This window comes from Pseudomonas sp. NFACC13-1, from assembly GCF_900104425.1.
GTDB classification, from domain to species: Bacteria; Pseudomonadota; Gammaproteobacteria; order Pseudomonadales; family Pseudomonadaceae; genus Aquipseudomonas; species Aquipseudomonas fluorescens_AA.
This window is the reverse complement of the sequence record NZ_FMXV01000006.1, coordinates 167,465-224,174: the sequence shown is the minus strand read 5'-3', so window position 1 is coordinate 224,174 and position 56,710 is coordinate 167,465. Positions and strand designations below refer to the sequence as shown.

Sequence of the window (56,710 nt, the reverse complement as noted above, 5' to 3'; positions counted from 1 at the left end):
TCCACCAGGAAACCTTCGCCGGCCAGGGCGCGCAGGTTCAGCGTGCCGTACTGGCGACGGGCGACCCACAGGATCGTCTGGATGTCCCGCAGCCCGCCGGGCGAGCCCTTGACGTTGGGTTCCAGGTTGTATTCGGTGTCGTTGTACTTGTGGTGGCGGGCCTTCTGCTCGGCGCGCTTGGCCAGGAAAAAATCCTTGCTGGGCCACATGTGCTCGGTGCTGGTGACATCGAGCATGCGCTGGCGCAAGCGCTCGGGGCCGGCAATGGTGCGGCTTTCCATCAGGTTGGTGATCACCGTCAGGTCGGCGCGGGCCTCGTCGGCGCATTCCTGTACCGAGCGCACGCTCTGGCCGACTTCCAGGCCGATGTCCCACAGCAGCGTCAGGAAACGCTCGATGGAATCGCGGAAAACCTCATGGTCGGCGCTGTCCAGCAGGATCAGCAGGTCGATGTCGGAGTAGGGGTGCAGCTCCCCGCGCCCATAGCCGCCCACGGCCACCAGGGCGATGTCGGCGTCTTCGCTCCAATCGAACTGCTCCCAGGCCTTTTGCAGGATGTTATCGACGAACCAGGCGCGGTCCTCGATCAGCCGGCGAATGTCCCGGCCATTGCGAAAGCGCTGGTCGAGCACTTCATGGGCCTGGCGGATCGCCTTCTTGAACGCCGAGATGGGGCTTGCCTTCAGGGCCAGTTCAGCCTGGAACTGGCCGCGGTCGAAGAGTTCGGGATCCACCTGCGGCATTGAATGGCTTTCCTTTCTATCTATATCTAACGGATCTATAGGCTGGGTTCGGATCAGGCGGAAACGCGCGCGATGGTGTCATCGCTACGCAGGGTGAAGATTTCATAGCCGGTCTCAGTGACCAGCAGGGTGTGTTCCCACTGGGCCGACAGCTTGCGGTCCTTGGTGATGGCGGTCCAGCCGTCGCCCAGCACCTTGGTGTCGGCGCGGCCCTGGTTGATCATCGGCTCGATGGTGAAGGTCATGCCCGCCTGCAGTTCCATGCCGGTGCCGGCACGGCCGTAGTGCAGGATCTGCGGTTCTTCGTGGAACACCTTGCCGATGCCGTGGCCGCAGAACTCGCGCACCACCGAGAAACCGTTCTTCTGCGCGTGCTTCTGGATCACTTCGCCGATGTCCCCCAGGCGGCAGCCCGGCTTCACCAGTTCGATGGCCATGTACATGCATTCCTGGGTGACCTTGGACAGGCGCTGGGCCCACTCCGGCACGTTGCCGACATGGAACATGCGGCTGGTGTCGCCGTGATAGCCGTCCTTGATGACGGTGACGTCGATGTTCAGGGTGTCGCCATCCTTCAACGGTTTTTCGTTGGGGATGCCGTGGCAGACCACGTGGTTGATCGAGGTACAGATCGACTTCGGGAAGCCTTTATAGTTGAGCGGGGCCGGAATGGCCTTCTGCTCGTTGACGATGTAGTCGTGGCAGATGCGGTCCAGCTCTTCGGTGGTCACGCCCGGCTTGACGTAGTCGGCGATCATCTCCAGCACTTCGGCGGCGAGTTTGCCGGCGACACGCATTTTGGCGATGTCCTCGGGTGTCTTGAGGGTAACGGTCATACAGGCTCTCTCTGCGCCCGACGGCGCTGTTCAAAACGAAATGGGCGGCGGATGATGACCAGCGCGGCCCTGAAAACGCGATTCTAACAGACGATCAGTACAAAGAACTCCCCAGCCCGAACTCAGCGGCGAGGGGAGCCCCGCTGGTGCGCGCCCGTAGGAGCTGTCGAGCGAAGCGAGGCTGCGATCTTTCTCCAGACGCTTGAGTCTCAAGCGAAAGGTCAAAAGATCGCAGGCTTCGCCAGCTCCTACAACGTCCAGCGGGATGCTGCGACGTTTCGCTAAATCCCCCCGCCACAGAGGATTTCAGAATCCGTGTTCCGTTTTCGCCCTTGCTGTGGTATAAAATGCGCCGCTTTCCGGGGATGACCCCGTAAGCTTAAATCCACACACGTGTCGACACGATGACCTGGGTGCCTTCGGTTATATAGCCGCTGGTTGGTCATTGGGATACGTGGAGGCCAAACCCGACTTATCAAGGAACTATCATGTCCCAAGTCAACATGCGCGATATGCTGAAGGCCGGTGTGCACTTCGGTCACCAGACCCGTTACTGGAACCCGAAAATGGGCAAGTACATTTTCGGCGCGCGTAACAAGATCCACATCATCAACCTTGAAAAAACCCTGCCGATGTTCAACGAAGCACTGACCTTCGTAGAGCGCCTGGCCCAGGGCAAAAACAAGATTCTGTTCGTCGGCACCAAGCGTTCCGCTGGCAAGATCGTTGCTGAAGAAGCGGCACGTTGCGGTTCGCCGTACGTCGATCACCGCTGGTTGGGCGGCATGCTGACCAACTTCAAGACCATTCGCGCTTCCATCAAGCGTCTGCGTGACCTTGAAGTCCAGTCCGAAGACGGTACTTTCGCCAAGCTGACCAAGAAAGAAGCGCTGATGCGCACTCGCGATCTTGAGAAGCTGGACCGCTCCCTGGGCGGTATCAAGGACATGGGCGGTCTGCCTGACGCACTGTTCGTGATCGACGTTGACCACGAGCGCATCGCGATCACCGAAGCCAACAAGCTGGGTATCCCGGTCATCGGCGTTGTCGATACCAACAGCAGCCCGGAAGGCGTTGACTACATCATCCCAGGCAACGATGACGCCATCCGCGCCATCCAGCTGTACATGGGTTCGATGGCTGACGCAGTGATCCGTGGTCGCAACAACGTGAATGGCGGCACCGAAGTCTTCGCTGAAGAAGCTCCGGCAGCAGCCGCTGAGTAATTGACGCCCCTGGCGTTGACTCAGTAAGCAAAAAGGGGGCTTGGCCCCCTTTTTGCCACCTCGAAAACCATTTGCCGCCAGCGCAGTGACCTGTTTGTAACCTGCCGCGGCCTATAAGCAGTGGTTTTCCAGGAAGAATTGATCGCCCGTTCGATCGGGTGGAATGGTTGAAAACCTATCCAAGAGGATTTTGAAATGGCAGAGATTACTGCAGCGTTGGTCAAAGAACTGCGCGAGCGTACCGGCGAAGGCATGATGGATTGCAAGAAAGCCTTGACCAAGGCTGGCGGCGACATCGAGAAAGCCATTGATGACATGCGTGCTTCGGGCGCCATCAAGGCTGCCAAGAAAGCCGGCAACGTTGCGGCTGAAGGCGCCATCGCCATCAAGGACGACGGCAAGGCCGCCGTTCTGCTGGAAGTCAACTCCCAGACCGACTTCCTGGCTCTGCAGGATGACTTCAAGGCATTCGTCGCTGCCAGCGTCGAGAAAGCCTTCGCTGACAAACTGACCGACGCAGCTCCGCTGATCGAAGCCCAGGAAGAAGCACGCCTGGTCCTGGTCGGCAAGACTGGCGAGAACGTCAACATCCGTCGCCTGGTTCGCGTTGAAGGTGATGTGGTCGGTACCTACCTGCACGGCAACAAGATCGGTGTTGCGGTTGTCCTGAAGGGCGGCGACACCGAGCTGGCGAAAGACATCGCCATGCACGTGGCAGCTACCAACCCTGAGTTCCTGCTGCCTTCGGACGTTTCGGCTGAAGCGATCGAGCGCGAGAAGGGCGTTTTCCTGCAGCTGAACGAAGAGAAGCTCAAAGGCAAGCCTGCTGAAATCGCAGAAAAAATGGTCAGCGGCCGTATCTCCAAGTTCCTGGCCGAAGCCAGCCTGGTTGAGCAGGCCTTCGTCAAGAACCCGGAAGTCAAGGTCGGCGACCTGGCGAAGAAAGCCGGTGCTGAAATCGTTTCGTTCACCTACTTCAAAGTAGGCGAAGGCATCGAGAAGCCGGTTGATGACTTCGCTGCTGAAGTTGCTGCCCAGGTAGCTGCTGCCAGCAAGCAATAAGACGGTTTTCATAACTGTCGCCCTGAAGAGGCTGCCCGCTTAACGCGCGCAGCCTCTTTTCGGATGGGGATGCCGATTTTTATTGGTTTCCTGTCGGAACTGGCTTACAAAGCCGTGTTCCGATGGCGCTGTGTCAGCGTCGAGCTAGAGTGAACGCAGGCTGCAAACAGCCTGCAAAGAATTTTTTGAACACATACGCCGCAGGAGAGATTCGCAATGGCTCAGCAGGGCAGTGGTTATCAGGCTCGCTATAAACGCATTCTACTCAAGCTTAGCGGCGAGGCCCTGATGGGCTCGGAAGAGTTCGGGATCGATCCGAAAGTGCTGGATCGCATGGCCCTGGAAGTTGGCCAGTTGGTCGGGATCGGCGTTCAGGTCGGCCTGGTCATCGGCGGCGGCAACCTGTTCCGCGGCGCGGCGCTGAGCGCGGCCGGCATGGATCGGGTCACGGGCGACCACATGGGCATGCTGGCCACTGTGATGAACGCCCTGGCTATGCGTGATGCGCTGGAGCGTGCCAATATCTCGGCCATCGTGATGTCGGCCATTTCCATGGTTGGCGTGACCGATCACTACGACCGCCGCAAAGCCATGCGCCACCTCAACGCCAAGGAAGTGGTGATTTTTGCCGCCGGTACCGGTAATCCGTTCTTCACCACGGATTCGGCCGCTTGCCTGCGAGCGATCGAGATCGATGCCGATGTCGTGCTCAAGGCAACCAAGGTCGATGGCGTCTATACCGCTGACCCGTTCAAAGACCCGCATGCCGAGAAGTTCGATCATCTGACCTACGATGAAGTGCTGGATCGCAAGCTGGGTGTCATGGACCTGACGGCTATCTGCCTGTGCCGCGACCACAAGATGCCACTGCGCGTCTTTAACATGAACAAGCCCGGTGCCCTGTTGAATATCGTCCATGGCGGCGCCGAAGGAACACTGATCGAGGAAGTTCAACAATGATCAATGAAATCAAAAAAGACGCTCAAGAGCGCATGCAGAAATCCCTGGACTCTCTGAACCACGCATTCGGCCAGATTCGTACCGGCAAGGCTCACCCCAGCATCCTCGGCAGCGTCATGGTGCCTTACTACGGCACTGACACACCGCTGAGCAGCGTTGCCAACGTCACCGTGAAAGACTCGCGCACCCTGCAGGTCGTGGCTTTCGAGCGCAACATGCTCGCTGCTGTAGACAAGGCGATCCAGAGCGCCGGTCTGAACCTCAACCCAACTAACTTGGGGGAGCTGCTGCTGATCCCGATGCCGGCCCTCACCGAGGAAACGCGCAAAGGCTTCACCAAACAAGCCCGTAGCGCAGCGGAAGATGCGCGTGTTGCTGTGCGCAATATTCGTCGTGACGCGTTGGGTGAGCTGAAGAAGTTGGTCAAGGATAAGGAAATCAGTGAAGACGAAGAGCGTCGTGCCATCGCTGATATCGATAAGCTGACCAAAGAATCCGAGGCCCAGATCACCAAGGCCACGGACGAGAAAGAAAAAGACCTGATGGCCGTATAAGGGTCTCGTTTTCATGGAAAAGACCAAGCAGGCCGTGCCGTTCGCGGTTCCGCGCCACGTGGCGATCATCATGGACGGCAACAACCGCTGGGCCAAGAAACGCTTTATGCCTGGCGTCGCCGGGCACAAGGCGGGGGTCGATGCGGTTCGTGCGGTCATCGAGGTGTGCGCCGAGGCGGGGGTCGAGGTGCTGACCCTGTTCGCCTTCTCCAGCGAAAACTGGCAGCGGCCGGCCGATGAAGTCAGCGCCTTGATGGATTTGTTCCTCAAGGCTCTGCGTCGTGAGGCCAAGCGCCTCAACGACAACAAGATCAGCTTGCGCATCATCGGTGATCGCTCGCGCTTCCATCCTGAATTGCAGGCTGCGATGCGCGAAGCCGAGGCCGCGACGGCGGGCACCAATCGGTTCGTCCTGCAGATCGCCGCCAACTACGGCGGCCAGTGGGACATTGCCCAGGCTGCCCAGCGGCTGGCGCGGGAAGTCCAGGCCGGGCACTTGCGCCCGGAAGACATTACCCCTGAACTGTTGCAGACCTGCCTGGCGACCGGCGACCTGCCATTGCCGGACCTGTGCATCCGTACCGGTGGCGAGCATCGCATCAGCAACTTCCTGCTCTGGCAGTTGGCTTATGCCGAGCTGTACTTCTCCGACCTGTTCTGGCCGGACTTCAAACACGAAGCCATGCGCACCGCACTGGCCGATTTCGCTTCCCGTCAGCGTCGCTTCGGTAAAACGAGCGAGCAGATCGAAGCTGGAGCCCGGGTTTAATGCTTAAACAACGAATCATCACTGCCTTGATCCTGTTGCCTGTCGCCCTGGGTGGCTTCTTCCTGCTCGAAGGTGGCAGCTTTGCGCTGTTCATCGGGCTGGTCGTGACCCTGGGTGCGTGGGAGTGGGCGCGGCTGGCGGGCTTTCCTGCGCAGTCGGCGCGCGTGACCTATGCGACGGCCGTGGCGGCCATGCTGTTCATCATGTACGTGGTGCCCGGCCTCGCGCCGTGGGTTTTGGGTGCCGCGGTGCTGTGGTGGGCGACGGCGACCTTCCTGGTCCTGACCTATCCACGGACGACGCATCATTGGGCCAATACGGCGACCAAGCTGGTGATCGGCCTGTTGATCCTGCTGCCGGCCTGGCAGGGGCTGATCTGGATCAAGCAAGGCCCGTTGGGCAACTGGCAGATCATGGCCGTGATGGTGCTGGTCTGGGGTGCCGACGTTGGCGCCTATTTCTCCGGTCGGGCCTTCGGCAAGCGCAAGCTCGCGCCGAAAGTCAGCCCTGGCAAGAGCTGGGAAGGGGTCTATGGTGGCCTGGCCTTGAGCCTGGTGATCACCACTGTGGTCGGTTTCGTGCGGGACTGGACGGTCGCGCAACTGTTCATGGGCCTTATTGGCGCCGCCCTGATCGTATTCGTGTCGGTGGTCGGCGACCTGACCGAAAGCATGTTCAAGCGTCAGTCCGGGATCAAGGACAGCAGTAACCTGTTGCCCGGTCACGGTGGTGTGCTGGATCGCATCGACAGCCTGACTGCCGCGATCCCGATCTTTGCCGTGCTGTTGTGGATGGCGGCATCGTGAGTCGCCCCCAGCAGATCACTGTCCTTGGCGCGACCGGTTCGATTGGCCTCAGTACGCTGGACGTCATTGGCCGGCATCCGGCGCGCTACCAGGTGTTCGCCCTCAGTGGCTTCACGCGTTTGAGCGAATTGCTGGCGTTGTGCATTCGTCACACGCCGCGGTTTGCCGTGGTGCCTGAGGTCGGCGTGGCGCGGGCGTTGCAGGACGATCTGCGCACAGCTGGCCTGCAAACCCGCGTGCTGGTGGGGGAAGAGGGGCTCTGCCAAGTGGCTGCCGACCCTGAAGTCGACGCCGTAATGGCGGCGATCGTCGGTGCGGCGGGCCTGCGTCCGACCCTGGCGGCGGTGGAGGCTGGCAAGAAGATCCTGCTGGCCAATAAAGAGGCGCTGGTGATGTCCGGCGCGCTGTTCATGCAAGCTGTACGCAAGAGCGGCTCGGTGCTGCTGCCGATCGACAGTGAGCACAATGCGATTTTTCAATGCATGCCGCGGGATTTTTCCCGTGGTCTCGGCGCGGTAGGTGTCCGGCGGATTTTGCTGACGGCCTCCGGTGGTCCGTTCCGGCAGACGCCGCTGGAAGAATTGGTGCATGTTTCACCCGAACAGGCCTGTGCCCATCCGAACTGGTCCATGGGGCGCAAGATTTCCGTGGATTCGGCGAGCATGATGAACAAGGGCCTGGAGCTGATCGAGGCCTGTTGGCTGTTTGATGCCAAGCCGTCGCAGGTCGAGGTGGTGATTCATCCCCAGAGCGTGATTCACTCCCTGGTGGACTACGTCGACGGGTCCGTGCTGGCCCAGTTGGGTAACCCGGACATGCGCACCCCGATCGCCAATGCCCTGGCCTGGCCGGAGCGTATCGACTCGGGTGTTGCGCCGCTGGACCTGTTCGCTATCGCTCGCCTGGATTTCCAGGCGCCCGATGAGCAGCGCTTCCCCTGCCTGCGCCTGGCGCGCCAGGCGGCCGAGGCGGGCAACAGTGCGCCGGCCATGTTGAACGCTGCCAATGAAGTGGCCGTTGCCGCGTTTCTCGATGGACGTGTCCGTTACCTCGAGATCGCGAGTATCATCGAGGAAGTCTTGAATCTCGAGGCCGTGGTTTCGGTCGATGACCTCGATACAGTATTTACGGCGGATGCCAGGGCTCGTGAGTTGGCGGGCCAATGGCTGCAGCGCCACGGGCGTTGAAGCTGCGATACGTTAGCCAGGGTTGCCCTGGACAGGATTGCGGAGAAAACAGATGAGCGCGCTCTATATGATTGTCGGCACCCTGGTTGCCTTGGGGGTGTTGGTCACTTTTCACGAATTCGGTCATTTCTGGGTTGCGCGTCGCTGTGGCGTCAAGGTCCTGCGTTTTTCCGTGGGCTTCGGCATGCCATTGCTGCGCTGGCACGACAAGAAAGGCACCGAGTTCGTCGTGGCGGCCATCCCGTTGGGTGGCTACGTCAAGATGCTCGACGAGCGCGAAGGCGAAGTCCCGGCCGATCAGCTCGACCAATCCTTCAATCGCAAGACCGTCCGTCAGCGTATTGCCATCGTCGCGGCGGGGCCGATTGCCAACTTCCTGCTGGCCATGGTGTTTTTCTGGGGCCTGGCCATGCTCGGCAGCGAACAGGTGCGCCCGGTCATCGGTGGGGTAGAGGCCGGTAGCGTTGCCGCCCGTGCCGGGCTGGGTGCCGGGCAGGAAATCGTCGCCATCGATGGCGAGCCGACATCGGGCTGGGCGGCGGTCAATCTGCAGTTGGTGCGTCGCCTGGGTGAGAGCGGTTCGTTGCAATTGATGGTGCGCGAGCAGGGCTCCACAGTGGATTCGCCTCGCGAGCTCATCCTGGACAACTGGCTCAAGGGTGCGGACGAGCCGGATCCGATCCGTTCCCTGGGGATCCGGCCATGGCGTCCGGCCTTGCCGCCGATCCTCGCGGAACTCGATCCGAAAGGCCCGGCCCAGGCGGCTGGCCTGAAGACCGGCGATCGGTTGCTGGCCCTCGACGGCCAGCCGGTCAGCGATTGGCAGCAGGTGGTCGATTCGGTTCGTGTACGTCCTGATACCAAAATTGTGCTGCGCATCGAGCGCGACGGTGCTCCAATCGACGTCCCGGTAACCCTGGCCGCCCGTGGCGAAAGCAAGGCGCCGACCGGTTACCTGGGAGCGGGCGTCAAGGCGGTCGACTGGCCACCGGAAATGATCCGCGAGGTCAGTTTCGGCCCGGTGGCGGCGATTGGCGAGGGTGCGCGTCGTACCTGGACCATGAGCATCCTGACGCTGGACTCGCTCAAGAAAATGTTGTTCGGCGAGCTCTCGGTAAAAAACTTGAGTGGACCGATAACCATTGCTAAAGTGGCGGGCGCTTCTGCCCAGTCGGGCGTCGCTGATTTCCTGAATTTCCTTGCTTATCTGAGCATTAGCCTGGGGGTTCTGAATTTGCTGCCCATTCCGGTACTGGATGGGGGGCATCTGCTGTTTTATCTGATCGAGTGGGCGCGTGGTCGTCCCTTGTCGGATCGGGTGCAAGGTTGGGGGATACAGATCGGCATCAGCTTGGTGGTCGGGGTCATGTTGCTTGCCCTCGTCAACGATCTGGGTCGTCTGTAACGCTTCGCTGAATTGCGAATCTGCCGCATTTTGCGGCAGTTTGTTTATTGCCAGTTGGAATAAGAAAGGACTTCATGAAACGTCTGCTGCTAACTGCGGTTCTCACCGTATTGATGATCGCCGAAGTTCACGCCGAGTCCTTCACTATCTCTGATATTCGCGTCAATGGCCTCCAGCGGGTCTCCGCGGGTAGCGTCTTTGGTGCCTTGCCGTTGAATGTCGGCGAGCAGGCGGATGATCGGCGCCTGGTGGAATCCACGCGTGCGCTGTTCAAGACCGGCTTCTTTCAAGATATCCAGCTGGGCCGTGACGGCAATGTCCTGGTCATCACGGTAGTCGAGCGCCCATCGGTCGCCAGTATCGAGATCGAAGGCAACAAGGCGATCTCCACCGAAGACCTGATGAAGGGCCTCAAGCAGTCCGGCCTGGCCGAAGGCGAGATCTTCCAGCGCGCCACCCTCGAAGGCGTGCGTAACGAGCTGCAGCGCCAGTACGTTGCCCAGGGCCGCTACTCGGCCACCGTCGACACCGAAGTGGTGCCGCAGCCACGCAACCGCGTCGGCCTGAAGGTCAACATCAACGAAGGCACCGTGGCGGCCATCCAGCACATCAACGTGGTGGGCAACACGGTTTTCCCGGATGAAGACCTGATCGACCTGTTCGAACTCAAGACCACCAACTGGCTGTCGTTCTTCAAGAACGACGACAAGTACGCCCGTGAAAAACTCTCCGGTGACCTGGAGCGCCTGCGTTCCTACTACCTGGACCGTGGCTACATCAACATGGACATCGCTTCGACCCAGGTGTCCATCACCCCGGACAAGAAGCACGTCTACATCACCGTCAACGTCAACGAAGGCGAGAAGTACACCGTTCGTGACGTCAAGCTCAGCGGTGACCTGAAGGTTCCCGAGGACCAGGTCAAGTCGCTGCTGCTGGTACAGAAGGGCCAGGTGTTCTCGCGCAAGCTGATGACCACCACCTCCGAGCTGATCACCCGCCGCCTGGGTAACGAGGGCTACACCTTCGCCAACGTCAATGGCGTGCCGCAGCCACACGATGAAGACCACACCGTCGACATCACCTTCGCCGTGGACCCGGGCAAGCGTGCCTACGTCAACCGCATCAACTTCCGTGGCAACACCAAGTCCGAGGACGAAGTGCTGCGTCGTGAAATGCGCCAGATGGAAGGTGGCTGGGCGTCGACCTACCTGATCGACCAGTCCAAGACCCGCCTGGAGCGCCTGGGCTTCTTCAAGGAAGTGAACGTCGAGACGCCGGCCGTGCCAGGCGTCGATGACCAGGTCGATGTGAACTACAGCGTCGAAGAGCAGGCTTCCGGCTCGATCACCGCCAGCGTCGGTTTCGCCCAGAGCGCCGGCCTGATCCTCGGTGGTTCCATTACCCAGAACAACTTCCTGGGTACCGGTAACAAGGTCAGCATCGGCTTGACCCGCAGTGAATACCAGACCCGCTACAACTTCGGTTACGTGGACCCCTACTGGACCGCTGACGGCGTGAGCCTGGGCTACAACGCCTTCTATCGCACCACCGACTACGACGAGCTCGACTCCGATATCTCCAGCTATGCGGTGGACAGCTACGGTGTCGGCGCCAACATCGGCTATCCGATCAGCGAGACCTCGCGCCTGACCTTCGGCCTCACCGCCCAGCAGGACAAGATCAACACCGGTCGCTACACCGTCGACGAGATCTTCGACTTCGTTAACAAGGAAGGCGACAGCTACCTGAACTTCAAGGCGTCCGCCGGCTGGTCCGAATCGACCCTGAACAAGGGCGTGCTGGCAACCCGTGGTCATTCCCAGAGCCTGGTACTGGAAACGACTACGCCAGGCAGTGACCTGTCGTTCTTCAAACTCGACTACCGTGGCCAGTTGTTCCAGCCGCTGACCGACACCTACACCATGCGCCTGCACACCGAGCTGGGCTATGGTGACGGCTACGGCTCGACCGATGGCCTGCCGTTCTACGAGAACTACTACGCTGGTGGTTTCAACTCGGTGCGTGGCTTCAAGGACAGTACCCTGGGCCCGCGCAGTACGCCGAGCCGAGGCAACAATCCAGGTACCATTGCCGACCCGGATCAGGATCCGCTTCCGTTCGGTGGCAACGTCCTTATCCAGGGTGGTCTGGAAGTCCTCTTCCCGATGCCGTTCGTCAAGGATCAGCGTTCCCTGCGTACCTCGGTATTCTGGGACGTGGGTAACGTATTCGACTCCAAGTGCAGCGACACTACCAACGCCAACGGCACCAGGTCCGACACTCAGTGCAACGACATCAGCCTGAGCAACATGGCCAGTTCCGTCGGTGTGGGCGTGACCTGGGTCACCGCGCTGGGTCCGTTGAGCTTCGCATTGGCGATGCCGATCAAGAAACCGGATGACGCTGAAACCCAAGTGTTCCAATTCTCCCTCGGCCAGACGTTCTAAGCGTCTGACCCATGACAACGACAATGGATTTTGTAGGAGTGCATCGTGCGTAAGTTGACTCAATTGGTTCTCCTGGCGACCGTACTGGTCGCAGGTCCGGCTTTTGCCGACATGAAGATTGCCGTGCTGAATTATCAGATGGCCCTGCTGGAATCCGACGCGGCGAAGAAATACGCCGTGGATGCCGAGAAGAAATTCGGTCCGCAACTGACCAAGCTCAAGGGCCTGGAAAGCAGCGCCAAGGGCATCCAGGATCGTCTGGTCGCCGGTGGCGACAAGATGGCCCAGGGCGAGCGCGAGCGTCTGGAGCTTGAATTCAAGCAAAAGGCCCGTGACTTCCAGTTCCAGTCCAAGGAGCTGAACGAAGCGAAAGCCGTTGCCGACCGCGAAATGCTCAAGCAACTCAAGCCGAAACTCGATAGCGCGGTGGAAGAAGTCATCAAGAAAGGTGGTTTTGACCTGGTGTTCGAGCGTGGCGCAGTGATCGATGTCAAGCCTCAATACGACATCACGCGCCAAGTGATCGAGCGCATGAATCAGCTGAAGTAATCCATGACAGCGACTATCAAGCTCGGCCAGTTGGCCGAGTTCCTCGGCGCCACCCTGCGTGGCGACCCGGAGAAGACAATTACTGGGCTAGCCACTTTGCAAGAGGCTGGCCCAGCTCAGTTGAGCTTTCTGGCAAACCCTCAATACCGCAAGTACCTGGTCGACAGCCGGGCGGCCGCGCTGTTGCTCAAGGCCGCTGATGCCGATGGGTTTGCCGGCGATGCCCTGATCGTGCCCGATCCGTACCTGGCGTATGCCCGCATTTCCCATCTGTTCGATCCCAAGCCGACATCGGCCGCCGGTATTCATCCCAGTGCCGTGATCGCCGCGGATGCCGTGGTGGACCCTACCGCCAGCGTCGGCCCGTTCGTGGTCATCGAAAGCGCGGCCCGAATCGGTGCCGGCGTCACGCTGGGCGCCCATTGCTTCATTGGCGCACGCAGCGAGGTCGGCGAAGGCGGCTGGCTGGCGCCACGGGTCACCCTGTATCACGATGTGCGCATCGGCAAGCGGGTGGTGATCCAGTCCGGCGCCGTGCTGGGTGGTGAAGGGTTCGGTTTTGCCAACGAGAAAGGCATCTGGCAGAAGATCGCCCAGATCGGCGGTGTCACCATTGGCGATGACGTGGAGATCGGCGTCAACACCGCGATCGACCGCGGTGCCCTGGCCGACACGGTCATCGGCAATGGCGTCAAGCTCGACAACCAGATCCAGATCGCCCACAACGTCCAGGTCGGTGACCACACCGCCATGGCCGCCTGCGTGGGTATCTCCGGCAGCACCAAGATCGGCAAGCATTGCATGCTCGCCGGTGGCGTCGGCCTGGTGGGCCATATCGACATCTGTGACAACGTATTCCTGACCGGGATGACCATGGTGACCCACTCGATTACCGAGCCGGGTGCCTATTCTTCCGGCACAGCCATGCAACCGGCAGCCGAATGGCGCAAGAGCGCGGCCCGTATCCGCCAGCTCGACGACATCGCACGGCGCCTCAAGCAGGTGGAAAAGCGTGTAGGGGACGTGACCCCTGGCGGTAATGCTTCATCAGATGGCTGATACCATTTCCATATCAAGTGTGCACAGCCGTTAGGGCATCTTGATTTGCTAGCGGAGTGCGCGTCACTCGTGCGCTCCCAATCTTTACATAGGCTTCCCCCCGAAATGATGGACATCAACGAGATTCGCGAATACCTGCCTCACCGTTACCCGTTCCTGCTGGTGGATCGGGTGGTGGACCTGGACGTTGAAGGCAAGCGCATTCGCGCCTATAAGAATGTCAGCATCAACGAGCCGTTCTTCAATGGTCACTTCCCCGCGCATCCCATCATGCCGGGCGTATTGATCATCGAGGCGATGGCCCAGGCTGCCGGGATCCTTGGTTTCAAAATGCTTGACGTCAAGCCTGCCGACGGCACGCTCTATTACTTCGTCGGCTCCGACAAGCTGCGCTTCCGCCAGCCGGTCACCCCGGGTGATCAGTTGATCCTCGAAGCCAAGTTCATCAGTTGCAAGCGCCAGATCTGGAAATTCGAATGCCAGGCTTCGGTCGACGGCAAGCCAGTCTGCTCCGCTGAAATCATCTGTGCGGAACGCAAACTATGAGTTTGATTGACCCTCGCGCAATCATCGATCCGACGGCCGTCCTGGCCGCCGATGTCGAGGTCGGCCCGTGGTCGATTGTCGGCGCAGGTGTGGAAATCGGCGAGGGTACGGTGATCGGTCCCCACGTAATTCTCAAAGGGCCGACCCGGATCGGTCGGCACAATCGCATCTACCAGTTTTCTTCGGTAGGCGAGGACACGCCCGATCTCAAGTACAAAGGTGAAGAAACCCGTCTGGTCATTGGCGATCACAACGTGATCCGCGAAGGCGTGACGATTCACCGTGGCACCGTTCAGGATCGTTCCGAAACGACCCTGGGCGACCATAACCTGATCATGGCTTACGCACACATCGGCCATGACAGCGTGATTGGCAACCATTGCATCCTGGTCAACAACACCGCGTTGGCCGGCCATGTGCACGTGGACGATTGGGCGATCCTGTCGGGGTTCACCCTGGTGCACCAGTACTGCCATATCGGCGCCCACAGTTTCTCTGGCATGGGTACCGCCATCGGCAAGGACGTCCCGGCCTATGTCACGGTGTTCGGCAACCCGGCCGAAGCCCGCAGCATGAACTTCGAAGGCATGCGCCGTCGTGGTTTCAGCGAAGAGGCGATTACGGCCCTGCGTCGCGCCTACAAGGTGGTGTACCGCCAGGGCCTGACCGTCGAGCAGGCGCTCGCCGAACTGGCCGAGGCGTCGGTGCAACACCCGGAAGTCGCGATCTTCCGCGATTCCATCCAGTCTTCGACCCGCGGCATCACTCGCTGACCATGGCTAACGTGCGCGTTGCACTGGTGGCGGGAGAGGCTTCCGGTGACATTCTGGGCGCGGGTCTGATGCGAGCGCTCAAGGCGCAGCACCCCGCGGTGGAATTCATCGGGGTCGGTGGGCCATTGATGCAGGCCGAAGGCCTGATCTCCTATTTTCCGATGGAACGCCTGTCGGTGATGGGCCTGGTGGAGGTGCTCGGTCGCCTGCGCGAGCTGCTGGCCCGGCGCAAGATGCTGATCCAGACCCTGATCGAAGAAAAACCGGATGTGTTCATCGGCATCGATGCGCCGGATTTCACCCTCACTATCGAACTCAAATTGCGTCAGGCCGGGATCAAGACCGTGCACTACGTCAGCCCGTCGGTCTGGGCCTGGCGGCAGAAGCGGGTGCTGAAGATCCGCGAAGGCTGCGACCTGATGCTGACGCTGCTGCCGTTCGAGGCCAGGTTCTACGAAGAGAAGGGCGTGCCGGTGCGGTTTGTCGGGCACACCCTGGCCGATACCATTCCCCTGGAGGCCGACCGCGAGGCGGCTCGCCGGACGTTGGGCTTGCCCGACGGGCCGCTGGTGGCCTTGATGCCCGGTAGCCGGGGCGGCGAGGTGAGTCGCCTGGGGAGCTTGTTCTTCGACGCCGCCGAACGCCTTCGGGCGATGCGCCCTGGTGTGCGTTTTGTCCTACCGTGTGCCAGCCCGCAGCGTCGCGTCCAGCTGGAAGCCCTGCTGGTCGGTCGCGATTTGCCGGTGACGTTGCTCGACGGCCGTTCCCATGACGCGTTGGCGGCCTGTGATGCGGTGTTGATTGCTTCCGGCACTGCTACCCTTGAGGCATTGTTGTATAAACGCCCGATGGTGGTCGCCTATCGCCTGGCGCCGCTGACGTTCTGGATTCTCAAGCGCATGGTCAAGAGCCCCTACGTGTCCTTGCCGAACCTGCTGGCCCAACGCCTGTTGGTGCCGGAGCTGCTGCAGGACGATGCGACCGCCGAGGCGCTGGCCACCACGCTCTCGCCCTTGATCGACGGTGGCGAGGAACAGACGCGGGGCTTTGACGAAATTCACCGTACCCTGCGTCGCGATGCCTCCAACCAGGCGGCTGACGCGGTACTGACCCTGATTGGCGCGAAACCATGAGCAACGTAAAGCTACAGATGGGCCTGGACTTCAACCTGGTCGCCGAAGTGGAAGAACTGGTGGCCGGTGTCGATGAAGTGGGGCGCGGCCCATTGTGCGGCGCGGTGGTGACGGCGGCGGTGATTCTCGACCCGAACCGGCCGATCCTGGGGCTCGATGATTCGAAGAAGCTCACGCAAGCCCGTCGCGAAAAACTCTACGACGAAATCTGCGAGAAAGCCCTGAGCTGGTGCATCGCCCGGGCCGAAGTCGAAGAAATCGATGAACTCAATATCCTGCACGCCACCATGCTTGCCATGCAGCGTGCGGTACAGGGCCTGCACATCACGCCGAAGTTGGCGATGATCGATGGCAATCGCTGCCCGAAACTGTCGATGCGCGCCGAAGCGGTCATCCAGGGCGACGGCAAGGTACCGGCCATCGCGGCGGCCTCGATCCTGGCGAAGGTCAGCCGTGACCGGGAGATGAGCGCCTTCGAGTTGATCTACCCGGGCTACGGCATCGGCAGCCACAAGGGCTACCCGACCCCCGTTCATCTGGAGGCCCTGGCGCGCCTGGGGCCAACGCCGATCCACCGGCGCTCGTTCGCCCCGGTGCGGCTGGCTTATGAAGCCCGTGAAGGGTTGATCATAAACAATCAGTGCCCTGTTTCTTAAGACGAACGATGCTTTTGTGGCGAGGGGATTTATCCCCGCTGGACTGCGAAGCAGTCCCGAAGTCTATCAGGCGTAACGGGTTGTCAGGTTTAAGGGCCGCTTCGCGCCCCAGCGGGGATAAATCCCCTCGCCACAAAAGCCGTGTTCGCGTTTTCAAGACCGGACACTCATGGCTGATGTTTTACCCAAGGCCCGGTACAATCCGGGCCTTGTTGTTTTCATGACTTAACGCAGGATCACTATGCCGGCTTCATTCGTTCATCTACGCCTGCACACTGAATACTCCCTGGTCGACGGTCTGGTGCGGATCAAGCCCCTGGTCAAGACCCTGGTGGGCATGAACATGCCTGCCGTGGCGGTTACCGACCAGAACAACATGTGCTCGCTGGTCAAGTTCTACAAGGCCGCCATGGGCGCCGGGATCAAGCCGATCTGTGGCGCCGACCTGTGGTTGTCGAACAAGGACCCGGACGCGCCGCTGAGCCGTATCAGCCTGTTGGTGATGAACGGCGTGGGTTATCGCAACCTCACCGAGCTGATCTCCCGCGGCTTTATCGATGGCCAGCGCAATGGCTCGATCATCATCGAGCGCGAGTGGGTGGCCGAGGCCAGCGAAGGGCTGATCATGCTGTCGGCGGCCAAGGAAGGTGAAATCGGCCTGGCCCTGCTCAGTGGCAATCCCGACGAAGCCGAGACCCTGGCCCGTGACTGGATGGCGGTGTTCCCGGACCGCTTCTACATCGAGGTGCAACGCACCAACCGTCCCAATGACGAAGAGCACCTGCATGCCGCCGTGGCCCTGGCCGACAGGATCGGCGCGCCGCTGGTGGCGACCAACGACGTGCGGTTCATCAAGCAGGAAGATTTCGAAGCCCACGAAACGCGGGTCTGCATCGGTGAGGGCCGTGCACTCGACGACCCGCGTCGGTCGAAGAACTACAGCGACCAGCAATACCTCAAGAGCGCCGAGGAAATGGCCGAGTTGTTCAGCGACTTGCCCGAGGCGTTGGAAAACACCGTCGAGATCGCCAAGCGCTGCAACATCGAAGTGAAGCTGGGCAAGCACTTCCTGCCCAACTTCCCGATTCCCGATGGTATGACCATCGACGAATATTTCCGCAAAGTCTCCTTCGACGGCCTCGACGAACGCCTCCGCGTCCTGTTGCCCAAGGACACCACCGAAGATTACGAAGCCAAGCGCCAGGTCTATGTCGATCGGTTGAATTTCGAGCTGGATATCATCATCCAGATGGGTTTTCCCGGTTACTTCCTGATCGTGATGGACTTCATCCAGTGGGCCAAGAACAACGGCGTGCCGGTGGGCCCTGGCCGTGGATCGGGTGCCGGGTCGCTGGTGGCCTATGTGCAGAAGATCACCGACCTCGACCCGCTGGAATATGACCTGCTGTTCGAACGTTTCCTCAACCCGGAACGGGTATCCATGCCCGACTTCGACGTCGACTTCTGCATGGACGGCCGCGACCGGGTCATCGACTACGTGGCCGAGAAATACGGCCGCAACGCGGTAAGCCAGATCATCACCTTCGGTTCCATGGCCGCCAAGGCGGTGGTGCGTGACGTGGCGCGGGTGCAGGGCAAGTCCTACGGTCTGGCGGATCGCTTGTCGAAGATGATTCCGTTCGAAGTCGGCATGACCCTGGAGAAGGCCTATGAGCAGGAAGAAATCCTGCGGGACTTCATCAAGGTCGACGAAGAGGCCGCGGAAATCTGGGAGATGGCCCGCAAGCTCGAAGGCGTGGTGCGTAACGTCGGCAAGCACGCCGGGGGCGTGGTCATCGCGCCGACCAAGCTGACGGACTTCTCGCCGATCTATTGCGATGAAGAAGGCGACGGCCTGGTGACCCAGTTCGACAAGGACGACGTCGAGGCGGCGGGCCTGGTCAAGTTCGACTTCCTCGGCCTGCGGACCCTGACGATCATCGACTGGGCGCTGAAAACCATCAACCGCGACCGGGCCAAGGTCGGCGAAGAGCCGCTGGACATTGCCTTCATCCCGCTGGATGACAAGCCGACCTACAGCCTGTTGCAAAAAGCCGAAACCACGGCAGTGTTCCAGCTTGAATCCCGGGGCATGAAGGAGCTGATCAAGAAGCTCAAGCCCGACTGCCTGGAAGACCTGATCGCACTGGTGGCCCTGTTCCGTCCGGGGCCCCTGCAATCGGGCATGGTGGATGACTTCATCAACCGTAAGCACGGTCGCGCCGAGCTGGCGTACCCGCACCCGGATTATCAGTACGACGGCCTCAAGCCGGTGCTGGCCCCGACCTACGGCATCATCCTGTACCAGGAACAGGTGATGCAGATTGCCCAGGTGATGGCCGGCTACACCCTCGGCGGCGCGGACATGCTGCGTCGAGCCATGGGTAAGAAAAAACCCGAGGAAATGGCCAAGCAGCGCGGCGGTTTCATCGAAGGTTGCGCGAACAACGGCATCGATGCGGACCTGGCGGGCAACATCTTCGACCTGGTGGAAAAATTCGCCGGCTACGGCTTCAACAAATCCCACTCCGCCGCCTATGGCCTGGTGTCGTACCAGACGGCATGGTTGAAGGCGCATTACCCGGCGCCATTCATGGCCGCGGTACTGTCGGCGGATATGCACAACACCGACAAGGTCGTGACCTTGATCGAAGAAGTGCGGACCATGAAGCTGCGCCTCGACGCACCGGACGTGAACGCTTCGGAGTTCAAGTTCACGGTGAACGACGAAGGCCGCATCATCTATGGCCTCGGTGCGATCAAGGGCGTGGGCGAGGGGCCGGTGGAAGCCATCACCGAAGCGCGCCAGGACGGGCCGTTCAAGGACCTGTTCGATTTCTGCGCGCGGGTCGATCTCAAGCGCATCAACAAGCGCACCCTCGACGGTTTGATCCGCAGTGGCGCGTTGGACCGGCTCGGGCCTTACTTCCAGGATGAGCCCAAGGCCTACCAGGCCAACATCGACCGCAACCGCGCGGTGTTGCTGGCGGCGATGGAGGAGGCGATCAAGGCCGCCGAACAGACCGCCCGTACCCACGACAGTGGCCACGCCGACCTGTTTGGCGGGCTGTTCGTCGAGGAGGACGCCGATGTCTACGGCAATCATCGCAAGGCCAAGGAACTGACCCTCAAGGAACGTCTCAAGGGTGAAAAAGACACCCTGGGCCTGTACCTCACCGGTCACCCGATCGACGAATACGAAGGCGAGATCCGCCGCTTCGCCCGCCAGCGCATCATTGACCTTAAGCCGGCGCGCGACACCCAGACGGTCGCCGGCATGATCATCGCCCTGCGGGTGATGAAGAACAAAAAGGGCGACAAGATGGGTTTCATCACCCTCGACGACCGCTCCGGGCGCATCGAGGCGTCACTTTTCGCCGATGCGTTCCATTCTGCGCAGTCGCTGTTGCAGACCGACGCGATGGTGGTGGTGGAAGGCGAAGTCAGCAACGATGATTTCTCTGGTGGCCTGCGGTTGCGGGTCAAGCGGGTGATGAGCATGGAAGATGCCCGTACCAACCTGGCCGAGAGCCTGCGCCTGAAGTTGCAGACCCAGGACCTCAAGGGCGATCAGCTACGCTGGTTGGGCGAATTGTTCAAGCGCCATCGCGGTGCCTGTCCGATCACCATGGAGTACGTACGCCCCGATGCCAAGGCCGTGCTGCAGTTCGGCGAAGGCTGGCGGATCGATCCGGCGGATGCGTTGATTCAAGCCTTGCGTGACCAGTTCGGCAAAGACAACGTCTTCCTCCAATACCGTTGACGGCCAGGGGCCACTGTTGAAACCGGAATGCCCCTGATCTCGACCCGAATTTTTAATCTCGACCTGAACGCGCCTCTCCCTTAAGGTAGGCGCGAATAGACAACCGGCCGGCCCAAGCTCTCTTGGACGTCGACCCAAGACGGACGCCTATGAACCCGAATTTTCTTGATTTCGAACAGCCGATCGCCGACCTGCAAGCCAAGATCGAAGAGTTGCGCTTGGTCGGTAATGACAATTCGCTGAATATCGGCGATGAAATCTCTCGTCTGCAGGACAAAAGCCGCACGCTGACCGAAGACATCTTCGGCAAGCTGACCAGCTGGCAGATCGCCCGCCTGGCACGTCACCCGCGTCGTCCCTACACCCTGGACTACATCGAGCACATCTTTACCGAGTTCGATGAGCTGCATGGCGACCGTCACTTCTCCGACGACGCCGCGATCGTCGGCGGTGTCGCCCGCCTGGAAGACCAGCCGGTGATGGTGATCGGTCACCAGAAAGGCCGCGAAGTCCGCGAGAAGGTGCGCCGCAATTTCGGCATGCCGCGTCCGGAAGGCTACCGCAAGGCGTGCCGCCTGATGGAAATGGCCGAGCGCTTCAAGATGCCGATCCTGACCTTCATCGACACCCCGGGCGCCTACCCGGGCATCGACGCCGAAGAGCGCAACCAGAGCGAAGCGATTGCCTGGAACCTGCGCGTCATGGCACGCCTGAAAACCCCGATCATCGCCACCGTGATTGGCGAGGGTGGTTCCGGCGGTGCGTTGGCCATCGGTGTCTGCGACCAGTTGAACATGCTGCAATATTCCACTTACGCAGTGATCTCGCCGGAAGGCTGCGCCTCGATCCTGTGGAAAACGGCCGAGAAGGCGCCGGATGCCGCCGAGGCCATGGGCATTACCGCCGAGCGTCTCAAAGGCCTGGGCATCGTCGACAAAGTGATCAACGAGCCCGTGGGCGGCGCCCACCGCGACCCGGCTGCGGCGGCGGCACTGATCCGCGCCGAGCTGAGTTCCCAACTGTCGATGCTCAAGAAATTCGACAACGACGCGCTGCTGGCCCGTCGCTACGAGCGGTTGATGAGCTACGGTCTCTGATCCAAGCGCTGTACCCTTCTTGTGGGAGCGAGCCTGCTCGCGATATCGGTTTAACATTCAACACGTGAGTTGACTGATACACCGATATCGCGAGCAGGCTCGCTCCCACAGTTGTTTGTGCCAAGGCTGACTCCTATGAACTCCAGCGCGGACCTGCCAACCCGGCTCCTCACACAGCTATCCCCCTGGCGCAACGCCGCCACCTGGCGCATCGCCTTCTCCGGCGGCCTCGACTCCACCGTCCTGCTGCACCTGCTCGCCACCCTTTCACGACACCACGCCCTGCCCGCGCTGAGTGCTATCCATGTGCATCACGGCCTTCAGGCAGTGGCCGAGGCGTGGCCGGATCATTGCCGTTCGGTCTGTGGAGCCCTTGGTGTGCCTCTGGAGGTGGTGAATGTGCAAGTGCGCCCTGGCGCCAGTATCGAGCGTGCCGCCCGGGAGGCACGTTATGGCGCGTTCGTGGCGGCCCTCCAGGGCAATGAAGTGCTGCTCACCGCCCAGCATCGTGATGACCAGGCCGAAACCTTGTTGTTTCGCCTGCTGCGGGGGGCAGGGGTGAGGGGCCTGGCGGCGATGCCACGGCAGCGGCCTTTGGGGCTGGGGCATCTGCTGCGGCCCTTGCTCGAGGTGCCCCGTGTCGAGCTGCAAGCCTATGCGACGCAACAGGGCTTGAGCTGGATCGACGACCCGTCCAACGATGATCACCGGTACGCGCGCAACTACCTGCGCCAGCGGGTTTTTCCAGTGCTGGCCGAGCACTGGCCGCAAGCCTCGGCGACCTTGGCCCGAAGTGCTGCGCACATGGGCGAAGCCCAAGGCTTGCTGGACGACTTGGCGCGGATCGACTTGGCCCAGGCCGCGACGTCAGATGCGTTCGACTGGCTTGGGCTGCAATCGCTGGTGCTGGCGCCATTGCGGGCGTTGTCGCCGGCCCGTCAGCGCAACGCATTGAGCCACTGGCTGGCGCCACTGACCCTGCTGCCCGACAGCGATCACTGGGCCGGCTGGGACTCGTTGCGCGATGCCGCGGACGATGCCCGGCCAATCTGGCGTCTGGCCGGCGGCGAGCTGCACCGGGCCGCCGGGCGGGTCTGGTGGTTATCCGACCACTGGCTATGTTCGCTGCCAGGCCCCGTCGACTGGGCGGATCCGGCGCTGCCGCTGCCCTTGCCAGGCAACGGTCGGGTGGCGCTTATCGGCCAGCCGCCTGCGGGGCCGCTTAGCGTGCGCTATCGTCAAGGCGGCGAGGTGCTGGCGCTAGCGGGTCGTGGTCATCGTGATCTCAAGCGTTTGCTCAATGAAAAGGGTGTGCCGGCGTTTGTTCGCGGCCGATTGCCGCTGCTTTATCAAGGCGAGCGATTGCTGGCGGTGGCCAACCTGGCCGGGCTCGATGCACAAGCTGATGGCAGTTGGCGATTGATCTGGACGCCAGGAAACCAAGATCTGGGTTTGAGCTGAAAGGGGCTTTCCGGTAGACTACGCTCCCTTCTTGATACAACTTCTGTGGATTCGCCTGAATTGCAGGAGTTGCCGATTACCAAGCAGTCTTTGCTGGGCGATTCCAAAAAATGTGTAGCGAGCAACGTACCGGTGATTTCACTTCCGGTCTGTCCCAACGCGGCGGTTTTTTTGAAAGGTGCACTGTGATTAATGCAGGTGATCGGGGGCTTCGGCCTTCCTTCGCTTTCCCCGGCGGCTCGGACCGCTTTAACGCAGACTTCTAGGGTTTTTCATGACGCGCTACATATTCGTCACGGGCGGTGTTGTTTCTTCATTGGGGAAAGGCATTGCCTCGGCTTCATTGGCGGCCATCCTGGAGGCGCGGGGACTTAAGGTCACCATGCTCAAGCTGGACCCGTACATCAACGTCGACCCGGGCACCATGAGCCCGTTCCAGCACGGTGAAGTGTTCGTCACCCACGACGGCGCCGAGACCGACCTGGACCTGGGCCACTACGAGCGGTTCATCCGCACGACCATGACCCAGAACAACAACTTCACCACCGGCCGTGTCTACGAACACGTGCTGCGCAAGGAGCGTCGTGGTGACTACCTGGGCGCGACCATCCAGGTCATCCCGCACATCACCGACGAAATCAAGCGCCGCATCATCAAGGGTGCCGGCGACGCCGACGTGGCGATGGTCGAAATCGGCGGGACCGTGGGCGATATCGAGTCCCAGCCGTTCCTCGAAGCCATCCGCCAGTTGCGTTTCGAAATCGGCGCCAAGCGCGCGATGCTGATGCACCTGACCCTGGTCCCGTACATCGCCACCGCCGGCGAAACCAAGACCAAGCCGACCCAGCACTCGGTCAAGGAACTGCGCTCCATCGGCCTGCAGCCGGACGTGCTGATCTGCCGCTCCGACCACCCGATCGACATCTCGTCGCGTCGCAAGATCGCCCAGTTCACCAACGTTGAAGAGCGCGCGGTCATCGGTCTGGAAGACGCCGATACCATCTACAAGATCCCGGGCATCCTGCACTCCCAGGGCCTGGACGATTTCGTCGTCGAGCGTTTCGGCCTGCAATGCGCCAGCGCCGACCTCTCCGAATGGGACGCCGTGGTCGATGCCAAGCTCAACCCGGAGCACGAAGTCACCATCGCCATGGTCGGCAAGTACATGGAACTGCTGGACGCCTACAAGTCGTTGATCGAGGCGATGAGTCACGCCGGTATCAGCAACCGCACCAAGGTCAACCTGCGCTACATCGATTCCGAAGACATCGAGAACCAGGGCACCGGCCTGCTCGAAGGCGCCGATGCGATCCTCGTGCCGGGTGGCTTCGGCCTGCGGGGCGTGGAAGGCAAGATCACCGCGGTGCAATACGCTCGCGAAAACAAGGTGCCTTACCTGGGCATCTGCCTGGGCATGCAAGTGGCGGTCATCGAGTTCGCCCGTAACGTGCTGGGCTGGAAGGACGCCAACTCCACCGAGTTCGATCGCGCCAGCGGCCATCCGGTCGTGGGCCTGATCACCGAGTGGGAAGATGCCACCGGCGCCGTGGAAGTGCGCACCGAAAGTTCGGACCTGGGCGGCACCATGCGTCTGGGCGCCCAGGAATGCCTGCTCGAAGCCGGCTCCAAGGTGCACGATTGCTACGCCAAGGATGTGATCGTCGAGCGTCACCGTCATCGCTACGAAGTGAACAACAACCTGCTGCCGCAACTGATCGAGGCCGGCCTGAAAATCTCCGGTCGTTCCGGTGACGGCGCGCTGGTGGAAGTGGTCGAGTCCCCGGACCATCCATGGTTCGTCGCCTGCCAGTTCCACCCCGAGTTCACCTCCACGCCTCGGGACGGTCATCCGTTGTTCAGCGGTTTCGTGAAGGCCGCGTTGGCTCAACACCAGAAAAAGGCATAAGACGATGGCCCAGAAGATCATCCGCGTCGGCGACATCGAGATTGCCAACGACAAGCCCATGGTGCTGTTCGGCGGCATGAACGTGCTGGAAAGCCGCGACATGGCGATGCAGGTCTGCGAGGAGTACGTGAAGGTGACCCAGAAACTGGGTATCCCTTACGTGTTCAAGGCCAGCTTCGACAAGGCCAACCGTTCGTCCGTGACGTCCTACCGTGGCCCGGGCCTGGAAGAGGGCATGCGGATTTTCCAGGACATCAAGCAAGCCTTTGGCGTGCCGATCATCACCGACGTCCACGAGCCTGCCCAGGCCGCGGTCGTCGCCGAGGTCTGCGACATCATCCAGTTGCCGGCTTTCCTGTCGCGCCAGACCGACCTGGTGGTGGCGATGGCCAAAACCGGTGCGGTGATCAACATCAAGAAAGCCCAGTTCCTCGCGCCCCAGGAAATGAAGCACATCCTGAGCAAGTGCGAAGAGGCCGGCAATGACCAGTTGATCCTCTGCGAGCGTGGCTCGAGCTTCGGCTACAACAACCTGGTGGTGGACATGCTCGGCTTCGGCATCATGAAGCAGTTCGAGTACCCGGTGTTCTTCGACGTGACCCACGCCTTGCAGATGCCCGGTGGTCGCTCCGATTCCGCCGGCGGTCGTCGCGCCCAGGTCACCGACCTGGCCAAGGCGGGCATGAGCCAGTCCCTGGCCGGCCTGTTCCTCGAGGCCCACCCCGATCCGGACAACGCCAAGTGCGACGGCCCTTGTGCCTTGCGCTTGAACAAGCTGGAACCTTTCCTGTCTCAGCTCAAGGCATTGGACGAGCTGGTCAAGGGTTTTCCGACGATAGAAACCGCGTAACGCGGTTTTCTCCGGTAAAGTACCGCTCGATTATCGCTCTGGCCCGCTGGCCGCACTGCTCTTGTGGGAGCATGGCTTGCGATGGTGTCCTTCAGGGCTCATCGTCGGCAAGCCTTGCTCCTTGTGGCGAGGGAGCTTGCTCCCGCTGGAGCGCGAAGCGCTCCCCATCCAGGCTCTAGGCTGCATCGCAGCTGAGCGTGAGCAAGTTTTCTGCAACGTTCTAGTCAACTTTGGAGTGTTTACAACAATGGCAAAAATCGTCGACATCAAAGGTCGTGAAGTTCTCGACTCCCGTGGCAACCCCACTGTTGAAGCGGACGTGCTTCTCGACAACGGTATCATCGGCAGCGCCTGCGCGCCGTCCGGTGCTTCCACTGGCTCGCGCGAAGCGCTGGAGCTGCGTGATGGCGACAAGAGCCGTTACCTGGGCAAGGGCGTGCTCAAAGCCGTCGCCAACATCAACGGTCCGATCCGCGACCTGTTGCTGGGCAAGGACCCTGCCGACCAGAAAGCCCTCGATCACGCGATGATCAAGCTCGACGGTACCGAGAACAAAGCCTCCCTGGGCGCCAACGCTATCCTCGCCGTGTCCCTGGCCGCTGCCAAGGCCGCTGCCCAGGACCAGGACCTGCCGCTGTATGCGCACATCGCCAACCTCAACGGTACCCCGGGTGTCTACTCGATGCCGGTGCCGATGATGAACATCATCAACGGCGGCGAGCATGCCGATAACAACGTCGACATCCAGGAGTTCATGGTGCAGCCGGTTGGCGCCAAGACCTTCTCCGAAGGCCTGCGCATGGGCACCGAGATTTTCCATCACCTCAAGGCCGTGCTGAAGGCCCGTGGCCTGAGCACTGCCGTTGGCGACGAAGGCGGTTTCGCACCGAACCTGGCGTCCAACGAAGACGCGCTGAAAGTGATCTCCGAAGCCGTGGCCAACGCAGGCTACAAGCTGGGTACCGACGTGACCCTGGCCCTGGACTGCGCCGCCAGTGAGTTCTTCGAAGACGGCAAGTACAACCTGTCCGGCGAAGGCCAGGTGTTCACCGCCGAAGGTTTCGCCGACTACCTCAAGGGCCTGACCGAACGTTATCCGATCATCTCCATTGAAGACGGCCTGGACGAGTCCGACTGGGCTGGCTGGAAAATCCTCACCGACAAGATCGGCGAGAAGACCCAGCTGGTGGGTGACGACCTGTTCGTGACCAACACCAAGATCCTGAAAGAAGGCATCGACAAGAAGATCGCCAACTCGATCCTGATCAAGTTCAACCAGATCGGCACCCTGACCGAAACCCTGGAAGCCATCCAGATGGCCAAGGCCGCCGGCTATACCGCCGTGATCTCCCACCGCTCCGGTGAAACCGAAGACTCGACCATTGCCGACCTGGCCGTGGGCACTGCGGCGGGCCAGATCAAGACCGGTTCGCTGTGCCGTTCCGACCGCGTTTCCAAGTACAACCAATTGCTGCGTATCGAAGAGCAATTGAATGGCAAGGCCAAGTACAACGGTCGTGCCGAGTTTCGCGGTTAAGCGGTAAATGGTAAAAAGACAGCGGCTTAGGTCGGAAAAGTCGCCATGGCGGCGCTTTTCCCTCTAATCTGATGCCTTATCAAGCACAAGCCTGGTTTTTCCAGGCTTCGTGCTATCAGACGCTTCAAAGTTTGGCATGGCGGTCTTTTTTCACTGGATACCTGATATTCGATGCGCAGTCCCAATTGGTTGTTTCTTGTCTTGCTCCTGTTGCTGGCCGGCCTGCAGTACCGCCTGTGGGTGGGCAATGGCAGCTTGGCGCAAGTGGCCGACCTGACTCAGCAAATTGCCGACCAACACGCCGAAAACGAGGCGTTGCTGGAGCGTAATCGGGTGATGGACGCCGAAGTGACAGAGTTGAAAAAAGGCATGGAGACCGTTGAAGAGCGGGCTCGACATGAACTGGGCATGGTCAAGGAGGGCGAAACCCTCTACCAGTTGGCCCAATGAGTATGCGTTTGCCGGCCTTCTGGGCCGTGATTCCTGCCGCTGGCGTTGGCGCCCGGATGGCCGCCGACCGTCCCAAGCAATACCTGCAACTGGGCGGACGCACCATTCTCGAACACAGCCTCGGCTGTTTCCTCGACCATCCCGCCGTCAAGGGTGTGGTGGTCAGCCTTGCACACGATGATCCTTACTGGCCGACCCTGGCCTGCGCCAGCGACACACGCATCCAGCGTGTCGACGGTGGCGAGCAACGTTCCGATTCAGTGCTCAATGCCTTGCTGCATCTGCACGGGCAGGGCGCCGACGATCACGATTGGGTGTTGGTCCACGATGCCGCACGGCCCAACCTGAGCCGGGACGACCTGGACACGCTGCTCAGCGAGTTGGCGAACGACCCGGTCGGCGGCCTGCTGGCCGTTCCGGCGCGCGACACCCTCAAGCGCGTCGACAAGCATGGCCGCGTGCTGGAAACCGTTGATCGCAGCGTGATCTGGCAAGCCTACACGCCGCAGATGTTCCGCCTCGGTGCCTTGCACCGAGCCCTGGCCGACAGCCTGGTGGCGGATGCATTGATTACCGACGAAGCGTCCGCCCTGGAGTGGGCGGGGCAGGCGCCTAGGTTGATCGAGGGGCGAGCGGATAACATCAAGATTACCCGGCCGGAAGACCTGGAGTGGTTGCGCCAGCGTTGGGCGAATCGGCATTGAGCGGGATCTGTTCCCTCGTTAGATCTTCAGCATCTGGGCTGGCGCCATCGCGAGCAAGCTCGCTCCCACAATGGGGACCGGTGCCCATCATTCGACGATAAGACCCTGTGGGAGCGAGCTTGCTCGCGATAGCAATCGTTCAGGCAACATAAAATTCACTGTCACCCCCGATACTCCGGCCGCTGCGCCAACCCCTCCTTCAAATACTCCACCAACTTGCGCACCTTCGGTGACAGATGCCGCTGCTGTGGATACAACGCCCACACCGCCGTATTCGGCGGCTGATGGGCTTCCAGCAGCGAGATCAACGCACCACTGTGCAGATGCTCCAGCACGTAATAATCCGGCAACTGACACAACCCCACCCCTTGCAGCGCCGCATCGAGCACCGCTTGCCCACTGTTGCAACGCCAGTTTCCCTGCACCCGTTGGGAAAATTCCCGCCCGTTCTGCTCCAGTTGCCAGATGTCGGAGCTGCCGATCAGGCAATTGTGGCGGCTCAGTTCCGACACGCTGTGGGGCCGGCCGTAGCGTTCCAGGTAAGAGGGTGAGGCGCACACGTACATGCGCCGGGGGGCCAGGCGCGTGGCGACGAGACGGGAGTCCTGCAAGCGACCCAGGCGAATCGCCAGGTCCAGGCTCTCGTGCACCAGGTCCAGCGGGCGATTGCTCAGCTCGATGTCGACCCGCAACTGCGGGTAGAGCCCCATGAACCGCGTCACCAGTGGCACGATAAACCGTTCGCCATAGGCCACGGCGCAGGTCATGCGGAGCATGCCCTTGGGTTCGCTGGTCAGGTCGCCGACGGCTCGCAGTGCTTCTTCGCGTCCATCCTGCAGACGCTGGCAATGCTGCAAAAAAGTTTGTCCGGCTTCGGTCAGGGTCACCCGGCGGGTGCTGCGGTAGAGCAAGCGTGTCTGTAGACGCTCTTCGAGCCGTACGATTTGTCGACTGATATGGGAGGACGAAACCCCGAGACGCTCGGCGGCGGCGGTGAATTGGCTGCATTCGGCCACGGCCACAAATTCGTCGATGCCTTCCCAGCGGTTATCGGACATGAAGGATTATCCCTGTGCAGCAATAATGTTTTGCTTTTGGCTGGATTATTCATTGTCCGGCGGAGGATTACACTCCCGGTCTTGTATTTATTTGCTGGAGTACCCGAATGATCAAGTCGCGCGCTGCCGTTGCCTTCGAGGCCAAGAAACCCCTGGAAATCGTTGAAGTCGACGTCGCCATGCCCAAGGCGGGCGAGGTGCTGTTGCGCGTGGTGGCTTCCGGTGTCTGCCACACCGACGCCTACACCTTGTCGGGCGCCGACCCGGAAGGGATCTTCCCGTCGATCCTGGGCCATGAAGGCGGTGCCATTGTCGAAGCCATCGGCGAGGGCGTGACCTCGGTGGCGGTGGGTGACCATGTGATCCCGCTGTACACACCGGAGTGCGGCCAGTGCAAATTCTGTAAGTCGGGCAAGACCAACCTCTGCCAGGCGATTCGCGCCACCCAGGGCAAAGGCCTGATGCCGGATGGCACTTCGCGTTTTTCCTACAAAGGCGAGACGATTTTCCACTACATGGGCACGTCGACGTTCTCCGAGTACACCGTGCTGCCGGAAATCTCCGTCGCGAAGATCCCAAAAGAAGCGCCGCTGGAAAAAGTCTGCCTGCTGGGTTGTGGCGTCACCACGGGCATCGGCGCGGTGCTCAACACCGCCAAGGTCAAGCCGGGTGACACCGTGGCGATCTTCGGCCTGGGCGGCATCGGCCTGTCGGCCGTGATCGGCGCCGTGAAGGCCAAGGCCGCGCGGATCATCGCCATCGACATCAACCCGGCCAAGTTCGAAATCGCCAAGCAACTGGGCGCCACCGATTGCGTCAACCCGAAAGATTTCGACCGTCCGATCCAGGAAGTCATCGTCGACATGACCGATGGCGGCGTGGACTTCTCCTTCGAATGCATCGGTAATGTGCAGTTGATGCGCGCTGCGCTGGAATGCTGCCACAAGGGCTGGGGTGAGTCGGTGATCATCGGCGTGGCCGGGGCCGGGCAGGAAATCGCTACCCGTCCATTCCAGTTGGTGACCGGGCGCGTGTGGCGCGGTTCGGCCTTTGGCGGCGTACGCGGGCGCAGCGAATTGCCAAGCTACGTGGAAATGGCCGAGAAGGGCGAGATCCCGCTGGATACCTTCATTACCCACACCATGGGCCTGGAAGATATCAACAAGGCGTTCGACCTGATGCATGAAGGCAAGAGCATCCGCACCGTTATCCATTTCTGAGGTCGGTCATGAGTCTGGAAAACATTTCCTGCCAGAAAAGCTTCGGCGGCTGGCACAAGCGCTACCGGCACCGTTCCGAGGTGCTGGGTTGTGACATGGTGTTTGCCGTGTACCTGCCACCGCAAGCCGAGCAGGGCGGCAAGTTGCCGGTGCTGTATTGGTTGTCCGGGCTGACCTGCACCGACGAGAACTTCATGCAAAAGGCCGGCGCCCAGCGCATGGCCGCCGAGCTGGGCCTGATCATCGTCGCGCCGGACACCAGCCCTCGTGGTGCCGACGTGCCGGGCGATCCGGACAATGCCTGGGACTTCGGCCTGGGGGCGGGCTTTTATCTGAACGCCACGCAGGATCCGTGGGCGCGGCACTATCGGATGCATGACTACGTGGTGCAGGAATTGCCAGCGCTGGTCGAAGCGCATTTCCCGGCTTCGGACAAACGCGGCATCAGTGGCCACTCCATGGGCGGTCACGGTGCGCTGGTCTGCGCCTTGCGCAACCCGGGGCGTTACCGTTCGGTGTCGGCCTTTTCGCCGATCAACAATCCAATGGATTGCCCATGGGGCCAGAAGGCGTTCTCCCGTTACTTGGGAGAAGACCGCTCGAAGTGGCGGGAATGGGATGCCTGTGCATTGATTGCCGAGGCGCAGGAGAAGCTGCCATTGCTGGTGGACCAGGGCGATCGCGATGATTTCCTGGCCAACCAGCTCAAGCCCGAAGCCTTGCAACAGGCGGCCAAGTCCGCCGGCCATCCGTTGGAGTTGCGCCTGCAACCGGGCTACGACCACAGCTACTTCTTCATCGCCAGCTTCATTGACGACCACTTGCAGCATCATGCGCGCGCTCTAAACGCCTAATGCAGGTAGAATCACGCCCTGACAAAAATCGGGGCGTTTTTTTATGCGTATTGGCCACGGCTACGATGTTCACCGTTTCGCTGAAGGCGACTTCATTACTCTGGGCGGCGTGCGGATCGCACACGGCTTCGGGCTGCTCGCGCATTCTGACGGTGATGTCCTGCTGCATGCCTTGAGCGATGCCTTGCTCGGCGCCGCGGCGCTGGGTGACATCGGCAAGCACTTCCCCGACACCGACCCGCAATTCAAGGGCGCCGACAGCCGCGTGCTGCTGCGTCATGTGGTCGCGCTGATCCATGCCAAGGGCTGGAAAGTCGGCAATGTCGACAACACCATTGTCGCCCAGGCGCCCAAGATGGCGCCGCACATCGAGTCGATGCGTCGCCTGATCGCCGAGGATCTTCAAGTTGAGCTGGACCAAGTGAACGTCAAGGCCACCACCACCGAAAAGCTTGGCTTCGTCGGCCGTGAAGAAGGCATCGCCGTCCATTCCGTTGCCTTGTTGCTGCGCCCATGACCGAACTGGAACTGTTGGGACCGCGTGCCTACGGCCCATCGCTGGGCAGTGCGGTCCTCAAGGCCACCGCTGAGGATTTCCAGGTCGACGAAGTGCTCGATATCCCATTGACGGACGATGGCGAGCATTTGTGGATCTGGGTGGAAAAGCGCGGCCTGAACACTGAAGAGGCCGCCCGGCGCATCGCCAAGGCCGCCGGCGTGCCGTTGCGCACCGTCAGCTACGCCGGGCTCAAGGACCGCCAGGCCCTGACCCGCCAGTGGTTCAGCGTCCAACTGCCGGGCAAGGCCGATCCCGACCTGTCGGCGGCGCAGAACGACACGCTGAAGATCCTCAAGACCGGCCGGCATCGACGCAAGCTGCAACGCGGTGCGCACTCGGCCAATGGCTTCACCCTGCGCCTGACCCAGTTCAAGGGGGACGTGGCCGCCATCGAGGCGCGGCTGCAACAGATCATGCGCCAGGGCATCCCCAATTATTTCGGCGCCCAACGGTTTGGCCATGACGGCGGCAATGTCGTCGATGCCCGTGCCTGGGCCGCGCGCAAGGCTTTGCCGGAACAGCGCAACGTGCGCTCGCGATTGTTGTCCACCGCCCGCAGTTTCCTGTTCAACCGGGTGTTGGCGGCGCGGGTCGCCGATGGCACCTGGCAACAGGCACAGGTCGGCGACTTGCTGGCCTTCACCGACAGCCGCAGTTTTTTCCCCGCCGGTGAGGCTGAGTGCAGCGATCCGCGCCTGGCCATACTCGACCTGCATCCGACCGGGCCGCAATGGGGCGAGGGACCATCGCCTGCCGCCGGCGCGACCTTTGAGTTGGAACAGGCCATCGCCGAGGGCGAGGCCGATCTGCGGGACTGGTTGATAAACGCGGGAATGAGTCACGAACGTCGCATCCTGCGACTGCCCATTGGCGGGCTGTCGTGGCATTATCCCCAGCCTGACATTCTGCAACTGGAATTCGTCCTGCCGGCCGGATGTTTCGCCACTGTCTTGGTGCGCGAACTCGTCGATCTGGTGCCGGTGGGGCAGACGGACAGCCCATGCGTATTCTGATTTCTAACGACGACGGGGTGACAGCACCCGGTCTTGCCGCGCTTTATGCTGCGCTGGCGGATTTTGCCGAGTGCGTGGTCATCGCTCCGGACCAGGACAAAAGCGGCGCCAGCAGCTCGCTGACGCTCGACCGTCCGTTGCACCCCTGCTATCTGGATAATGGTTTCATCAGCCTCAACGGGACCCCGACCGATTGCGTGCACCTGGGTATCAACGGGTTGCTGGAACGAGCACCGGACATGGTGGTGTCGGGCATCAACCTGGGCGCCAACCTGGGGGATGACGTGCTTTATTCCGGGACAGTCGCCGCTGCCCTGGAAGGTCGCTTCCTGGGAAACACGTCGTTCGCCTTTTCCTTTGTTTCACGCCAGGTCGACAATTTGCCGACCGCCGCCTACTTCGCCCGTAAATTGGTCGAAGCCCATGGTGCGCTGGACCTGCCGCCACGTACGGTGCTGAACGTGAATATCCCGAATCTGCCGCTCGATCATATCCGTGGCATCCAGCTCACGCGCCTGGGCCACCGCGCCCGCGCTGCCAGGCCCATGCACGTGGTCGACCCACGCGGCAAGGCCGGCTACTGGATCGCCGCCGCCGGGGATGCCGAGGACGGCGGGCCGGGCACCGACTTCCATGCAGTGATGCAAGGTTATGTCTCGATCACGCCGTTGCAGTTGGACCGCACCTTCAATGACGCCTTTCGAAGTCTCGATGGCTGGCTGGAGGGGCTGCGCTGATGGCTCGTGAGCAAGACGATATGATGCGCCGCGGGATTGGCATGACCTCCCAGCGGACCCGTGAACGATTGATCCAGCGCCTCTACGAAGAGGGGCTGTCCAACGCCCAGGTATTGGAAGTGATTCGCCGCACGCCGCGGCACCTGTTCGTCGATGAAGCCCTGGCCCATCGCGCCTATGAAGACACGGCGTTGCCCATCGGCCACAACCAGACCATTTCCCAGCCTTACATGGTGGCCCGCATGAGCGAGTTGCTGCTCGAGGCCGGGCCGCTGGATAAGGTGCTGGAGATCGGCACCGGTTCGGGTTACCAGACGGCGGTGTTGTCGCAACTGGTCGAGCGGGTGTTTTCCGTCGAGCGGATCAAGGTGCTGCAGGATCGCGCCAAGGAACGCCTGGTGGAGCTGAACCTGCGCAACGTGGTGTTTCGTTGGGGCGATGGCTGGGAAGGGTGGCCGGCCTTGGCGCCCTACAACGGCATCATCGTGACCGCCGTGGCCACCGACGTGCCCCAGGCCCTGCTGGATCAGCTCGCCCCTGGTGGGCGGCTGGTCATTCCCGTGGGCGCCGGTGAAGTCCAGCAATTGATGCTGATCGTGCGCGAAGAACACGGTTTTTCGCGACACGTCCTGGGAGCGGTGCGGTTCGTGCCGTTGCTCAATGGACCGTTGGCCTGAGCATTTATAAACAGGCGCTGAATTCCGTGGCCACGCCTGTGTCTTACAGCGGCACCGATTCGCTGAACAGAGCCCAATGGCGTCGAGCAAACGTGTGCGGCGGCGCGTTGCGCTTCATTAATAGAGGCGCAGTCGTTGCCAGCTATATTTGTATGAACGCTGCCTGGACAGGCAGCCTCCAATTTTTCAGCCACCACAAAGGGAGCGGCGGGTGAGTCTCACAGTCATTGCGCAGCGTATGGGTATCACGAGCTTTCAGCGCCTGGTGACTGGCCTTGTCTTGAGCACTTTGCTGGTCGGTTGTTCCAGTACGCCGTCGAGCAATGTCCGGGTTGTCGATCGCAACAGTGCAACACCTCAACGTCCTACGGTAACGACGGGCCAATATGTAGTCCGTCGCGGCGATACGCTGTTTTCCATCGCTTTTCGCTACGGCTGGGACTACAAGGCCCTCGCGGCGCGCAACAACATTCCTGCGCCTTATACGATTCACCCCGGTCAGACAATTCGCTTCGATGGCCGTAGCGGTTCAACGCCTACCGCAGTGGTGACACAGTCGGGTTCGACGGCTTCGTCGTCGAGCAAAACCACTGTCATTCGCCGGCCGGCGGGGTCTGGAACAGCGGTAATACCGTCCGTCGCGAGCAAACCGGCCCCTGCTCCGATGCCTCCTGCGGGTCCCGCCCCGACTGGCTGGGGATGGCCTTCTAATGGCGTTCTCATTGGAAAATTCTCTTCAAACGGTAGTTTGAATAAAGGAATTGATATCGCCGGGGATTTGGGACAGCCTGTTTTAGCCGCGTCTGATGGCACGGTTGTGTACGCCGGGAGTGGTTTGAGGGGCTACGGCGAACTCGTGATCATCAAACACAGCGATACCTACGTCAGTGCCTACGGTCACAACCGCAGGCTGTTGGTTCGGGAGGGGCAGCAGGTCAAGGTCGGACAGACAATTGCCGAAATGGGATCAACGGGAACGGACCGGGTGAAACTGCACTTTGAGATTCGCCGACAAGGTAAACCAGTCGATCCGCTGCAATTCCTGCCACGTCGTTGATTTGATTGTCAGCCTGTTCCGTCACGTAGAGGGAACAGGCTCCAGCGTTGCCAAGGATAAAGGCGTCGCTTGAGCTTGAGGTCGAACTCACCAAAGGACTATAACAATGGCTCTCAGTAAAGAAGTGCCGGAGTTTGACATCGACGATGAGGTTCTCCTTATGGAGACCGGCATCGCTATGGATTCGATGTCGAATGATGAAGGGGCGACTCCACCTTCCGTTCGTGCCAAATCCAGACACTCCGCTTCACTTAAACAACATAAGTACATCGATTACACCCGGGCGCTTGACGCCACTCAGCTGTACCTCAACGAAATCGGTTTTTCGCCACTGCTCTCTCCCGAGGAAGAAGTTCATTTTGCGCGGCTGTCGCAAAGTGGCGACCCGGCCGGTCGAAAACGCATGATTGAAAGCAACCTGCGCCTGGTGGTGAAAATCGCCCGACGCTACGTCAATCGTGGGCTTTCGCTGCTGGACCTGATCGAAGAGGGCAACCTGGGCCTGATTCGCGCCGTTGAGAAGTTCGACCCCGAGCGCGGCTTCCGCTTCTCGACCTACGCCACCTGGTGGATCCGCCAGACCATCGAACGGGCGATCATGAACCAGACCCGGACGATCCGGTTGCCGATTCATGTGGTCAAGGAACTGAACGTCTACCTGCGGGCTGCCCGCGAGTTGACCCAGAAACTCGACCATGAGCCTTCACCTGAAGAAATCGCCAACCTGCTGGAAAAACCGGTGGGTGAGGTCAAGCGCATGCTTGGGCTCAACGAGCGGGTCTCCTCGGTGGACGTTTCCCTGGGGCCGGACTCGGATAAAACCTTGCTGGACACCCTCACCGATGATCGACCTACCGATCCATGCGAGCTGTTGCAGGACGATGACCTGTCCCAGAGCATCGACCAGTGGCTCTCGGAGCTGACCGACAAGCAACGGGAAGTGGTGATCCGCCGCTTCGGCTTGCGGGGGCATGAAAGCAGCACCCTTGAAGATGTAGGCCTGGAGATTGGTTTGACCCGTGAACGGGTCAGGCAGATCCAGGTGGAAGGCCTCAAGCGTCTGCGAGAGATCCTGGAGAAGAACGGCTTGTCGAGCGAGTCGCTGTTTCAATGACCTGAATGCAGCGCAGCAAGAAAAGCCCCGACTGGTTCGGGGCTTTTCCGTTTCCGAAAGATTGTTTTTTCCATAGCCGCTCTATTTGTAGGTTCGACTTGTAAGCCTTTGCCTAGTGTTGCGTAAGCGATCGGTTTCTCATTGGCGGGACAGACAGCTATAAGTGTCGTGATTTTTTTGTACTTATATGATTTATAAAGACTTTTATTTTGTGAATGTGGCGTGACAGAGCCAGCCACCTGTATCAGCCGTGTTGCACTCGCCTGGGAAAATACTAATATCTGTCCTGTGTCGACGGACAGACACACCCGTCAAGGACGATGGGAAGGAAGGACATCGCAGGACGCGATTCATCAGGACGATGAATAGGATTAAAGGGATTAGGGAAAAAATGTGGGCGGGTCAAACCGCCCCTTTTTTTTTGCCTGCGATTTCTTGAATCCGGAAAAGCAAAAAGGCCCGCAAGGGGCCTTTTCAGCGAACGATGGTAATCAGCGTTCCAGGTCTGCGATCTTGCCAGTCTTGCCATCCCACTCTGCGGCGTCCGGCAGCGGGTCTTTTCTCTCGGTGATGTTCGGCCAGATGTCCGCCAGTTCGGCGTTCAGCTCGATGAAGTTTTCCATGCCGGCCGGCACTTCGTCTTCCGAAAAGATGGCGTTCGCCGGGCATTCCGGTTCACACAGGGCGCAGTCGATGCACTCGTCCGGGTGAATGACCAGGAAGTTCGGCCCTTCGTAGAAGCAGTCCACCGGACAGACTTCTACGCAGTCGGTGTACTTGCACTTGATGCAGTTGTCGGTGACGACGAAGGTCATTTCTAATTCTCTCCTCAGGCGGCGGCAGCGGAACCCGTTCACGGTGGGCTCGCCAGGTTCGGGAGCGATAGTCTGCAGACCAGGCTAATTGCCTGCAGCATCCCAAACCGCGCGAGATTCTAACAGCTTGAAAGCCTGTGCGTTAGATCCGTGTCTTCAATGTATAGAGTAAATCCAGCGCCCGGCGTGGGGTCAGGTCGTCCAGATCGAGTTTGGCCAGCTCGTCGAGCACCGGATGTGGCAGGCTGGCGAACAGGTCGCTTTGCTGCGGTGCGGCCGGTTTGCCCTTGGTCGAGCGTGGCGCTTCGTGGGGCAGGCTGGTGGTTTCCAGGCGGCTCAGGTGCTCACGGGCCCGACTGATCACTTCGCTCGGCACTCCGGCCAATTGTGCCACTGCCAGGCCGTAGCTCTGGCTGGCCGGACCAGGCAGCACGTGGTGCAGGAACACGATACGCTCGTTGTGCTCGGTGGCGTTGAGGTGCACGTTGGCCACCAGCGGCTGGCTTTCCGGCAATACGGTGAGTTCGAAGTAGTGAGTGGCAAACAACGTGTAGGCTCGCAGGTGCGCGAGGCGTTCGGCTGCCGCCCAGGCCAGGGACAAGCCGTCGAAGGTACTGGTGCCACGTCCGACTTCGTCCATCAGCACCAGGCTGCGTTCGGTGGCGTTGTGCAGGATGTTCGCGGTTTCGCTCATTTCCACCATGAAGGTCGAACGTCCACCGGCCAGGTCGTCGCTGGAGCCGATCCGGGTGAAAATCCGGTCCACCAGGGACAATTCGCAACTGGCCGCCGGGACGAAACTGCCGATGTGGGCCAGCAGCACGATCAGTGCGGTCTGGCGCATGTAGGTGGACTTACCGCCCATGTTCGGACCGGTGATCACCAGCATGCGGGTGTTGTCGTCCAGGCTCAGGTCGTTGGCCACGAACGGTGTGGTCAGTACTTGCTCGACCACCGGGTGACGCCCTTGGCTGATGCGCATGCACGGCTCGCTGACGAAGCGCGGGCAATTCAGGTCCAGGTTCAGCGCGCGTTCGGCCAGGTTGCTCAGCACGTCCAGTTCCGCCAGGGCACCGGCGGTGTCCTGCAACGGCGGCAATTGGCTGATCAGGTCCTCGAGCAGTGCTTCGTAGAGCATCTTTTCCCGGGCCAGGGCGCGGCTCTTGGCGGACAGCGCCTTGTCTTCGAACGCCTTGAGTTCCGGGGTGATGAAACGCTCGGCGCCCTTGAGGGTCTGGCGGCGAACATAATCGGCCGGGGCTTGCTCGGCCTGCTTGCTCGGCAGCTCGATGAAGTAGCCGTGGATGCGGTTGTAGCCGACCTTGAGGTTGGCCAGGCCGGTGCGGGCTTTTTCCCGGGCTTCGAGGTCGATCAGGAACTGTCCGGCGTTTTCGCTCAGCGCTTGCAACTCGTCGAGTTCGGCGTCGTAGCCGGTTTTCAGCACACCACCGTCGCGGATCACCGCTGGCGGGTTGTCGATAATGGCCTTTTCCAGCAGCGCGGCCAGGTCCGGGTAGGTGCTGGTGGTGCGCGCCAATTGTTGCAGGTGCGGCGCTTCGAGGTCGGTCATCGCCACTTGCAGTTCAGGCAAGGCGCCGAGGGCATCGCGCAGGCGGGCCAGGTCACGGGGACGGGCGTTGCGCAGGCCGATACGGGCGAGGATTCGCTCGATGTCACCGATTTCCTTGAGCTGCGGTTGCAACTGCTCGAAGCGATAACGATCCAGCAGGCAGGTAATGGAGGATTGACGCGCCAACAGCACGGTCAGGTCCCGCAGCGGCCGATTCAACCAGCGGGTCAACAGGCGGCTGCCCATGGCGGTCTGGCAGCGATCGACCACCGATTGCAACGTGTTGTCGCGCCCGCCGGCCAGGTTGGTGTCCAGTTCCAGGTTGCGGCGGCTCGCGCCGTCCAACACCACGGTGTCATCCAGGCGTTCGTGACGCAGGCTGCGCAAGTGAGGCAGGGCGGTGCGCTGGGTTTCCTTGGCATAGGCCAGCAAGCAACCGGCCGCGCCAATGGCCAGGGTCAGGTTTTCGCAGCCGAAGCCCTTGAGGTCCTGGGTGGAGAACTGCTGGCAGAGACTTTTCAGCGCCGAATCACGCTCGAAATCCCACGGCGCCCGACGTCGCACGCCACGGCGTTTTTCTGCCGGCAGGTCTTTGGGCCAGTCATCGGGGATCAACAGTTCCACCGGGTTGACCCGCTCCAGCTCCGCCAGCAGGTTTTCCCAGCCCTTGATTTCCAGCACCGAGAAATTGCCGCTGGTGATGTCCAGCACTGCCAGGCCGAACAGGCGCTCATCGCCCAACACCGCGGCGATCAGGTTGTCCCGACGTTCATCCAGCAAGGCCTCGTCACTGACCGTACCCGGGGTGATGATCCGCACGACCTGGCGTTCCACGGGGCCCTTGCTGGTGGCCGGGTCGCCGACTTGCTCGCAAATCACCACGGATTCGCCGAGCTTGACCAGCTTCGCCAGGTAACCTTCCGCCGCGTGGTAAGGAATCCCACACATCGGAATCGCCATGCCCGCCGATTGCCCACGCGCCGTCAGGGTGATGTCCAACAGCTTGGCGGCCTTCTTCGCGTCCTCGTAGAAGATTTCGTAGAAGTCGCCCATGCGGTAGAACATCAGCTGGTCGGGGTGCTGGTTCTTCAGGCGCCAGTATTGCTGCATCATGGGCGTGTGGCTGGAGAGGTCGTTCACGGCTGTATTCATGGGGTGTCAGGCAAGCTCGTTGAAAGGTGTGGGGCAAAAGGAGGGGCATTGGCCCGGCTTTTCCGCGATGGGCGCAAGGTTAACATGGGTGGTCTGGTGCTACCCAGCGTTTGGGATTGTGTGTATATCCGTTGCTGCGGCAACGGCTACTTATGGTTCCGCCCTTACGGCGGCTCACTTTCGAAGAGCGCGAAAGTAAGCAAAGCGCTTTTGCCCCACCACTCGGTGCCTCGCCTAGGCTCGGCATGCCTGAACGAAGGCATTGCTCCGTGGGCCGCCGCGAAGGGCCATCCATGGCCCAGCGCGGCTAACCCGGCATCCATGCCGGGTTGCCCACTGCGCAATACCTTCGTTCAGCCAGCGTGGTTAATGGGGCGCCGAGATCAACGTCCACCGCGAGGCGGCCTGATAGCCGACCTGATTCTTGGTGGGACCGCGTTTCCCCTGTGGGAGCGAGCTTGCTCGCGATGACGGCTGCCAATACAACTTGGTTGTAACTGGACTACCGCTATCGCGAGCAAGCTCGCTCCCACAGTGATTACTCGGGCTTCTCTTAGAAGGCCTACCTCACTTCAACCACATCCAACGCCCGATTCGCCAGCAACTGGCCCAGCTCAATCATCTGTTGGACCCCCAACGCGATATGTCGTCGCGAGCCCTCCAGGTCGAACGCCAGGTCACTGACCATCGCATTGGCCGAGGCCAGGGTTTCGCTGAGGTTGGCGAGCAGGCATTCGGCGTCGATGTCGGGGGCGATGATGAAAAGGGTGTCGGGTGTGTCGCAGGTGTTTTTGTCGGCTTTCGGCTTGAGGTAATAGTCCAGGGCGCGGGTGGCTGCGTCATCGAGTTTCTTGGTGTTGCGGGAGACGTGATCGTCCGGGGGATTTGGAGTGTGCTTCGGCATTCTATGGATCCTTGAAGTTGAGCCACCACTCACTCGCGACTAAACGAGGGGGGCAGCTGTACGCAGGTTAGTCGACCGGGGATCCAAGAAACCGGCGCGCCCGAGGGCGCCCTGCGCACAGCTACCATCAAGTGCAGGAATAGAAGTACCTGACTGAATGGAGCAATGAGCACCTTGGAATACCGAGCGACTAAACCCGATCACTGATGGGCAGTGACGAGACCAAAGTACCGATGGGATCCAAGGTGGACAAGCCGGCGGATTCTGGCGCAGTTGTAGGCAGAGGCGCAAGGCGACGTAGCCTGGTGTCGCACATTTGAAGGACGCGAATCGAGGGATTTCCCAAGAAGTTGTAGGGGAAATTCCCCGTGACCAGCAAGCTCTTGTGGCGAGGGGATTTATCCCCGTTGGCTGCGAAGCAGCCCTAGAGTCAATTCAATCTGCCTGACACGCCGGCCGCGGGATTTGGGGGCCGCTTCGCGCCCCAGCGGGGATAAATCCCCTCGCCACAATGACTGAATATGCTTCAAGTGAGCCGTATCTCATATTTATGCAAAACAGCATTTGTCTTCTGCGAAAAGAACAAGCACTATGCGCGTTATGCAAAAACGCAACGTTTCTACCGTATTAAGAGCATTGCTCGATCAGCACGGGATCTCCCCCACGGAGCTTCACCGGCGTACCGGCGTGCCTCAGTCCACCCTCTCGCGGATCCTCAGCGGCAAGATCGTCGACCCTTCGGATAAACACATCTCGAAGATCGCCGAATACTTCGCCGTGAGCACTGACCAGTTGCGCGGGCGCGCGGACGTTGCGCCCGGTGGCAATGCTCGCCGCGATGAGCCGCATTCCGAACTCAAGGACATAAGCCTGTGGGACGACGAAACACCCGTCGAAGAAGACGAAGTGTCGGTCCCTTTTCTGCGCGAGGTTGAATTGGCTGCTGGATCAGGAAGATTCGTCATCGAGGAAAGCGAGCGCTCAAGCCTGCGCTTCGGCAAGCGCAGCCTGCGCCATAACGGCGTGCAGTTCGACCAGGCCAAGTGCGTGACGGTGCGCGGCAACAGTATGTTGCCGGTGCTGCGCGACGGTGCCACGGTCGGGGTGAACGCAGGCAAATGCGGGATCGGCGACATCGTCGACGGTGACCTCTACGCCATCAATCACAACGGCCAACTGCGGGTGAAGCAGCTTTATCGCCTGCCCACCGGCATCCGCCTGCGCAGCTTCAATCGCGACGAACATCCGGATGAGGACTACACGTTCCAGGAAATGCAGGACGAGCAAATCGTCATCCTCGGCCACGTCTTCTGGTGGGGCATGTACGCCCGTTAACCCCCCCCGCTGTCAGATAAAACCCGCCGTCGTGCGGGTTTTTTTTCGTCTCTCGAAAGCCCTCAACCCCTGTATCTACGAGGGGTTTATGCGTCTGCGCATTTTCGCGCATAAATAAATGCATTTGCGCATTGACTGTATATGCATCCATGCATATTCTGTGTCCAAGCCGCTCGACAAAGTGGCTGGCAACGAAGCTCTTTAGTTCCACCAACAGGCAGCGATGAACCGGCCTTAACGGTTCAGAGGGTTGGCAACTGACCCGGGTGTGCAGCGTAAAGCACCAGAAGCAGTTATCCGGCGGGCAGGGACCGCGGCCGGAGGAACAATTTGAATGGATCCGTACCGCGCCAGTCGCGCCGAAAGATCAAGCGCATTACTGAAAAGCCTGGGCAACCGGGCTTTTTGGAATGCCTGCACCGTGAGGTGCGTTCAACCACATCACCGCCGCCAATGGAGGGCTTTCAATGTTGAAGGATTTCAGATGCGGTCACTGCAAACGACTTCTGGCCCGCGTGGGCGAGAACACCGAACTCCAGATCAAATGTTCCCGGTGTGGGACGTTGAATCATGTGAAGGCCGTTGAGCCTCGAGTGAGCGCCGGCGAGCGAACAGCGTGTGGAATAGACCCTGCACTCCGTGCTCAATGACATCCATCGAGGTAAGAAAAATGAAATTGCTCAAAAAAATCCTACTGGCGACTGCGTTTCTGTCGTCCTTCGTGTCCCTGAACACTTGGGCTGATACGGCCATGTCGTGGAACCTGGCCCGGGACATGTACCTGATGACCGAAGCCGCGCCCCCCGGTTCGCCATGGTCATTCATGCAAAACAAATCGGGGGTGAATGCCTCGGCCAACTACACGCTCTTTCCTACGTTCAAGGCGGGGACATGCAATGGTCAGCCAACCACCTGCTGGCGGGACGATGCTACGGGAGCGTGGATTTCCATTCCCAACGCAAATTTCACCTTCACCGGCTCAGGCACCAGTTTCGTATTCAAGCAGGGCGACGTAGCCACACATCCCGGTACCAACAGCCAGAGCATCTTCCGTTGGGCCAGTCCTGTCACTGGCAACATCAACGTGCTGGGTCGGGTCAACGACCTGCATAACGCCTGCGGGGATGGTATTGGCTGGTCGCTGAACCTGGGTGACACCGTGCTCCAGTCCGGGAGCCTGGCAAACGGCGGCAGCACTACGTTCATGTTGAACAACGTCGCAGTCACGCCGACGTCTTTGCTTTATCTGGTTATCGACAGGAAGGCTAACAACTCTTGCGACGCGACCAGTGTGGACATGCTGATTACTCGGTAGGCGTAACAGGGGCTCCGGAGGTATCCAGTTAAAAGAGTTGTATTAACGCGCCTCAAAAACCTATTTATCTAAGGGAAGTAAGCTAATGAAAAAATTATTCAGCATGCTGCTCGCAGCCGTCCTGGCGACCCAGGCCCTCCATGCGTCTGCCGAAACCTCGCCTGTCGGTTCCTGGCAATTCGCTTCGTACCATGTTCCGGGCGGCGGTTTTTATGCCAACCAGACGATCTGTTTCAAAGAAGACAATACCTGGTACTCGAGCTCCCAGGCCGGTTGGAAGGGCGCATGGTTCCAGAACGGGGACGATCTCCAATGGAATGGAAGTGTGCCAATGCCGGGTGCAGGGAGCGCCAACAATCTCGCGACCATTGCCATGGGCAAGTTCGATGCCGCAGGTTCGATGTCGGGTAACTACGCGGAATGGGCAGCACCCAGTGCGCTACCGCTGCCTTGGGACAGGCACTACACCTACACCATGACTTACAAAGGCGCGACCTGCGCTGCGCCAAAGTGATGTCGGCCTTCAATGACCTGACAAACGCTTGAACGCCGCCTCCAGTGACTTAACGGGTTGCAATGACCCACCTCTCTTTCAACTTCAAACAACTTACCCGCCCAATCTTAATCACCCCAGGAAACGAGACATGACAAACGAGCAACAAGCGTTGCTGGACATGCCGATCTGGCTGGTCATCGTGCTCGCCCTGGTGGGCGGGGTGTCCGGCGAGATGTGGCGCGCCGACAAGGAGGGGGCCCGTGGCTGGCCGTTGCTGCGCCGCGTGGTCCTGCGCTCCGGTGCCTGCGTGGTCTGCGGGGTTTCGGCAACCATGCTGTTGTATGCCCTCGGCATGTCGATCTGGAGTGCTTGCGCCCTGGGTTGCCTGACCGCCATGGCCGGTGCCGATGTGGCGATCGGTCTTTACGAGCGCTGGGTCGCCAAGCGGATCGGCGTTTGCGAAGTGCCACCGCGGGACCTTCCTCCCGACCAACCGTGAACCCACATCGCTGATCCATTCACAAGGAGGCGATCAATGCCCGTCCTTATCGAAAAACCGTCGCAGCTGTTCGCCGCCATTGCCCAGACGCTGCGCATCACTTATCCCACCTTGAAAGTCGGTAGCCCCCAGGATTTCGATGGCACCGACGACCAACCCTGGGTGCTGATTGCCATTGAACGCGATGCGTCAGGCAACCGTGCCAATGACGGGCGTATCGCCCATGTCCTGACGGTTTCCCTGCAAGTGGTCATGGCCGTTCCAGGCTGGGAGGCCTGCGATCTGGCCGGTGAATTGAAGCACTTGGTCGTGGATAACCGCTGGGGCCTGTCGGGCGATCAATGCGATCTGCCCACGGAAATCGATGGCCTCGCATCCACGTTCATCCACGAAGCACGGGCTTACACCGCCTGGACCCTTTCCTTCGACCAAACCCTGTACCTCGGCCCGACGCTGCTGGAGGACCCGTTGGGCATCCCGAAATTTGCCCGTACCTGGGAAGTGTCGAACATCGACGACCCGGATCAATACACCGCACTCGAGGGCTGAGCCATGTTCGATGGGCTGTTACGGATGCATCTGGGGCCGATCATCGAGCGTCTGGCACAGATGGAAACCGAGCTGGAAGACCTGCATCGGCGTGCGGAGAGTTTCTGCCGCATTGGCGTTTGCCAGGAAGTCGATGCGGCCAGCAACACCTGCAAGGTCAGCCATGGCGGGTTGCTGACACCGGCGATCCGCTTTTTCAATCCGAGCGCCGGCGCCCAGAGCGAGTCGCGGATTCCGTCCGTGGGCGAGCAGTGTCTGCTGCTGAACCATGGCGGCGGCGAGAGCGGCGGGCAGGCGGTGGCGTTGTTCGGCCTCAACGGCGGTCAGTTCCCGCCCGTCTCGACCCAGGCCTCGCTGACGCGGCGCCTCTATCAGGACGGTACGGAAAACGGCTACGACCATGCCAGCCATGTCCTGCACTGGCAAAACGGCCCGGCGGCGTTCAGCGGTTCTCGTGAAGCCCTGCAGTTGAACATTGGCCCGTCGCGGTTGGCGATGACAGCCGAGGCCATCGAATTGCAAGTCGGCGCCGTCGGCATTCGGCTCGACGCTTCCGGTGTGCACCTGAGCGGCCCGGTGGTGGATCACCAGGGACGCGTCATCAGTACCGCATAAGAGATTTCCTCATGATTGGAATCGATCGAAATACCGGCGCCACGGTCGACGACTGGCTGCAGTTCGTGCAGCGCGCCACCCGTGCATTGACCACGCCGTTGGGCACTCGCCAGAAGCGCCCGTTGTACGGCTGCGCACTCACGCAGTTGCTGGGGCAGAACCTCGGCGACGACCTGCTGATCCTCGCCCAGAGCCACGCGGCCCAAGCGTTCTACAACCCGGAGAATGGCATCGATGATTTCGAGCCGCAGGTCATTGTCGCCAGCCGGCACGGTGCCGGATTGCTGCTGCGTTTCGCCGGCACCTGGAAAAACCGCAAACAGACTTTCGAGGTGGTGACATGAGCATGTTGATACCCGGCCAGAACCAGTTGGCCGAACCGGCCATCGTCACCGTCGAAGCATTCGAGGACCTTCTCGCGGAGTTCAAGACCTTCGTGGTCGAGTACGTCGCGGCACGCTCTCCCGCCAGCGCGGCGAAGCTGGTGGACAGCCTCGAAAACGAAAGCGAACTGCTGACCCTGGCGCTTGAGGCGTTCTGTGTCCGGCTGCAAACCCACGAACGCAAATACAACGCTCGCATCAAGCAGATGTTGGCGTGGTGGGCCACCGGGACCAACCTCGATGCTCGCCTGGCGGACATGGGGCTTGATCGTCAGTTGCTCGACCCGGGCGATCCTGCGGCGTTCCCTCCCATTCCTCCGGTCTACGAGAGCGATGACGATGCGCGGTTGCGCTACTACCTGGCGCCCCATGCTCCGGCGGCGGGCTCGCGCATGCAGTATCGGCGAGAGATTTTTACCTTGGGGGAACGGCCTGTCGTGAAGGTGGAAAACGCCTCGGCCGGTGTGGTGACAGTCACCTACACCTTCGACCCGGACGGTCGTGCGGCACAGGTCAAGGATGGTAACGCACGTCGGACGGCGCCGGGCCAGGTCACGGTCACGGTGTTGTCCCGTGAGGGGGATGGGACGCCGTCCGAAGCGTTGCTCGACGGTGTTCGCCAGCATTTCGCTCGGCCTGATGTGCGACCGGAAACGGACCTCGTTATTGTCCAGGGCGCGCAGATCAAACCCTACAAAATCCGCGTCGTGGCGAAGATCAACGCCGGCCCGGATTCGGGCTTGACCCAGGTTGCCGCCGAACAGCAATTGCGGGAATACGCCGAGGCGTGTCATCGATTGGAAGGTCGGGTGGACCCGAGCTGGATCGACTACACGCTGCACAGCGCAGGTGCGGTTCAGTTGGAGATTCTCGAACCGCTCCAGCCGATCGTGACGACGGCTTTTCAAGCCCCGTATTGCACGGGCGTCGAGGTCGAGGTGGAGACGTTATGACTGACGACACACCCCGCCCGGGCCTGCTGCCGATCAACAGTTCGCCACTGGAACGGGCGCTGGATCTCGGTTTCGCCCGGCTGCTCGAACGCATCGATCCGCCGTTTCCCGAGCTGATGAACCCGGCGGCCACGCCCCTCGCATTCCTGCCGTATCTCGCGGCGGACCGCGGCGTCGGCGAGTGGAGCTCTGCGGCGCCTGAGACTGAAAAGCGCCTGACCGTTGAACTCGCCTGGCCCACCGCGCGGCAGGCCGGGACGCGAAAGGCGCTGGAAAATGCCGCCAAGGGTTTGCAACTGATGCCTGAAGTACGCGCCTGGTATGAGCAAACGCCACCGGGCCCGCCCTACAGTTTTTCCGTCAGGGCGTTTACCGAGCAGCCCTACAGCGAAGTCATCGATGCCCGTCTCGACCGTCGCCTGGCCGATGCCAAGAGCGAGCGCGACACCTTGACGGTGTCTGTCGGCTTGAGGGCTTTCGGCAGGCACGTCATCGGCGCCGCGACGCTGTGCGGCGAACTGACCACGGTTTATCCGGTTGTCATCGAAGGGCTCGAAGCCTCGGGCCAGGCTTTTATGGCCGCCGGGCTCTACACCGTCGAAACCTCCACTATTTATCCACAGGGGTCCTAAATGGCCGACTACTACACCCTGCTCACCGATGCGGGGATCGCCTACGAAACCGCCTGCAAGGCGGCGGGCACACCCATCAAGCTGTCGCAGATTTCCGTTGGTGACGGCGGCGGCGCGGAATACAACCCGGCCGCGACGGCGACGGTACTCAAGCGCGAAGTCTGGCGTGGGCCGCTCAATGCGCTGTTCCAGGATGAAAACAACCCGAGCTGGCTGCTGGCCGAGGTCACCATCCCGTCCGATGTGGGCGGCTGGTATGTGCGTGAGGCTGGGATCTGGACCGATACCGGGATTCTGTATGCGATTGTCAAATATCCGGAGTCGTTTAAACCGGTGTTGGCGACTTCCGGTTCGGGGAAAGAGTTTTACATTCGATCGATTTTCGAGACCAGTAATGCTGAGCTGGTGACGTTGTTGATTGACGATACGGTGGTCAAGGCGACGCGGGCCTGGGTGGCCGGCTATGTGGCCGACGAACTCGCCAAACTCGACAGGAAGCAGTCGGTGCGGGTGGCGACAACGGCCAACATTGCCTTGAGTGGCGCACAAGCCATCGATGGTGTTGCGGTGATCGCCGGGAATCGGGTCCTGGTCAAGTCCCAGGCCTTGGCGAAAGACAACGGTATTTACATTGCCGCGAACGGTGCTTGGGGTCGGGCAAAGGATGCCGATGCGAGCGTCGACGTGACTTCGGGGTTGATTGTCTCGGTGGAGGAGGGCGCGACGCTTGCCAACACGATCTGGCAGTTGATTACCGACGGTACGATTGTACTGGGCACTACGGCGTTGACGTTTCAGAACATCACTCAAGGATTTGCGCCGCTCAATTCGCCGGTGCTGGTTAATCCGACGGCCAATACGCCGCCGCTATTCGACAACACGAAGTCGATCGCGACGACTGAATACGTTATGCGTGCCGCCGGTAACTATCGCGGCTTTACAAGTTTGACCACTACCACCACTTTAACGGCTTCGTCTGTTGGCACGCTGGTTACAACTATTGGGGCCTTCACCATCACTTTACCGATGGTCAATGCCCTGCCGGCAGGGGGCACAATTCATTTCCGGAATATCGGCAGCGGCGTCGTCACTGTCGTTTGTGCTGGTACTGACAGCATAAACTCGGGCGCCGGACAGATTACAAGTATTGAATTGCAAATAGGCGCCTCTCTGGAACTGACCGGTAATGGTGCGAGTGCCTGGTGGGCTGCTGGATCCGCGCAGTTGCAGTATTCCAAGGTATTTGGTGCTACCGCGGCACAATTCGACAGCACTAAGTTTCTGGCCACGACCGAGTTCGCAAAACGCATGGGAGTTGAATGGTCGAACTTTAATTCGGTCAATGCCAGTATGGTGTTGGGCTACGCTAGCGTAGGCGGTGTCGTCAGTGCGGCATCCGCAACGGCGCTGGCCCTTACCCTGCCATCTACCGGGGGAGTGCCGAATGGCGGCACGATTCTGGTCCTAAGCGCTGGTTCTGGCGCGGTAACGCTACTTGCATCAGGCGCGGACATTCTAACCAACGCATCCGGTACTACGATTCCGATTGTGCTTGGGCAAGGTGATTCGGCGCTGTTTTCCAAGGTGGCGGGCGAATGGCGATTGGTCGGCGGTACCGTAGCGTTGAAGTACTCCAAGGTATTTTCTGCGACGTTCGGCTATGACTCCAGTCAGCCTTTGCCCAGTGGTTGGATATGTAAAACCGGACATGGTTCGACCAGTGGCACTGCTGGAGTGGTGCCGGTCACGTTTCCCGTTGCATTTCCTACTGCGTGCATGGCTGTAGTCGCCAATTATGGCGGAGCTTCTTCGTCACAAACCCCCTCGCTTTGTCAGGTTGGTAATCCGACCCGTACGGGCTTTACAGGCTATCTAACCAGTGTGGTCAGCAACGCCGGCGCGGTAACGGAGGGGGGGTTTAATTGGGTGGCAATTGGGTACTAGGGGGAAATATGTACGCTAAATGGATTGAGGAAGATGGGCGTTTTGCCTTCGATCAAATTGATAATGGAGGCGTTGAGATAACCGATGAGGAGCACGCTGAGCTTTTTCAGTCGGGTAGAGGATTTAAAGTCATTGTGCTTGGGACCGATGGTCGTCCGGCGTTGCAAGAACCGCCATTGCCCACATTGGATGAGCTTGCGCATGCTGAGCGCGCTTGGCGAGACAAGCAGCTTGCAGCGACTGACGGGGTTGTTACACGTCATCGCGACGAAATGGAGGACGGTACCGTGACTACACTGACTTCTGATCAGTATGGGGCGTTACAAGCCTATCGCCGTGCCTTGCGCAATTGGCCGGCGGACGGAGAGTTTCCGCTGATCGAGCATAGGCCTGCAGCGCCTGATTGGCTGGCGATGCAAAACCAATAAACGCCCCGCACCGACGGGGCGTTTTCTTATCCGTCAAAAACAACCCAAAGCCCCTTCCCAAGGGGCTTTTTCATATCTGGAGAAACAGAAATGGCACAACGCCAAACCTACACCGTGCTCCTTCCATTTCCCACCGGAGGTGGTCACTGGTCGACCACCGGCCAGGAACTCGACCTGCTCGACGTCGAGGCCAACGCCTTGCGCAGCGCCGGTCGCCTGGAGCTGAAAAAAACCGAGGCCGGCGAATCGGTCTCCGCATCCACCCCGGCCAAAAAGGCCGCCAACAAGAAGGCTGAATAACCATGGCTGAGGTTTTGAACTTCGAGCACAACGGCATTACCGTCAATGCCACTGAATCTCCCGAGGCCATGGGTGGCCTGGGTGACAACGTCATCGGGCTGGTCGGCACCGCGCCGAACGCCAACCCGCTGATTCCGAAAAATACCCCGTTCCGTATCAACAGCTTCACCACCCAGGCCCAGTTGGACCCGACCGGTGCCGAAGCGGGGACGCTGTTCCATGCCGTCTACCAGATCCTCAAAGTGGTCAAGGTGCCGGTGTACGTGGTCATCGTCGAAGAGGGCGCCACGCTGGCCGACACGCAGAACAACGTGATCGGCGGTATCGAGGCGCAGACCGGGCGCAAGTTGGGCTTGGCCGCGTTGAGTGGGGTCGCTGAAGACCTGACCATCATCGGCGCGCCAGGCTTCACCGGCACCAAGGCCGTTGCCAGCGAGTTCGCCTCGTTCGGCAAGCGCATCAAGGCCCGTGTGGTGCTCGATGGCAAGGACGCCGCGGTCGCCGACCAGGTGACCTACAGCCAGGAACTGGGCGGCGCCGACCTCGGTTTCGACCGTTGCCTGGTGGTGCACAACATGCCGGCGGTGTACTCCAAGGCTGCGAAGAAAAACGTCTTCCTGGCCCCGTCGAGCCTGGCCATCGCCGCCCTCGCCAAGGTCAAGCAATGGGAGAGCCCGGGCAACCAGGTCACCTACGCCGAAGACGTTTCCCGCACCGTCGAATACAACATCCTCGACACCTCCACCGAAGGCGATCTGCTCAACCGCTACGGCGTCAGCTACTACGCCCGGACCATCCTCGGCGGCTTCTCGCTGCTGGGCAACCGTTCCATCACCGGCAAGTTCATCAGCTACGTCGGCCTGGAAGATGCTATCAGCCGCAAACTGGTGAAGGCCGGCCAGAAGGCCATGGCCAAGAACCTGACCAAGTCGTTCATGGACCAGGAAGTCAAGCGCATCAACGACTGGCTGCAAACCCTGGTCGCCGACGAAACCATTCCCGGCGGCAGCGTGTACCTGCACCCGGAATTGAACAGCGTCGAGAAGTACAAGAATGGCACCTGGTACGTGGTCATCGACTACGGCCGCTACGCGCCGAACGAACACATGATTTACCAACTCAACGCCCGCGATGAAATCATCGAGCAGTTCCTGGAGGACGTTCTCTAATGTTTACCAACCGCGTAAGACAGGCCATCGCGGCCACCCTGCAGGGCCTGCCGTTGTCGGCGACCGTGGAAGATTTCACCCCGCCGAAGATCGAATTCGAGATGGAAGAGATGCGTGGCGGCCGTTTCATTGGCGAGGAGATGGCCAAGGCCGGCAAAGCGCTGACGGCCAAGCTGACGCTGCAAGGCCTCGGTCCGGAAATCATGCTGGCGCTGGGTGTGAGTGTGGGCGACGACATTCTGCTGAACGTGCGTGAAGCCGGCCAGGACCAGGACGGCAACACCTGGTTCACCTACCACACGGTGGGCGGCAAGTTGAAGTCCCTTGAGGAAACCACGCTGAAGATGAACGAGAAGCCCAAGACCATCCTCGATTTGTCCTGCCGCACCTACAACCGCCTGGAAAACGGCGTCCCGGTGATCGACATCGACGTGCGCACCCAGAAGTTCGTGCTCAACGGCGTCGACATCCTCGGCGATGCTCGCCGTGCGGTGTTGTTGCCGTAAACGAATGCCCGTCAGTTGCACCCAATCCCTGTGGGAGCGAGCTTGCTCGCGATAGCGGTGGTCAGCCCACATCGATGCTGACTGATCCGACGTCATCGCGAGCAAGCTCGCTCCCACAGGTTGTCCTCTGATTCATCAAGGAACCGATTCCATGTCCTGGACGCCTCCCGTTCACGTCTTGCTGTCGCCGATCACCGGTGACGACGAAACACAGATCGAGCAACTCCCCCTCAAGCCGCTGTACTACGCCGCGCAAAAAGACGCCCTGGCCCGCGCTGGCGATGACGAAGACGATCAGTTCTTCGAGTTGGCCAAGCTGGCCACCGGGCTGTCGGTCAAGGAACTCGACCAGCTCAAGCGCCCGGACTACGTGAGCATTGCGCAGTACGTGCATGAAATGTCCACCCGTCCAACGTCCCACTTCCTGGAACAGGTGGCCGGCGCACCCGCCGACCCTGACCAGGTACAGCTGCTGCAACCGCTCGACGTCGCGGGCCGCAGCATGACTTCGCTGACCCTGGAAATGCCGGTGCTGCGGGCCACCAAGGCGATGAAAAAACTGAAGACGGCCAAGGAACGCGCCGAGTTCATCACCGCCCATTGCACCGGTCTGATGATTCCCGATCTCGACCGGCTGACCGTGCCCGACTGGACCCAGTTGCAGGTGCGCATCGACGATTTTTTAAACAAACCGGCGGACTTCTTTCGGAGCGCGACATCGAAGTGATCCTCGATGTGGTGCCGCTCATTTACTCGGTAAGTGAAGCGGAAATCCTGGAGTGGGACGCCGGCAAGGCCTTGCGCCGCTACGACATCGCGATCACTCGCCTTGGCGTGAAACAGGAGTAGAGCGGGATGGCGGACGATAGATATTCGCTCAAATACGCAGCCTTCAACGAGAGTGGGTTGGCGTTCGGTAATACCAGCCTTACCAGTGGCGTGTCGGCGCAAGGCGCGTTCGCCAGGGACCAACTGGCGAGCCTCGATCTGGCGCTGGAAACACTCGGGCTCAAGCTTGGCGTGCTGACCACGGCGATCGAATCATTGACCGTAAAGCTGTCGGCGCAACGATTGTTCTCCCAAACGATGGGCACCGACGCCAAGGGCGAGTCGGCCAGTGAGCCAAAGGGCAAGTCGAGTGGCGGTATCGAACCACCGGCGCTGCTCAAACCCGCAATAGCGATGGATTCGGCCATGGCCGATCTGAAAAAGGCCACCCAATTCGGGCCGCGCCAGATTCAACAGGTGGCTGAGTCAACCCAGCAGATCGCCACCGCACCGTTGGTGGCGGCCAGGGGCACCACGGCGGTTGAAGTGGTGAGGATGCAAAGCCTGGCGGCGGGGAAGGGCATCGGTAGTGACGTGCACGATGCCTCGGAGCGACAGTTGGCGCTGTCGCGTTTTGCCTCGGATGCTGGCGTCACTGCGACGGCGTTCGAGATGCCGGCCATGAAGGCCGCCGAAATGCTGGCCGACTGGCGCATTTCCATGAAGCTCAGCGGCGCCGAAGCCTTTGACTTGGCGGATGCCACCAACCAGTTGGGCAAGTTACCCGATGGTGCGAAACCGGCTGAGATCGGTGCGGTCTTGCAGCGTGACGGTGCGGCGGCGACGACGGCAGGCCTGGCCCCGGCACAAGCCGCAGCGTTGACGGCGGCGTTGCTCAATACCGGTACCCGACAAGCTGAAGCCGGCGTGGCGCTGGATGGTTTCACGACGGCCCTGGGCAAGGGTGACCAGATCTCCGCCACCGAACAAATGGCCTGGAAACAGTTGGGCCTGGAGCCCAATGCGGTGGCGGGCGGTTTGCGTGACAAGGACACGGCGCCTGGCACGGTGATGACGGTGCTGGCGGCCTTGAACGCGCAACCGGCCGAAAATCGCTCGACCCTTGCCGCCACGCTATTCGGCAATGGCGATGAGGCGGTGCTGCGCATGGCGCAGAAACTGCCCGATGTGAACGCCGCCTTCTTGCAGGTGAAAGACCCAGGCCAATACGCCACGTCGCAATTGGGCAACGACGGCTCGGTGCGGCAGGACGCGTTGGCGCTGTCGAACACCCGGCAAGGCCAGTTGAACATCCTCAACGCCCGCAACGAGCGTTTGTCGGTGGCCACGGGAAACGCCCTGATGCCTGTGGCGGATAACTCGTTTCAGTGGCTGGGCTCGCTGGCCGATGGCCTGAGTGAGTTGGCTGAGTCTTCACCTAAAGCCACTGCGGCCATTGTACTGCTGGGGGCGGCGATCAAACCGCTGGTGGGGGCGTTGCTCAAAGCCGTAGCGGATGAGATGTCCAATCAGGTGGCCAAGCGGGTGTTGGGCAAGGCTGCTGCGCACCTTCCCGGCCGATTGGGCGAGGTGATCTCCGAAGATTTCAGGAAAAATCCTCCTGGGGACAAGCTGGATACCAGCAATGCCAGCCAGCGTCCCGAATCCACGAGAGGGCCGAAAATACGCGTCAGTACACGAGGCTCGCGGGGAGGCGCAGGGCGTTTTTCACTCGGGCCAACGGCCTCATTACGCTCGATGACGCGCAACGCGCCCGGCCCATTGAAAGTGGTCGGCGCCGTCGCTGATGTGGCCGAGGGTGTGCTGACCGGCGACAAACGGATGATGGGCGCAGGCCTGGGAGCCGCCGGTGGCGGCTGGGCAGGCGCGGCTGCGGGGTCTGCGGCCGGTGCCGCTTTGGGCAGTGTCGTTCCGGTGATCGGCACTGCCATTGGGGGGCTGGTTGGCGGACTGCTGGGCGGCTGGCTGGGGAGTGATGCCGGCGCGTCCCTGGGGGAAAAACTCGTCGCCCCCGCCGCCGACAGGCTCGCCGCTCCAGACCAGGTCAGCAAAGACCTGGCCAGCACCCAGACAACCACACATCAGAACACCATGACCGCGAACATCTACATCAACGGCCAGGACCAGGCCAGTGCCAGTCAGTTGGCCAACCTGGTCGTGCAGCAGCTCTCGGGCCAATTCGGCTTGACGACCATGCCCAGCTCACTGGCCATGCGCACTGACGCCGCCCTGACCGACGGAGGTACTTGATGCGTCAACAAATGGCACTCGGCAGTTTCATCTTTGGGCTGTCGAGAAAGTTCGCGTACCACCAGTTGGTACACACGTCGGACGGTGGCTGGAAAAGCATCGACATTCTCACCAGCAAACCCAAGTCCAGCCAGATCGGCCAGGGGCTGCAAGGGCTGACAATCACGGGCAAGTCGATGTACGCGACCGCCATGGATCGTCTCGATGAGCTGCGCGCATTGCAGGCGCAGCGCATCCCCCTGCCGTTGGTCGATGGCATCGGCCGCAACTGGGGCCTGTGGCAGATCAACAAGGTCACGGAAACCCAGACCGAAATCATTGATGACGGCACGGCGATGGTGGTCGGCTGGGTGGTTGAATTGATGGAGTTCGCCAATGCGTAGGGTTCGAAGTATCGCCGGTGATTCGGTGAATCTGTTGCTGTACCGAGAACTGGAGCGTTGTGACGATATCGTCGAGGAGGCGCTCTGGTTGCTTAATCCGGGGCTGGCTGAATGGGGCCCGGTATTGCCGGCGGGCGTATGGGTTGTCTTGCCGGAAGTGGACCTCAAGCCCGTGGCAACCCCACCGGTTTCGGCCTGGGATTAAGGAGGCGACATGTCATTGGGTTTCACGCCTGCGGTGGAAATTTACGGGGCGAACGCCGCGTTGCTCAACGAACGCCTGCTCAAGTGGGTGCATGTCGATGCGGCGGGTATCGAGTCCGATCAATTGACCCTCACCATCAGCCTGGACGGGCTCGAAGGGTTGCCCAGCCTGGGCGGCAAGATTGGCCTGCGGGTCGGCTATCTGGAGTCGGGTCTGGTGGACAAAGGCGAGTTCGTCATCACCCGGCGCACGCCGCTCCTGTTTCCCCTGCAACTCGTGCTGGTGGCCACGGCAGCGCCGTTCAGCGCGGCGGACCAGACCGGGTTCAAGCAACGCCGATCCGTCAGCCATGGCCCGACGACCTTGGGGGCGCTGTTTCGTCAGTTGACCTCCCGGCACGGGTTCTCCCCCCGGGTAGCGCCGGACCTGTCGCTGATCAAGATCGAGCACATCGACCAGTCCAATGAAACCGACATGGGGTTCCTGACGCGCCTGGCCCACCGTTATGACGCCGTCGCCAAGCCGGTCAACGAGCTATATGTGCTGGCCCGGCGCGGCCAGGCGAAGTCGTTGTCGGGCAAGGTCCTGCCCGAGATGAAACTGTCGGTGACAACCAATAATCTTCCGGGCGACCACGCCTTCATTTCGGCCAAGCTGGATGAAGGCGCTCGGGCCAAGTACCAAGGCTGCAAGACCCGTTGGTGGGATGCGGCGGCGGGCAAGCTGCAGGTCGAGGAGAGCGGCATC

57 protein-coding genes (2 of these 57 cut by a window edge) are annotated in these 56,710 nt (G+C 60.8%); 51 read left to right on the top strand and 6 right to left on the bottom strand.

Translation table 11 applies throughout. The features are described 5' to 3' along the window. Positions 1-743 carry the 5' end (the start) of a [protein-PII] uridylyltransferase gene (locus BLQ55_RS10890; RefSeq protein ID WP_092253792.1) on the bottom strand. 1,960 nt of this gene lie to the left of the window's left edge, so only the first 743 of its 2,703 coding nucleotides appear in the window; the start codon lies at positions 741-743; its stop codon lies beyond the left edge, outside the window. Positions 744-796: 53 nt separating this feature from the next. Then, positions 797-1,579: a type I methionyl aminopeptidase gene (gene map, locus BLQ55_RS10885; protein ID WP_053118843.1), complete on the bottom strand. Its 783-nt coding sequence runs from the start codon at positions 1,577-1,579 to the stop codon at positions 797-799. Between the two features lie 488 nt (positions 1,580-2,067). Here map and rpsB point away from each other — a divergent pair, with 488 nt between their 5' ends. The 23 genes from rpsB to ispD all read left to right on the top strand — a co-directional run bounded on the left by rpsB (position 2,068) and on the right by ispD (position 28,482). Then, positions 2,068-2,805: a 30S ribosomal protein S2 gene (rpsB, locus tag BLQ55_RS10880; protein ID WP_003198231.1), complete on the top strand. Its 738-nt coding sequence runs from the start codon at positions 2,068-2,070 to the stop codon at positions 2,803-2,805. A gap of 195 nt (positions 2,806-3,000) precedes the next feature. Further along, positions 3,001-3,867 (top strand): translation elongation factor Ts, encoded by an 867-nt coding sequence (gene tsf / locus BLQ55_RS10875; RefSeq protein WP_092202205.1) that lies wholly within the window; start codon positions 3,001-3,003, stop codon positions 3,865-3,867. Positions 3,868-4,083: 216 nt separating this feature from the next. Further along, entirely contained in the window at positions 4,084-4,827 is a 744-nt protein-coding gene (gene pyrH, locus BLQ55_RS10870; RefSeq protein ID WP_024779012.1) for a UMP kinase, read from the top strand. Continuing rightward, complete coding sequence (gene frr / locus BLQ55_RS10865; protein ID WP_060739001.1) at positions 4,824-5,381, top strand: ribosome recycling factor; 558 nt, start codon at positions 4,824-4,826, stop codon at positions 5,379-5,381. The genes pyrH and frr overlap by 4 nt, the downstream gene beginning before the upstream one ends. A 13-nt stretch (positions 5,382-5,394) precedes the next feature. Then, positions 5,395-6,150: a polyprenyl diphosphate synthase gene (gene uppS, locus BLQ55_RS10860; protein ID WP_060739000.1), complete on the top strand. Its 756-nt coding sequence runs from the start codon at positions 5,395-5,397 to the stop codon at positions 6,148-6,150. Beyond that, positions 6,150-6,956, top strand: a complete 807-nt coding sequence (locus tag BLQ55_RS10855) for a phosphatidate cytidylyltransferase (RefSeq protein ID WP_092253790.1) — start codon at positions 6,150-6,152, stop codon at positions 6,954-6,956. The genes uppS and BLQ55_RS10855 overlap by 1 nt, the downstream gene beginning before the upstream one ends. Further along, positions 6,953-8,143 (top strand): 1-deoxy-D-xylulose-5-phosphate reductoisomerase, encoded by a 1,191-nt coding sequence (gene ispC, locus BLQ55_RS10850; RefSeq protein WP_092253788.1) that lies wholly within the window; start codon positions 6,953-6,955, stop codon positions 8,141-8,143. The genes BLQ55_RS10855 and ispC overlap by 4 nt, the downstream gene beginning before the upstream one ends. A 52-nt stretch (positions 8,144-8,195) precedes the next feature. Continuing rightward, positions 8,196-9,548 carry an RIP metalloprotease RseP gene (rseP, locus tag BLQ55_RS10845; protein ID WP_092253786.1) on the top strand — a complete coding sequence of 451 codons (1,353 nt, stop codon included), beginning with the start codon at positions 8,196-8,198 and terminating at the stop codon, positions 9,546-9,548. Positions 9,549-9,622: 74 nt separating this feature from the next. Next, positions 9,623-11,998 (top strand): outer membrane protein assembly factor BamA, encoded by a 2,376-nt coding sequence (bamA, locus tag BLQ55_RS10840; RefSeq protein ID WP_092202197.1) that lies wholly within the window; start codon positions 9,623-9,625, stop codon positions 11,996-11,998. A gap of 45 nt (positions 11,999-12,043) precedes the next feature. After that, complete coding sequence (locus BLQ55_RS10835) at positions 12,044-12,547, top strand: OmpH/Skp family outer membrane protein (protein WP_003184901.1); 504 nt, start codon at positions 12,044-12,046, stop codon at positions 12,545-12,547. A gap of 3 nt (positions 12,548-12,550) precedes the next feature. Continuing rightward, positions 12,551-13,606 (top strand): UDP-3-O-(3-hydroxymyristoyl)glucosamine N-acyltransferase, encoded by a 1,056-nt coding sequence (gene lpxD, locus BLQ55_RS10830; RefSeq protein WP_092202195.1) that lies wholly within the window; start codon positions 12,551-12,553, stop codon positions 13,604-13,606. Between the two features lie 105 nt (positions 13,607-13,711). Continuing rightward, the gene (gene fabZ, locus BLQ55_RS10825) at positions 13,712-14,152 is read left to right on the top strand and encodes a 3-hydroxyacyl-ACP dehydratase FabZ (RefSeq protein ID WP_003184897.1); all 441 of its coding nucleotides are present in this window, start codon (positions 13,712-13,714) and stop codon (positions 14,150-14,152) included. Beyond that, the gene (gene lpxA, locus BLQ55_RS10820) at positions 14,149-14,925 is read left to right on the top strand and encodes an acyl-ACP--UDP-N-acetylglucosamine O-acyltransferase (protein WP_092253784.1); all 777 of its coding nucleotides are present in this window, start codon (positions 14,149-14,151) and stop codon (positions 14,923-14,925) included. Before fabZ ends, lpxA begins: the two co-directional genes overlap by 4 nt. A gap of 2 nt (positions 14,926-14,927) precedes the next feature. Next, entirely contained in the window at positions 14,928-16,058 is a 1,131-nt protein-coding gene (gene lpxB / locus BLQ55_RS10815) for a lipid-A-disaccharide synthase (protein WP_092253782.1), read from the top strand. Next, on the top strand, positions 16,055-16,714 hold the full coding sequence (gene rnhB / locus BLQ55_RS10810; protein WP_092253780.1) for a ribonuclease HII: 660 nt from the start codon (positions 16,055-16,057) through the stop codon (positions 16,712-16,714). Before lpxB ends, rnhB begins: the two co-directional genes overlap by 4 nt. Positions 16,715-16,955: 241 nt before the next feature. Then, positions 16,956-20,477 carry a DNA polymerase III subunit alpha gene (gene dnaE / locus BLQ55_RS10805; RefSeq protein WP_092202187.1) on the top strand — a complete coding sequence of 1,174 codons (3,522 nt, stop codon included), beginning with the start codon at positions 16,956-16,958 and terminating at the stop codon, positions 20,475-20,477. A gap of 149 nt (positions 20,478-20,626) precedes the next feature. Next, complete coding sequence (locus tag BLQ55_RS10800; protein ID WP_047701999.1) at positions 20,627-21,574, top strand: acetyl-CoA carboxylase carboxyltransferase subunit alpha; 948 nt, start codon at positions 20,627-20,629, stop codon at positions 21,572-21,574. 135 nt (positions 21,575-21,709) lie between these two features. After that, complete coding sequence (gene tilS / locus BLQ55_RS10795) at positions 21,710-23,035, top strand: tRNA lysidine(34) synthetase TilS (protein WP_092253778.1); 1,326 nt, start codon at positions 21,710-21,712, stop codon at positions 23,033-23,035. A gap of 274 nt (positions 23,036-23,309) precedes the next feature. After that, entirely contained in the window at positions 23,310-24,941 is a 1,632-nt protein-coding gene (locus BLQ55_RS10790; protein ID WP_058542194.1) for a CTP synthase, read from the top strand. A 4-nt stretch (positions 24,942-24,945) separates the two neighbouring features. Beyond that, positions 24,946-25,791 carry a 3-deoxy-8-phosphooctulonate synthase gene (gene kdsA / locus BLQ55_RS10785; protein WP_053152762.1) on the top strand — a complete coding sequence of 282 codons (846 nt, stop codon included), beginning with the start codon at positions 24,946-24,948 and terminating at the stop codon, positions 25,789-25,791. Between the two features lie 247 nt (positions 25,792-26,038). Then, positions 26,039-27,328 carry a phosphopyruvate hydratase gene (eno, locus tag BLQ55_RS10780; protein ID WP_063322753.1) on the top strand — a complete coding sequence of 430 codons (1,290 nt, stop codon included), beginning with the start codon at positions 26,039-26,041 and terminating at the stop codon, positions 27,326-27,328. 171 nt (positions 27,329-27,499) lie between these two features. Continuing rightward, positions 27,500-27,778, top strand: coding sequence for a cell division protein FtsB (ftsB, locus tag BLQ55_RS10775; protein WP_003184873.1), 279 nt, complete (start codon positions 27,500-27,502; stop codon positions 27,776-27,778). Beyond that, positions 27,775-28,482 (top strand): 2-C-methyl-D-erythritol 4-phosphate cytidylyltransferase, encoded by a 708-nt coding sequence (gene ispD, locus BLQ55_RS10770; protein ID WP_092253776.1) that lies wholly within the window; start codon positions 27,775-27,777, stop codon positions 28,480-28,482. Before ftsB ends, ispD begins: the two co-directional genes overlap by 4 nt. A gap of 161 nt (positions 28,483-28,643) precedes the next feature. Here ispD and BLQ55_RS10765 read toward each other — a convergent pair whose 3' ends face one another. After that, positions 28,644-29,540 (bottom strand): LysR substrate-binding domain-containing protein, encoded by an 897-nt coding sequence (locus BLQ55_RS10765; RefSeq protein ID WP_092202181.1) that lies wholly within the window; start codon positions 29,538-29,540, stop codon positions 28,644-28,646. 107 nt (positions 29,541-29,647) lie between these two features. On the opposite strand from BLQ55_RS10765, the gene BLQ55_RS10760 reads away from it, so the two are divergent. The 8 genes from BLQ55_RS10760 (at position 29,648) to rpoS (ending at position 36,771) form a co-directional block, all read left to right on the top strand. Continuing rightward, a complete protein-coding gene (locus BLQ55_RS10760) occupies positions 29,648-30,760 on the top strand; it encodes an S-(hydroxymethyl)glutathione dehydrogenase/class III alcohol dehydrogenase (protein ID WP_060738985.1) in 1,113 nt (370 codons plus the stop codon). A gap of 8 nt (positions 30,761-30,768) precedes the next feature. Continuing rightward, complete coding sequence (gene fghA / locus BLQ55_RS10755; protein ID WP_092202179.1) at positions 30,769-31,614, top strand: S-formylglutathione hydrolase; 846 nt, start codon at positions 30,769-30,771, stop codon at positions 31,612-31,614. A gap of 43 nt (positions 31,615-31,657) precedes the next feature. Beyond that, positions 31,658-32,131 carry a 2-C-methyl-D-erythritol 2,4-cyclodiphosphate synthase gene (gene ispF / locus BLQ55_RS10750; RefSeq protein ID WP_072408310.1) on the top strand — a complete coding sequence of 158 codons (474 nt, stop codon included), beginning with the start codon at positions 31,658-31,660 and terminating at the stop codon, positions 32,129-32,131. Continuing rightward, entirely contained in the window at positions 32,128-33,186 is a 1,059-nt protein-coding gene (gene truD / locus BLQ55_RS10745) for a tRNA pseudouridine(13) synthase TruD (RefSeq protein ID WP_092253774.1), read from the top strand. The genes ispF and truD overlap by 4 nt, the downstream gene beginning before the upstream one ends. Continuing rightward, positions 33,174-33,923, top strand: a complete 750-nt coding sequence (gene surE / locus BLQ55_RS10740) for a 5'/3'-nucleotidase SurE (RefSeq protein WP_092165870.1) — start codon at positions 33,174-33,176, stop codon at positions 33,921-33,923. The genes truD and surE overlap by 13 nt, the downstream gene beginning before the upstream one ends. Positions 33,924-33,964: 41 nt before the next feature. Further along, complete coding sequence (locus BLQ55_RS10735; RefSeq protein WP_161796107.1) at positions 33,965-34,600, top strand: protein-L-isoaspartate(D-aspartate) O-methyltransferase; 636 nt, start codon at positions 33,965-33,967, stop codon at positions 34,598-34,600. A 211-nt stretch (positions 34,601-34,811) separates the two neighbouring features. Then, positions 34,812-35,657: a peptidoglycan DD-metalloendopeptidase family protein gene (locus BLQ55_RS10730; protein ID WP_060738980.1), complete on the top strand. Its 846-nt coding sequence runs from the start codon at positions 34,812-34,814 to the stop codon at positions 35,655-35,657. Between the two features lie 106 nt (positions 35,658-35,763). Continuing rightward, positions 35,764-36,771: an RNA polymerase sigma factor RpoS gene (gene rpoS, locus BLQ55_RS10725; protein ID WP_047227588.1), complete on the top strand. Its 1,008-nt coding sequence runs from the start codon at positions 35,764-35,766 to the stop codon at positions 36,769-36,771. Between the two features lie 491 nt (positions 36,772-37,262). Here the strand turns inward: rpoS and fdxA are convergent, their stop codons facing one another. The 3 genes from fdxA to BLQ55_RS10710 all read right to left on the bottom strand — a co-directional run bounded on the left by fdxA (position 37,263) and on the right by BLQ55_RS10710 (position 41,212). Next, positions 37,263-37,586 (bottom strand): ferredoxin FdxA, encoded by a 324-nt coding sequence (gene fdxA, locus BLQ55_RS10720; protein WP_092202175.1) that lies wholly within the window; start codon positions 37,584-37,586, stop codon positions 37,263-37,265. Positions 37,587-37,728: 142 nt separating this feature from the next. Next, a complete protein-coding gene (gene mutS / locus BLQ55_RS10715) occupies positions 37,729-40,296 on the bottom strand; it encodes a DNA mismatch repair protein MutS (protein WP_170847603.1) in 2,568 nt (855 codons plus the stop codon). A gap of 574 nt (positions 40,297-40,870) precedes the next feature. Next, positions 40,871-41,212: a DUF6124 family protein gene (locus tag BLQ55_RS10710; protein WP_092253772.1), complete on the bottom strand. Its 342-nt coding sequence runs from the start codon at positions 41,210-41,212 to the stop codon at positions 40,871-40,873. A gap of 600 nt (positions 41,213-41,812) precedes the next feature. Here BLQ55_RS10710 and BLQ55_RS10705 point away from each other — a divergent pair. The 20 genes from BLQ55_RS10705 to BLQ55_RS10610 all read left to right on the top strand — a co-directional run. Next, entirely contained in the window at positions 41,813-42,547 is a 735-nt protein-coding gene (locus BLQ55_RS10705) for a LexA family transcriptional regulator (protein WP_092205059.1), read from the top strand. Positions 42,548-43,014: 467 nt separating this feature from the next. Next, positions 43,015-43,197, top strand: a complete 183-nt coding sequence (locus BLQ55_RS32460; RefSeq protein ID WP_256326560.1) for a Com family DNA-binding transcriptional regulator — start codon at positions 43,015-43,017, stop codon at positions 43,195-43,197. A 20-nt stretch (positions 43,198-43,217) separates the two neighbouring features. Continuing rightward, a complete protein-coding gene (locus BLQ55_RS10695; RefSeq protein WP_092205054.1) occupies positions 43,218-43,862 on the top strand; it encodes a hypothetical protein in 645 nt (214 codons plus the stop codon). 85 nt (positions 43,863-43,947) lie between these two features. After that, positions 43,948-44,376, top strand: coding sequence for a hypothetical protein (locus BLQ55_RS10690; protein ID WP_092205053.1), 429 nt, complete (start codon positions 43,948-43,950; stop codon positions 44,374-44,376). 130 nt (positions 44,377-44,506) lie between these two features. Beyond that, positions 44,507-44,857 (top strand): phage holin family protein, encoded by a 351-nt coding sequence (locus tag BLQ55_RS10685; RefSeq protein ID WP_025212143.1) that lies wholly within the window; start codon positions 44,507-44,509, stop codon positions 44,855-44,857. 36 nt (positions 44,858-44,893) lie between these two features. Then, on the top strand, positions 44,894-45,406 hold the full coding sequence (locus BLQ55_RS10680) for a hypothetical protein (RefSeq protein WP_092253770.1): 513 nt from the start codon (positions 44,894-44,896) through the stop codon (positions 45,404-45,406). Between the two features lie 3 nt (positions 45,407-45,409). Next, the gene (locus BLQ55_RS10675; RefSeq protein ID WP_092253768.1) at positions 45,410-46,021 is read left to right on the top strand and encodes a phage baseplate assembly protein V; all 612 of its coding nucleotides are present in this window, start codon (positions 45,410-45,412) and stop codon (positions 46,019-46,021) included. Positions 46,022-46,032: 11 nt separating this feature from the next. Then, complete coding sequence (locus BLQ55_RS10670) at positions 46,033-46,365, top strand: phage baseplate protein (protein ID WP_092253765.1); 333 nt, start codon at positions 46,033-46,035, stop codon at positions 46,363-46,365. Then, entirely contained in the window at positions 46,362-47,357 is a 996-nt protein-coding gene (locus BLQ55_RS10665) for a baseplate J/gp47 family protein (protein ID WP_092253762.1), read from the top strand. Before BLQ55_RS10670 ends, BLQ55_RS10665 begins: the two co-directional genes overlap by 4 nt. Continuing rightward, the gene (locus BLQ55_RS10660; RefSeq protein WP_092253759.1) at positions 47,354-47,989 is read left to right on the top strand and encodes a phage tail protein I; all 636 of its coding nucleotides are present in this window, start codon (positions 47,354-47,356) and stop codon (positions 47,987-47,989) included. The genes BLQ55_RS10665 and BLQ55_RS10660 overlap by 4 nt, the downstream gene beginning before the upstream one ends. Beyond that, positions 47,990-49,933: a phage tail protein gene (locus tag BLQ55_RS10655; RefSeq protein ID WP_092253756.1), complete on the top strand. Its 1,944-nt coding sequence runs from the start codon at positions 47,990-47,992 to the stop codon at positions 49,931-49,933. Between the two features lie 8 nt (positions 49,934-49,941). Beyond that, positions 49,942-50,361 carry a phage tail assembly chaperone gene (locus tag BLQ55_RS10650; RefSeq protein WP_092253754.1) on the top strand — a complete coding sequence of 140 codons (420 nt, stop codon included), beginning with the start codon at positions 49,942-49,944 and terminating at the stop codon, positions 50,359-50,361. Between the two features lie 90 nt (positions 50,362-50,451). Next, complete coding sequence (locus tag BLQ55_RS10645) at positions 50,452-50,661, top strand: hypothetical protein (RefSeq protein ID WP_092253752.1); 210 nt, start codon at positions 50,452-50,454, stop codon at positions 50,659-50,661. A gap of 2 nt (positions 50,662-50,663) precedes the next feature. Then, positions 50,664-51,830, top strand: a complete 1,167-nt coding sequence (locus BLQ55_RS10640) for a phage tail sheath protein (protein ID WP_092205046.1) — start codon at positions 50,664-50,666, stop codon at positions 51,828-51,830. Beyond that, the gene (locus tag BLQ55_RS10635) at positions 51,830-52,336 is read left to right on the top strand and encodes a phage major tail tube protein (RefSeq protein ID WP_092205045.1); all 507 of its coding nucleotides are present in this window, start codon (positions 51,830-51,832) and stop codon (positions 52,334-52,336) included. Before BLQ55_RS10640 ends, BLQ55_RS10635 begins: the two co-directional genes overlap by 1 nt. A gap of 151 nt (positions 52,337-52,487) precedes the next feature. Continuing rightward, entirely contained in the window at positions 52,488-53,063 is a 576-nt protein-coding gene (locus BLQ55_RS10630; protein ID WP_092205044.1) for a phage tail assembly protein, read from the top strand. A gap of 128 nt (positions 53,064-53,191) precedes the next feature. Further along, the gene (locus BLQ55_RS10625) at positions 53,192-55,375 is read left to right on the top strand and encodes a phage tail tape measure protein (protein WP_092253750.1); all 2,184 of its coding nucleotides are present in this window, start codon (positions 53,192-53,194) and stop codon (positions 55,373-55,375) included. Then, positions 55,375-55,758, top strand: a complete 384-nt coding sequence (locus BLQ55_RS10620; protein WP_072410629.1) for a phage tail protein — start codon at positions 55,375-55,377, stop codon at positions 55,756-55,758. Before BLQ55_RS10625 ends, BLQ55_RS10620 begins: the two co-directional genes overlap by 1 nt. Further along, positions 55,751-55,963 (top strand): tail protein X, encoded by a 213-nt coding sequence (locus BLQ55_RS10615; protein WP_058542798.1) that lies wholly within the window; start codon positions 55,751-55,753, stop codon positions 55,961-55,963. Before BLQ55_RS10620 ends, BLQ55_RS10615 begins: the two co-directional genes overlap by 8 nt. Before the next feature lie 9 nt (positions 55,964-55,972). After that, a protein-coding gene (locus tag BLQ55_RS10610; protein ID WP_092253748.1) for a contractile injection system protein, VgrG/Pvc8 family crosses the window boundary here: on the top strand, positions 55,973-56,710 show its 5' portion. Its footprint extends 279 nt past the window's final position; 738 of the gene's 1,017 nt are visible here — the first part of the coding sequence; its start codon is at positions 55,973-55,975; the stop codon falls past the right edge of the window.

Excerpts from the sequence above, each read along its gene's own strand:
- map (WP_053118843.1), bottom strand. The coding sequence starts at position 1,579 with ATGACCGTTACCCTCAAGACACCCGAGGACATCGCCAAAATGCGTGTC.
- rpsB (WP_003198231.1), top strand. The coding sequence starts at position 2,068 with ATGTCCCAAGTCAACATGCGCGATATGCTGAAGGCCGGTGTGCACTTC.
- tsf (WP_092202205.1), top strand. The coding sequence starts at position 3,001 with ATGGCAGAGATTACTGCAGCGTTGGTCAAAGAACTGCGCGAGCGTACC.
- pyrH (WP_024779012.1), top strand. The coding sequence starts at position 4,084 with ATGGCTCAGCAGGGCAGTGGTTATCAGGCTCGCTATAAACGCATTCTA.
- frr (WP_060739001.1), top strand. The coding sequence starts at position 4,824 with ATGATCAATGAAATCAAAAAAGACGCTCAAGAGCGCATGCAGAAATCC.
- uppS (WP_060739000.1), top strand. The coding sequence starts at position 5,395 with ATGGAAAAGACCAAGCAGGCCGTGCCGTTCGCGGTTCCGCGCCACGTG.
- BLQ55_RS10855 (WP_092253790.1), top strand. The coding sequence starts at position 6,150 with ATGCTTAAACAACGAATCATCACTGCCTTGATCCTGTTGCCTGTCGCC.
- rseP (WP_092253786.1), top strand. The coding sequence starts at position 8,196 with ATGAGCGCGCTCTATATGATTGTCGGCACCCTGGTTGCCTTGGGGGTG.
- bamA (WP_092202197.1), top strand. The coding sequence starts at position 9,623 with ATGAAACGTCTGCTGCTAACTGCGGTTCTCACCGTATTGATGATCGCC.
- lpxD (WP_092202195.1), top strand. The coding sequence starts at position 12,551 with ATGACAGCGACTATCAAGCTCGGCCAGTTGGCCGAGTTCCTCGGCGCC.
- fabZ (WP_003184897.1), top strand. The coding sequence starts at position 13,712 with ATGATGGACATCAACGAGATTCGCGAATACCTGCCTCACCGTTACCCG.
- lpxA (WP_092253784.1), top strand. The coding sequence starts at position 14,149 with ATGAGTTTGATTGACCCTCGCGCAATCATCGATCCGACGGCCGTCCTG.
- lpxB (WP_092253782.1), top strand. The coding sequence starts at position 14,928 with ATGGCTAACGTGCGCGTTGCACTGGTGGCGGGAGAGGCTTCCGGTGAC.
- rnhB (WP_092253780.1), top strand. The coding sequence starts at position 16,055 with ATGAGCAACGTAAAGCTACAGATGGGCCTGGACTTCAACCTGGTCGCC.
- dnaE (WP_092202187.1), top strand. The coding sequence starts at position 16,956 with ATGCCGGCTTCATTCGTTCATCTACGCCTGCACACTGAATACTCCCTG.
- BLQ55_RS10800 (WP_047701999.1), top strand. The coding sequence starts at position 20,627 with ATGAACCCGAATTTTCTTGATTTCGAACAGCCGATCGCCGACCTGCAA.
- tilS (WP_092253778.1), top strand. The coding sequence starts at position 21,710 with ATGAACTCCAGCGCGGACCTGCCAACCCGGCTCCTCACACAGCTATCC.
- BLQ55_RS10790 (WP_058542194.1), top strand. The coding sequence starts at position 23,310 with ATGACGCGCTACATATTCGTCACGGGCGGTGTTGTTTCTTCATTGGGG.
- kdsA (WP_053152762.1), top strand. The coding sequence starts at position 24,946 with ATGGCCCAGAAGATCATCCGCGTCGGCGACATCGAGATTGCCAACGAC.
- eno (WP_063322753.1), top strand. The coding sequence starts at position 26,039 with ATGGCAAAAATCGTCGACATCAAAGGTCGTGAAGTTCTCGACTCCCGT.
- ftsB (WP_003184873.1), top strand. The coding sequence starts at position 27,500 with ATGCGCAGTCCCAATTGGTTGTTTCTTGTCTTGCTCCTGTTGCTGGCC.
- ispD (WP_092253776.1), top strand. The coding sequence starts at position 27,775 with ATGAGTATGCGTTTGCCGGCCTTCTGGGCCGTGATTCCTGCCGCTGGC.
- BLQ55_RS10765 (WP_092202181.1), bottom strand. The coding sequence starts at position 29,540 with ATGTCCGATAACCGCTGGGAAGGCATCGACGAATTTGTGGCCGTGGCC.
- BLQ55_RS10760 (WP_060738985.1), top strand. The coding sequence starts at position 29,648 with ATGATCAAGTCGCGCGCTGCCGTTGCCTTCGAGGCCAAGAAACCCCTG.
- fghA (WP_092202179.1), top strand. The coding sequence starts at position 30,769 with ATGAGTCTGGAAAACATTTCCTGCCAGAAAAGCTTCGGCGGCTGGCAC.
- ispF (WP_072408310.1), top strand. The coding sequence starts at position 31,658 with ATGCGTATTGGCCACGGCTACGATGTTCACCGTTTCGCTGAAGGCGAC.
- truD (WP_092253774.1), top strand. The coding sequence starts at position 32,128 with ATGACCGAACTGGAACTGTTGGGACCGCGTGCCTACGGCCCATCGCTG.
- surE (WP_092165870.1), top strand. The coding sequence starts at position 33,174 with ATGCGTATTCTGATTTCTAACGACGACGGGGTGACAGCACCCGGTCTT.
- BLQ55_RS10735 (WP_161796107.1), top strand. The coding sequence starts at position 33,965 with ATGACCTCCCAGCGGACCCGTGAACGATTGATCCAGCGCCTCTACGAA.
- rpoS (WP_047227588.1), top strand. The coding sequence starts at position 35,764 with ATGGCTCTCAGTAAAGAAGTGCCGGAGTTTGACATCGACGATGAGGTT.
- fdxA (WP_092202175.1), bottom strand. The coding sequence starts at position 37,586 with ATGACCTTCGTCGTCACCGACAACTGCATCAAGTGCAAGTACACCGAC.
- BLQ55_RS10710 (WP_092253772.1), bottom strand. The coding sequence starts at position 41,212 with ATGCCGAAGCACACTCCAAATCCCCCGGACGATCACGTCTCCCGCAAC.
- BLQ55_RS10705 (WP_092205059.1), top strand. The coding sequence starts at position 41,813 with ATGCAAAAACGCAACGTTTCTACCGTATTAAGAGCATTGCTCGATCAG.
- BLQ55_RS32460 (WP_256326560.1), top strand. The coding sequence starts at position 43,015 with ATGTTGAAGGATTTCAGATGCGGTCACTGCAAACGACTTCTGGCCCGC.
- BLQ55_RS10695 (WP_092205054.1), top strand. The coding sequence starts at position 43,218 with ATGAAATTGCTCAAAAAAATCCTACTGGCGACTGCGTTTCTGTCGTCC.
- BLQ55_RS10690 (WP_092205053.1), top strand. The coding sequence starts at position 43,948 with ATGAAAAAATTATTCAGCATGCTGCTCGCAGCCGTCCTGGCGACCCAG.
- BLQ55_RS10685 (WP_025212143.1), top strand. The coding sequence starts at position 44,507 with ATGACAAACGAGCAACAAGCGTTGCTGGACATGCCGATCTGGCTGGTC.
- BLQ55_RS10680 (WP_092253770.1), top strand. The coding sequence starts at position 44,894 with ATGCCCGTCCTTATCGAAAAACCGTCGCAGCTGTTCGCCGCCATTGCC.
- BLQ55_RS10675 (WP_092253768.1), top strand. The coding sequence starts at position 45,410 with ATGTTCGATGGGCTGTTACGGATGCATCTGGGGCCGATCATCGAGCGT.
- BLQ55_RS10670 (WP_092253765.1), top strand. The coding sequence starts at position 46,033 with ATGATTGGAATCGATCGAAATACCGGCGCCACGGTCGACGACTGGCTG.
- BLQ55_RS10665 (WP_092253762.1), top strand. The coding sequence starts at position 46,362 with ATGAGCATGTTGATACCCGGCCAGAACCAGTTGGCCGAACCGGCCATC.
- BLQ55_RS10660 (WP_092253759.1), top strand. The coding sequence starts at position 47,354 with ATGACTGACGACACACCCCGCCCGGGCCTGCTGCCGATCAACAGTTCG.
- BLQ55_RS10655 (WP_092253756.1), top strand. The coding sequence starts at position 47,990 with ATGGCCGACTACTACACCCTGCTCACCGATGCGGGGATCGCCTACGAA.
- BLQ55_RS10650 (WP_092253754.1), top strand. The coding sequence starts at position 49,942 with ATGTACGCTAAATGGATTGAGGAAGATGGGCGTTTTGCCTTCGATCAA.
- BLQ55_RS10645 (WP_092253752.1), top strand. The coding sequence starts at position 50,452 with ATGGCACAACGCCAAACCTACACCGTGCTCCTTCCATTTCCCACCGGA.
- BLQ55_RS10640 (WP_092205046.1), top strand. The coding sequence starts at position 50,664 with ATGGCTGAGGTTTTGAACTTCGAGCACAACGGCATTACCGTCAATGCC.
- BLQ55_RS10635 (WP_092205045.1), top strand. The coding sequence starts at position 51,830 with ATGTTTACCAACCGCGTAAGACAGGCCATCGCGGCCACCCTGCAGGGC.
- BLQ55_RS10630 (WP_092205044.1), top strand. The coding sequence starts at position 52,488 with ATGTCCTGGACGCCTCCCGTTCACGTCTTGCTGTCGCCGATCACCGGT.
- BLQ55_RS10625 (WP_092253750.1), top strand. The coding sequence starts at position 53,192 with ATGGCGGACGATAGATATTCGCTCAAATACGCAGCCTTCAACGAGAGT.
- BLQ55_RS10620 (WP_072410629.1), top strand. The coding sequence starts at position 55,375 with ATGCGTCAACAAATGGCACTCGGCAGTTTCATCTTTGGGCTGTCGAGA.
- BLQ55_RS10615 (WP_058542798.1), top strand. The coding sequence starts at position 55,751 with ATGCGTAGGGTTCGAAGTATCGCCGGTGATTCGGTGAATCTGTTGCTG.